Here is a 57,671-nt window from a genome sequence, read left to right on the forward strand (position 1 = left end):
GCGAACACCGGCGGATGTCGATCGAGATCGCCGACGCCTTCGAACCCTTCATGGCACTGAGCGCGCAGTCCACCGCCTCCACGCACTCCATCACGGTCCTGGAGGGCTTCGACCGGATCAACAGCGCCCTCGACCTCGCCACCGCACAGTGCCGGTCCGAGATGCTCACCGTCCAGCCCGGCCAACGGCGGCTGGAACACACCCTCGAACAGGCCCTCGACCGCGACAAGCCGCTGACCGACCGCGGGGTGCGCATCCGGACCCTGTACCAGCACACGGCCCGGCACAGCCCCGAAACGCTGGCCTACGTGGCCCAGTTCACCGACGGCAAGGTGGAGTACCGCACCATCGACGAACTCGTCGAACGCCTCATCATCTGCGACGAGACCGTGGCCTTCATCCCCACCCGCGACGACCGGCAGGTCGCGCTCGAACTGCGCCACCCCGGCCTCGTCCGCTACCTGATCAAGGTCTTCGAGTTCATGTGGAGCCGCGCCGTGCCCCTGAGCGCGGGCGCCCCCTACGAACCGGCGCCGGACGGCATCACCGACATCCAGCACTCCATCGCCAAGCTCCTGGTCGAGGGCCACGTCGACGAGGCGATCGCCCGCCGGCTCGGCATGAACGTCCGCACCTGCCGCGCGCACATCGCCAAACTCGCCTCGACGCTGGGCAGCGGCAGCCGCGCCCAACTCGGCTATCTCCTAGCACAGTCCGGAATCCTCAAGCAGGAGGACACCGCGCCGTGAACACGCCGCCGCACCCGCAGCACGGTGTGGAGGAGCTGTGCGCCGCGGGCCTGGAGCTGTACGCACGGGCCCTGCGGGACGGACACGTCACCGGGAAGGACGCCGAGGAGGAGGCCCCCTGCCTGCTCGGCTTCGGTCTGCTGCACCCGGATCCCGGCGAGCCCCGGGTACTGAGGCCGGTCGCCCCGGCCACCGCGCTGCACCGGTTCCTGCGCACCTCGGCGGCACGCGTCGCCGACGAACGGCGGCGCGAGGCCCTGCTGCTGGAGGAGTTCGAGCCGCTGATGCGGATCGACGGGCGGAGCACCGCGGACGCGGAGGCGTCGGCCCTGCGCATCCTGAGCGGTACGGAGCAGATCAACCAGGCCATCACCGACGCCATGGGCGAGGCGGCCCGGGAGGTCCTCTGCATCCAGCCCAACCACCACCACACGGGCGCCCGCGGCGAGGCGGCCCAGGCCGTCGCCATGCGCCGCGACCAGGCGCTCCTCGACCGCGGCGGCCGTATCCGCGCCCTCTACCAGCACACGCAGCGGTACCGGCCCCTCGTGCTGTCCCGCTACGAGCAGCTGCGGGGCGACGCGCAGGCCCGCACCCTGGACGAGATAACCGACCGGCTCCTCCTGGTCGACCGGACGGTGGCGTTCATCCCCGCCAACGCCGACCGCAGCCTCGCCCTCGAGATCCGCCACCCCGCGCTGATCTCCTTCCTGGTCACGGTCTTCGACCGGCTCTGGCGCCTGGCCACCCCCATGTACCCCGAGACGGTCACCCGGCCCACCCGCGACGGCGTCACCCCGCGCCAGCGCGCCATCGCCGCCCTCCTCGTCGAGGGCCACACCGACGCCGTCATCGCCGACCGCCTCGGCATGAACGTCCGCACGGCCCGGGTGCACATCGCCAAACTCGCCGCCACCCTCGGCAGCGAGAGCCGCGCCCAGCTCGGCTACCTCATCGGGCGCTCGGGGATCCTCGACCCGGAGGGCTGAGCGGGATCCGCGGTGCGCGGCACGTCGAGGCCCACCTGGGCGATGCGCACGCCCAGCTGGGTACGGCTGGCCGCCCCGAGCGTCTCCGAGAGGCGTGCGATGTGCGCGCGGCAGGTGCGCACGCTGATGCCGAGGCGTTCGGCGATCACCGCGTCCTGGTGCCCCTCCGCCAGCAGCGCGGCGATGGACTGCTCGCGGTGCGAGACGCCCTCTACGCGGGTGTCGGGCAGCGCGGCGGACAGCGGGACCGCCAGCCGCCAGAGCCGGTCGAAGACCGTGCCCAGGTAGGCGACCAGGGCCGGGTGGCGCAGCTCCAGCGCCATCGTGCGGTCGGTGTTGGCGGGGATGAAGGCGACCGTGCGGTCGAACAGGATCAGCCGGTCGATGACCTCGTCGAGGGTGCGGGCCTCGACCGCGTCGCCCATCAGGTCCAGGTAGTTGAGCAGGCCCTGGCCGTGCCGGGCGACGTGGTTGTAGAGGTCGCGCATCCGCACGCCCCGCCCGCGCAGGGCGAGCGCCCGGTGCAGCCCCTCCGACAGCTCGTGCTCGCGCCGGATGCCGCCGGGCTGCACCGTCAGCACCTCGGTGGTGCACGCCTCCGTCGCCTCGTCGAGGGCGGCCTGGATGCGGGAGGCCCCGTCCAGGACGCGGATCGCCACGCCCTCCCCGGCCTGGCCGCCCGGCGCGGTCCCGCCGAGCCCGGCGTACCACTCGAAGGCGGCGACCGCCGATCCCATCCGCCGCCGACTGGCGCTCACCTCGTCGTAGAGTCCGCGCAGCAGCCGGGTCATGACCTCCTGCGGAGAGGTCGGAACCAGCCATTCCATGTCGTCGGGGTCGGGGTGCAGCAGGGCGAGGTCCAGCAGACAGGGCACCGGCTCGGCGTCCCGGCGCGACACCCGGCCCCGCCGTACGGCCCGGGAGTACACGCGGTCCCCGGCCTCGCACAGTCGGTCAGCACCGTGAGGATGCTCCTCCGCCCCGTGCCCGGCCATCGCCCATCCCACCCCCGCCGTCCGCGTGTCGCGCGTCGTCCGCGTTTTCCGCAGCGCAACTATGCGCGGCCCCGGACCGGCTCCGCAACACGGCTCCTCCCCACGACCCCTTTGAATTCCGCCCATTTACGTGGGTTCCTCCCGGCCTCCGCCCCTCACACTGCAACAAGCTGATGCTCCCCGCGGACGCCCGGCGGGAACCCGTCCGGGTCCTCGCACGCCCGTGCGTCCCGCAACCCACCAGGTGATCACCGCGTCGCGTCCCGCCTCCGGCGCCCCGTGCGCCCCCTTGCGGTGGCGGGCGGGACGCGGTGTCCGCACGCCCAGGAGCCGACGTCGGCACCGGCGTGGCCGGGCGGCCGCCGTACCGCTCCCGTCCGGGCGAACGGGGCAACGGGCAACGGGCAACGGGCAACGGGGCCACCGGGACGCCCCGATGGCCCTCGCGGCCACCGGCCGGGGCGTGCCGGACGCAGTCTGCGGGCGCGGGCACGCCCCGTGCCCGGGCGCCCTGGTCCTCGCACCGAGGGCCGGGGGCCTCGACACCCTTGAGGGGGTCGTACGACGAGGGGGCGGCCCGGCGGGTGGCGGGTGCGGGCGCCGGAGGCGTGCCCGGCCGACGTCCAGGGGCCTGGGCGGCACTCCTGCGGCGGTGCGCGCCGACAGCACCCCGGAAAGGGGACCGGACGGTGCCCGCCCTACCGGGTCAGTGCCGGGCCCTGCGCGGGCAGCGCCGGGCTGAACCGGGTTCGGCCGGGCAGCGCCGGGCCGGGCCGGGTTCAGCCGGGCCGGGCCGGGCCGGGCCGGGTTCAGCCGGGCCGGGCCGGGCCGGGCCGGGCCGGGTTCAGCCGGGCCGGGCCGGGCCGGGCCGGGTTCAGCCGGGCCGGGCGACGCCGCAGTCCTGAGCGACCGCCGGACAGCCTGGTACGGGCTCCGCGCCGGGCAGGCGCCCGCTTCCGACGGCCTCAGGAGCCTGTACCGGCTGCGGGGGCGGGGACGGGGGCCGTCGGACGGGCACCGGCGGCCCGGCGGCCGAGCGGCCCCGGTCCGGCCCGGCGCTGCGCAGCCGAGCGGCGCCCGCTCCGACTGTGTGCGAAGACGTCCGCCCCGGCCTCGTCCACCCCGCGGGACGTGAACGGCTTCGCCCGCGCGACCGGGACCGGGACCGCAACCACGACCGGGACCGCGACCGCGACCGCGACCGGGTGGCTCGACGTGGCGGCTCCCGCCGGCTATCCGCCGACCGCCCGGCGAGCACCCGCCAGTGCACCACGAGAGCGGCGCCGTGCGACGTACGCCGACGCCGGCGGTGCTCCGGGGGCCCGTTCGGTGCCTCGCCACGGGCGGCGAGCGCCTGCCCGGCGCCGCCGTCCCTACCGGCTCACGCCGCTCAGTTCAGCCCGAGGGCCTGGCAGGTGGCCGCGTACTTGGCGGTGCAGATGTCGGACGGCTTGTAGATGCCGTCCGCGATGACGGTCTCCTTGATGTTCTTCTTCGTCAGCGCCACCACGGTGACCAGCTGGGCCGGGATCTCCTTGTCGGTGGGGCTGTCGACCTTGTCGCGGGTCAGGGCGTCGAACTCGATGTCGCGGCCCTGGACCTTGGCGACGGCCATCTCCGCGGCCGCCTCCGCCATCTGCGGGTAGGGCTTGTACACGCTCATGTACTGCTCACCGCTGAGGATCCGCTGCACCGCGGGCAGCTCCGCGTCCTGGCCGGTGATCGGCGGCAGGTCCTCGACGCCCGCGGCGCGCAGGGCCTTGATGATGCCGCCGGCCATGGCGTCGTTGGCGGAGTAGACGGCCGCGATGTTGCCCTTGCCGATCTTCTCGATCGCCTCGGCCATGTTGGACTCGGCGAGTTCCGGGCTCCAGTCCTTGGTGTCGAAGGACTCGGAGATCGTCACCCGGCCGCTCAGTTCCGACATCGCGCCGTCCTTGAACTGCTTGGCGTTCGGGTCGGTCGGCGAGCCGTTCATCATGACGATCTTGTCGGCGGTGCTGGGCGTGTCGATCGCCTCGACCAGGGTGCGGCCCTGCACCTCGCCGACCAGCTCGTTGTCGAAGGAGACGTAGGCGTCGATCGGGCCCTCGGCCAGCCGGTCGTAGGCGATGACCGGGATACCGGCGTCCTTGGCCTTCTGCACGGTGTCCGCGATGGCGTGCGAGTCGACGGCGTCGAGCAGGATGATGTCGACCCCCTCGTCGATCATCCGCTCCATCTGGGTCACCTGCGTCTCGCTCTTCGCGGCCGCGTTGGCGTACTCCGTCTTGCCCTTGTTGCCGGTGAGGTCGGCGACCTTCGCCTTGATGATGGGGTAGTCGAACTCCTCGTAACGGGTGTTCGTCTTCTCCGGCATCAGCACGCCGACGGTGATGTCGTTGCTCTTCGTCGGCGTCGCTTCGCCGCCGTCCTCCGCCGCGCTCAGCATCCCGCATCCCGCGAGCGAGAGGGACATCGTGGAGGCAGCCACGGCTATGGCGATACGACGCATTCGAGGGCTCACTTCAGGTGCGTTCCGGACATGGGTGCGACATGTTGACCCAGGTGGCTCAAAAGCCAACGCGGCAGCGACCGCCGGCGTCAAGCCGTACTACTTAACGAAGTGACAACATCACACTCCGCTTAGCGTGTGAAGACACATGGAGACGGGACGGAAACCCTCCAAAACCCCTTTACGGACCCTCCACGCGACACGAGTTCACAAAACCGTGAACGACCGCACAACTCCCCGCGTTCCTCACGGGTCGTCACCACGACGGACCGTCCGGCCGTCCCACCCGAACAGAGGACCGCATGAAGCCAGCCAGACTCGCGACGGTCGTCGTGCTCGCCACGACCGGTGGTCTCCTCGCCGCCACCACCGCGCCCGCCTCGGCGGCGACCGCCTGCGCCTCGCCGGTGTACAAGCGCCAGATCTACGCGAACACCACCTTCTCCGGCACCCCGAAGCAGACCGGCTGCGACGCGGCGATCAGCGAGAACTGGGGCACCGCCGCCCCGCTCCCCCGGATGTCCGCCGACAACTTCGCCGTCCGCTGGACCGTGACGAGGGACTTCGGCTCGGGCGGCCCCTTCACGTTCTCGATCGCCGCGCAGGACGGCGTCCGCGTGTACGTCGACGGTGTCCGCAAGGCCGACCTGTGGAAGAACGTCTCGACCACCGCGAAGAAGACGGTGAACCTGTCCCTGCCGGCGGGCAGGCACACCCTGCGCGTCGACCACGTCCACTGGACGGGCCGCGCCGACGTCTCCTTCGCCTACGGGCCCCGCACCGCCGCCACGGTCGACAAGGTCAAGCCCCTGGCCCCGACGGGCTTCGGCGTCACCTACGCCCCCGCCACCGGCAGGGCACGGCTCGCCTGGGCGAAGAACAGGGAGATGGACCTCGCGGGCTACCGGGTCTACCGCCGGCCCGCCACCGGCACCTCCTGGACCAGACTGCTCTCCAGCGCCTCCCTCACCCACACCGACACCACCCTCCCGGTGACCGGCGCCTCGTACGCCTACCAGCTGCGCGCCCACGACAAGGCGGGCAACGAGTCGGCGGGCACCGCCGTCAGGACCGTCACCACGGCCGACCGCACCGGCCCGGCACCGGTGACCGGACTGTCGGCGCTCGGCACCACCGCGGGCAACTCCCTGGTCTGGAACGCCTCCGCGGACGTCCACCACTACGAGGTGTGGGCCGCACCCGAGGGCCGGTCCGACCCGGACGGGCCCGAGACGGTGTTCCAGGCGTCGTACACGGACCGCACCGCGGAGGCCGGGACGCCCTACCGGTACGGGATCTACGCCCTGGACGCCGCCGGGAACATCTCCCCGGTCTCCGCCGGCCTGACGGTCATCCGGCCCCCCGCCTCCGCCGATCCCGCCCCGGTCGGCGTCCTGGCCACGCCCGCCGACGCGTCGACCACCCTCACCTGGACACCCGGCGAGGGATCCACGGCCGCCGGGTTCCGGGTGTACCGCAGGACGGCGCCGACCGGTGCCTGGTCCCCGCTGGGCAGCACCTCGGCACCGGCGTACGAGGACACGACCGCACCGGCCGGCAAGGCGTACTACTACGTGGCCGCCGTCGACGCCGCCGGGGACGAGTCGGTCCCCTCGGCGGAGGGCGTCGTCGAACGGCTCACCCCCGCCACGGCGACCGGCCCGGCCGCGCCCCGGCTCACGGTGGTCTCGGAGGGCGGCACGCGCTTCCCGATCAGGGTCGGCATCGCGCCCGGAGCGGGTGACGGGGGCCGTGTGCTGCGCGGCCACTCCTGGGACGTCTCCGGGGCGTGCGGCAGCAGCGGCACCCGGCTGACCACCGACGGCAGCCTGTCGTGGACCCCGTCGTACACCGGCCCCTGCACCGTCACCGTGCGGGCCGTCGACGCGTACGGGCGGCCGGGCGAGCAGAGCGCCTCGGTGGAGGTCATGGTCAGCCGGTAATCGCCGTGACCTGCGGAACCGTCGCTTCCGGCGCTGCGAGACCGGCTCCGGCGCGGGCCGGTACGCCGGTCTCGCCGCCGCCCTGGTGGCCCTCGGGGGCGCCGCCGCGTGGTTCGGCACCCGTCGCCGTCGCGCCTCGCGCGTCTGACGGTCCGCCCCGCCGGGACAGCGCGCGAAGGGGCCCGGAGGACGCGAAGGGGCCCGGAGGAATCGACCTCCGGGCCCCTCGGACGTGTTGTCGCGTCGTCAGTCCGCGGCCTGCTGCCGCTTCGGCCGCCACACGACCAGGGCGCTGGTCTGCTGGACCTCCTGGTACGGCACCAGGTCGCGCCGGTAGGAGGCGTGCACCGCGGCCTCGCGCTGCCGCATGGTCGCCGCCGCCCCGTCGAGGGCGTCCTCCAGCTCCGCGATGCGGGACTGCAGGGCCACGACCTGGTTCTCCAGCTCGATGATCCGCTTGATGCCCGCCAGGTTGATGCCCTCGTCCTGGGACAACTGCTGGACGGTGCGCAGCAGTTCGATGTCGCGGGCCGAGTAGCGGCGGCCCCGGCCGGCGGTGCGGTCCGGGGAGACCAGTCCCAGGCGGTCGTACTGGCGCAGGGTCTGGGGGTGCAGGCCGGAGAGCTGAGCCGCCACCGAGATGACGTAGACCGGGGTCTCCTGAGTCAGTTCATACGGATTGCGACGACGGCCGTCCATCACTCTCAAGCTCCCTTCGCTGCCTCGAACAGCTCCTCCCGCGGATCCTCACCCGCGGTCGCCTCGCGATACGCCTCCAGTGCGTCCCGAGCCTTCCCCGAGAGGTCCTTCGGAACACTCACCTCCACGGTGACCAGCAGATCGCCGCGGGTGCCGTCCTTGCGCACCGCGCCCTTGCCGCGCGCCCGCATGGTGCGCCCGTTGGGCGTGCCGGGCGGCAGCTTCAGCGTGAGCGACGGGCCGCCCAGCGTGGGCACCCTGACCTCCCCGCCGAGGGCGGCCTCCGTGAACGTCACCGGCACGGTCACCGTGAGGTTGTCGTCCTTGCGGCCGAAGACCGGGTGCGCGTCGACGTGGACGAGCACGTACAGGTCGCCGGCCGGGCCGCCGCGCTCACCGGGTGCTCCCTTGCCGCGCAGCCGGATGCGCTGCCCGTCGGTGACACCCGCCGGGATGCGGACCTGCATGGTGCGGGAGGACTTGGCGCGGCCGCTGCCCTTGCACTCCATGCAGGGGTGCTCGGCGATCAGGCCGCGGCCCTTGCAGTCCGGGCAGGGGTCGGTCAGCGAGAACCCGCCGCCCGAGCCACGCGCCACCTGGCCGGTGCCGACGCAGGTCGGGCACACGCGCGGCGTGCCGTTCTTGTCGCCGGTGCCGGAGCAGGCCTTGCAGGGGGACTGCGAGGACATGCGCAGCGGGACCGTCGCGCCCTCGATGGCCTCCGTGAAGGTCAGGGTGACCTCGGTGTCGATGTCCTGGCCGCGCCGGGGCTGGGTACGGGTGCCCGGGCCCGTGCCGCCGCGGTTGAACAGGCCCCCGAAGACGTCACCGAGTCCGCCGCCGAAGCCGCCGGCCCCACCGCCGGCGCCGCCACCCTGGGCGCCCCCGAAGAGGTCGCCCAGGTCGAAGTTGAAGGAGCCGCCGCCCGCGCCCGGCCCCGGACGGAAGCCGCCGTTGCCGAAGAGGGCGCGTGCCTCGTCGTACTCCTTGCGCTTCTTGGGGTCGCCGAGGATGTCGTTCGCCTCGGAGATCTCCTTGAAGCGCTCCTCGGCCTTGGCGTTGCCCTTGTTGGCGTCCGGGTGGAACTCGCGGGCGAGCTTCCGGTACGCCTTCTTGATCTCGGCCTCGGTGGCGTCCTTGGGGACGCCGAGAACCTTGTAGTAGTCCTTCTCGATGAAGTCCTTGGTGCTCATCCCCGACGTCCCTCCTTCCTCATCCGCTCGTCAAGCTCAGCCCTCGTCCGGGCCACCGCTCTCCTTGTCGTCGCCGGCCTCCGCCTCGTCGCCCTTGACGGCCTGCGCGCCCGGCTGGGGCTCGGCGACCGCCACCCGCGCGGGACGGATGGTGCGTTCGCCGATCCGGTACCCGGGCTGGAGAATCGCCACGCACGTCGTCTCGGTGACGTCCGGGGCGTAACTGTGCATCAGGGCCTCGTGGATCGTCGGGTCGAAGGGCTCGCCCTCCTTGCCGAACTGCTGCAGGCCCATCTTCGCCGCCACGGTCTCCAGCGACTCGGCGACGGACTTGAACCCGCCGACGAGTTCGCCGTGTTCCCGCGCGCGGCCGATGTCGTCGAGCACGGGCAGGAGTTCGGTCAGGAGGTTCGCGACGGCGATCTCCTTGACCGCGATCCGGTCCCGCTCGACCCGGCGGCGGTAGTTCTGGAACTCGGCCTGGAGCCGCTGGAGGTCCGCCGTGCGCTCGTCGAGCGCCTTGCGGGCCTGGTCCAGCTGGGCCACCAGTGCCACTGTCTGGTTCGCGTCCCCGGCCGGGGCCGACTCCTCCGCGGGGGCGGAGGTCTCGGCCTGCGGCTCGGCGTCTTCAGGGGTGGCGCCGGAGGGGACGTCGGGCTTCTCCTCGAAACCCGGGGTCTCCTCCGTCACGCGGCACCGTCCTTGCGCTCGTCGTCCACGATCTCGGCGTCCACCACGTCGTCGTCGGCGGCCTTGGCGCCGGCGCCCGGAGCCTCACCACCGGCGGCCTGAGCGGCCTGGGCGTCGGCGTACATGGCCTGTCCCAGCTTCTGGGAGACGGCCGCGACCTTCTCGGTGGCGGTGCGGATCTCGGCGGTGTCCTCGCCCTTGAGGGCTTCCTTCAGCTCGCCGATCGCGCCCTCGACCTCGGTCTTGATCTCGCCCGGGACCTTGTCCTCGTTGTCCTTGAGGAACTTCTCCGTCTGGTAGACGAGCTGCTCGCCCTGGTTGCGGGCCTCGGCGGCCTCGCGGCGGCGGTGGTCCTCGTCCGCGTACTGCTCGGCCTCCTGGCGCATGCGGTCGACCTCGTCCTTCGGCAGCGAGGAGCCGCCGGTGACGGTCATCTTCTGCTCCTTGCCGGTGCCGAGGTCCTTCGCCGTCACGTGCATGATGCCGTTGGCGTCGATGTCGAAGGAGACCTCGATCTGCGGGACGCCACGCGGGGCCGGCGGCAGACCGGTCAGCTCGAACATCCCGAGCTTCTTGTTGTACGCCGCGATCTCGCGCTCGCCCTGGTAGACCTGGATCTGCACGGAGGGCTGGTTGTCCTCGGCGGTGGTGAAGATCTCGGACCGCTTGGTCGGGATCGTCGTGTTCCGCTCGATAAGCTTGGTCATGATGCCGCCCTTGGTCTCGATGCCGAGGGACAGCGGGGTGACGTCGAGGAGCAGGACGTCCTTGACCTCGCCCTTGAGGACACCGGCCTGGAGCGAGGCGCCGATGGCGACGACCTCGTCCGGGTTCACACCCTTGTTGGCGTCCTTGCCGCCGGTCAGCTCCTTGACCAGCTCGGCGACGGCGGGCATACGCGTGGAACCACCGACGAGAACGACGTGGTCGATCTCGGAGAGGTTGATGCCGGCGTCCTTGATGACGTTGTGGAACGGCGTCTTGCAGCGCTCCAGCAGGTCCGCGGTCAGCTGCTGGAACTGGGCGCGCGTGAGCTTCTCGTCCAGGTGCAGCGGGCCCTCGGCGGACGCCGTGATGTACGGCAGGTTGATCGAGGTCTCGGTGGACGAGGACAGCTCGATCTTGGCCTTCTCGGCGGCCTCGCGGAGGCGCTGGAGGGCCATCTTGTCCTTGGCGAGGTCCACGCCGTGACCGGACTTGAACTGCTGCACCAGGTAGTCGACGACACGCTGGTCCCAGTCGTCACCACCGAGGTGGTTGTCACCGTTGGTGGCCTTCACCTCGACGACGCCGTCACCGATCTCCAGGAGGGACACGTCGAAGGTGCCGCCACCGAGGTCGAAGACGAGGATCGTCTGGTCGTCCTTGTCGAGGCCGTAGGCGAGCGCGGCCGCGGTGGGCTCGTTGACGATGCGCAGGACGTTGAGACCGGCGATCTCACCGGCTTCCTTCGTCGCCTGGCGCTCGGAGTCGTTGAAGTACGCCGGGACGGTGATGACCGCGTCGGCCACCTTCTCGCCCAGGTACGCCTCGGCGTCCCGCTTCAGCTTCTGCAGGATGAACGCGCTCATCTGCTGCGGGTTGAACTGCTTCCCGTCGAGCTCGATCTTCCAGTCGGTGCCCATGTGGCGCTTCACCGAGCGGATGGTCCGGTCCACGTTCGTGACCGCCTGGCGCTTGGCCACCTCGCCGACCAGCACCTCGCCGTTCTTGGCGAAGGCGACGACGGACGGCGTGGTCCTGGCACCCTCGGCGTTGGTGATGACGGTGGGTTCGCCGCCCTCCAGAACGCTGACGACGGAGTTCGTTGTGCCCAGGTCGATGCCGACCGCACGTGCCATGGTGATCTTCCTCCAGCTGACTTGAGTGGAACAGGCTCAAGTGTGCACGACACTCACCGCCGGGTCAACAGACATGAGTCGGCCGGACTCAACTCTTATCCGTTCCTTACACGCAAGGAGCCGTTGACCTGCGGCGACGCGATGTGACGAGGTGCCCGCAAGGGTGATTCCACCGACTCCCGCGGGGGCTGAAGCAGGGACACGGGTTGACGCCGGGGGCGGTGAGGGTGCTGCGGAGACAGGTCCTGCCGCGCGCGGGCACCCTGGCCCGCACGCGCCTCCAAACCCGTGCGCCCCCGTCCCGCACGCGTCTCCGTGCCGGTGCGACCCTGTCCCGGCACGCGCGCGCGTACGCGCCACAGCACGAGGACGACGACGGGCACGCCGCCCGCGACCCAGGACACGGCCGGCGCGCCCAGCACCCCGGTGTGCGCCAGCGTCCCCACGAGCACCCCCGGGAAGGCGAGCGCACCGACGGCCACCGTCGCCCCCGCCGGGGTGAGGCCGAGCCGGCGCAGCCGGTGGGCGAGATGGTCGGGGCCGCGGCGCAGCAGCGGGCGCCCGGCCGTGCGCCGGGCCAGCACGACGAGGGCGACGTCGGCCACGGCGACCGCGGTGAGCGCGAACAGCACCCCCGCCCCGGTGGCCGCGTCCTGCCCCGCGCGCGTGGTGACGGCCGCCGCGGCGAGCAGGAAACCGGTGAACATGGCGCCGCAGCCGCCGAGCGCCACGCGCGCGGGAGGCCAGTTGTGCATGAGGAAGCCGGTCAGCGCGGCGGCGAGCACGCTCAGCAGCACCGCCAGACCGTCCATCACCTCGGCCGCGGCACAGGCGGCCACGCCGAAGGCGGTGACGACCCCGACGGTGCCGCCCACCCCTTCGGCGTGGTCGAGCGCCCGGAAGGCGAGGGCGACGCAGGCGATCCAGCCGACGGCGGCGACCCCGGCGGGCACACCGGTGTCGGCGTACGGGACGACGAACGCCGCCGCCACGGCCGTACCGACGAGGAGGAACCGGGTCTTCAGCCGCCAGGCGTCCGCCACCAGCCCGAGGGCGGCGACGCCCGCCCCGGCGGCGAGCAGCGCGCCGATCCCCTCGCCGAGCGGCGCGAGGCCGGTGCGGTCGCCGGTGACGGCGACCCCGCAGGTGGCGAGCACGACGGCCACGCCCCCGGACAGCGGCACGCGTCGCTGCCGCTGCCGCCGGTCGAGCAGCCCGAGTCGCAAGGCGGGGACGCGCAGCAGCGCGGCGAGGACGGCGGCGAGGAGCAGGGCGGTGGCGGCGGCGACGATCCCGTAGAGCACGGCTATAAATTAGTCATAAATGTATCTATTTGGTACGAATAACACGATCCGATTTCCCCCGCCCCCCGAGCCGGACCCGAGTCGCTCCCCCGAGCCACATCAGGGCCGGACCCGAGTCGCCCCCCCCCCCCCCGAGTCGCCCTCCAAGCCACCCCTGAGCCACCTCCGGACCGCCCCCGGGCCGCCCTGGGACCGGGCCCCCCGGCGCCGTTCCGGCACCGGACCTGAGGTGACCCTCAGCGATCCAGATCACCCCGTGCCCGGCTACAGTGCGGCGGAAGATAGGGGTAGTCTCAGACGGACTGCATAAGTTACCGCTTAGTAATGTCGGCGCCGCCGACGAAACCCCGCAAACCTCGCAGGCCCGAGGAGCCCCCATGCAACTCGCCGCGATCATCGTGTCGCTGGCCCTGACCGTGGTCGGCGTCGCCCTGCTCGCCCGTGCCATCGGCCAGTTCGTCCGGTACTTCAAGCTGGGCCAGCCGGTCCCGGCCGGCACCCGGACCGACAACCCCTACCAGCGCAGCGTGACACTCGTGCGCGAGTTCCTCGGCCACACGCGCATGAACCGCTGGGGCGTCGTCGGCATCGCCCACTGGTTCGTGGCCGTCGGCTTCCTGACGCTGCCGCCCACCCTGGCACAGGCGTTCGGCCAGCTCTTCCAGGCCGACTGGACGCTGCCGCTGATCGGCACGTTCCTGCCGTTCGAGATGTACATCGAGTTCATCGGCGTGATGACGATCCTCGGCATCGCCGTGCTCATCGTGATCCGCCTGCTGAGCCTGCCCTCGCGGCCCGGCCGCAAGTCCCGCTTCGCGGGCTCCAAGTCCGGTCAGGCGTACTTCGTCGAGTACGTCATCCTCACCATCGGCCTCGCCATCTACGTGCTGCGCGGCCTCGAGGGCGCGCTCCACCACGTGGACCACTACGAAGCGTCGTACTTCGCCTCGTACCCGCTGGTGCTCGCCTTCAAGGGCCTGTCGGTCGGCGCGCTGCAGAACCTCGTCTACCTCACCGCGATGATCAAGATCGGGACGTCCTTCGTCTGGATGATCGTCGTCTCGCTGAACACCAACATGGGTGTCGCCTGGCACCGCTTCCTCGCCTTCCCGAACATCTGGTTCAAGCGCGAGGCGACCGGTGGCACCGCCCTGGGCGCCCTCCAGCCGATGACCTCCGGCGGCAAGCCGATCGACTTCGCCGACCCCGGCGACGACGACGTCTTCGGCGTCTCCCAGGTCGAGCAGTTCTCCTGGAAGGGCCTGCTGGACTTCTCCACCTGCACCGAGTGCGGGCGCTGCCAGTCGCAGTGCCCCGCCTGGAACACCGGCAAGCCGCTCTCCCCGAAGCTCCTGATCATGTCGCTGCGGGACCACGCGCACGCCAAGGCCCCCTACCTGCTCGCGGGTGGCGGCAAGACCATGGAGGGCGAGGAGAAGGCGTCCGAGGAGCAACTCAAGGACGTCCCCGCCGCCGCGCTGGCAGAGGCCGAGCGCCCCCTCATCGGCACCGCCGAGGAGAACGGCGTCATCGACCCGGACGTTCTGTGGTCCTGCACCACCTGCGGCGCCTGCGTCGAGCAGTGCCCGGTCGACATCGAGCACGTCGACCACATCGTCGACATGCGCCGCTACCAGGTGATGATCGAGTCCTCGTTCCCGTCCGAGGCGGGCACGATGCTCAAGAACCTGGAGAAGAAGGGCAACCCCTGGGGCCTGGCCAAGAAGCAGCGCCTGGAGTGGACGAAGGAAGTCGACTTCGAGGTGCCGGTCGTCGGCAAGGACATCGAGGACCTCTCCGAGGTCGAGTACCTGTACTGGGTCGGCTGCGCCGGCGCCCTCGAGGACCGCGCCAAGAAGACCACCAAGGCCTTCGCCGAACTCCTCCACATCGCGGGCGTCAAGTTCGCGATCATGGGCGGCGACGAGAAGTGCACCGGTGACTCCGCCCGCCGCCTCGGCAACGAGCCCCTGTTCCAGGAGCTCGGCATGGAGAACGTCATGGCGCTGAACACGGCGTTCGGCGAGGAGACGGACGACGAGGGCAAGGTCACCGAGGAGTCCCGCAAGCCGAAGTCGGCGAAGAAGATCGTCGCCACCTGCCCGCACTGCCTCAACACCCTCGGCAACGAGTACCCGCAGCTCGGCGGCGACTACGAGGTCATCCACCACACCCAGCTGCTCCAGCACCTCGTCGACGAGGGCAAGCTGATCCCGGTGACCCCGGTCGACGGCCTCATCACCTACCACGACCCGTGCTACCTGGGCCGCCACAACAAGATCTACTCGCCGCCGCGGGAGATCATGACCGCGGTGCCCGGACTGCGCCAGCAGGAGATGCACCGCCACAAGGAACGCGGCTTCTGCTGCGGCGCCGGCGGCGCGCGGATGTGGATGGAGGAGCGGATCGGCAAGCGCATCAACAACGAGCGCGTCGACGAGGCCCTGTCCCTGAACCCCGACATCGTCTCCACCGCCTGCCCGTTCTGCCTCGTCATGCTCACGGACTCCGTGAACGGCAAGAAGAACGAGGGCAAGGCCAAGGAGTCCGTCCAGGTCGTGGACGTCGCCCAGCTCCTCCTCGACTCCGTCAGGACCCCGGTCGACGACGAACCCCCCGCGGGCTCGGCCGAGTCGGAGACCGAGCCGGAGCCCCAGCCGGTGAAGTGACCGCCGGCGACGGTACCTTGCGGCGCCCCCCGTCCCCCGTGGACGGGGGGCGCCGTCGTCCCGGCCGCCGTACCGCGCGTCCCGGGCCGCCGGCACCGGTGCCCGTCCCGGGGCTCCCCCGGACGGTCGTACGGGTCTCCCCTTAGGGGATGTCACAGGTCGGCCGCAATGCCGCTTCCGGAGGGCCCGGCCCCGTACGTCACTCTCCGGGACCAGGTACGTTCGATGACGTGGCTGGATTCAGGATCGGACGTGGCGGCCGGGACGGCCGCGCCCCGCAAGCGCGACCCCATGACCCTCCCCGCGGGCGGCAGACGCCCCCGGGGCCGTCTCCGCACGGCTACTCGCCCGCGCAGCAGCCGTACCCACCGCAGCAGCGGCCGCAGTACGGCGGCGGCGGAGGCCAGCAGTGGCCCCCGTCGAACGGCGGTGGCCAGGGCGGCGGCGAGCCGGAGTACTTCGGCGGCGGCGACCACTACGGCGCGCCCCCGCACGACCCGTACGCGGCGAACAACCCGGGTCACACCCAGGCGTTCTCGATCGACGACCACCAGCAGTACAACCAGGGCGAGACGTACCACGCGGGCGCCGCGGCCCCGGCCGGTCCGACCGGCCCGCGCCTGCACTGGAAGCAGCTCCTGCGGGGCGTCGTCCTGTCCCCCGGCCAGACCTTCCTGCGGATGCGGGACTACACGCTGTGGGGCCCCGCCCTCGTCGTCACCTTCCTCTACGGCCTGCTCGCGGTGTTCGGCTTCGACGACACCCGTGCGGACACGATCAACGCGACGCTGTCCAACGCGATCCCGATCGTCCTGACGACGGCCGTGGCGATGGTGATCAGCTCCTTCGTCCTGGGCGTCGTCACCCATACCCTGGCCCGCCAGCTCGGCGGTGACGGCGCCTGGCAGCCCACGGTCGGCCTCTCCATGCTGATCATGTCCCTCACGGACGCCCCGCGCCTGGTCTTCGCCATGTTCCTGGGCGGCGACGCGTCGTTCGTGCAGCTGCTGGGCTGGGCCACCTGGGTCGCCGCCGGCGCCCTCCTCACCCTCATGGTGAGCCGCTCCCACGACCTGCCCTGGCCGAAGGCCCTCGGCGCGTCGGCGATCCAGCTGGTCGCCATCCTGTCGATCGTGAAGCTGGGCACGTTCTGACCCCCCGGCACCGACACCGAGAAAGGCCCCCGGACGTCCGGGGGCCTTTCTCGTTCCAACGGTGCGGCCGCCGTCCGGGGGCGGCACGCGTCAGACGATCAGCTCGGGCCGCGGTTCCGGTTTCCGCGCCGGCGCGGCCTCCGGTTCCCACCGCGTGGTCGTCCGCACGTAGCCGTGGACCACCGAGCCCATCGCCAGCAGGAGAAGCGGTCCGAACACCCACGGGTGCTCGGCCATCTCCGACGGCAGGTAGCGGTACGACACCAGGAGCGCGGTGAAGACCGCCGCGCCGTACGCGGCCAGCAGGAGCCCCGAGCGGTCCCAGCCCCGGTCGAACGCGCGCAGAGCCGCCTCGATGGTGAGCGTGAACACCACTCCGGCGATGAGGTCGGCGCCGTAGTGGTAGCCGAATCCCAGCGTCGCGCAGAGGGTGGCGATCAGCCAGAAAGTGCCCGCGTACCGCAGGACGCGCGGGCCCTTCCTGGAGTGGATGAAGATCGCGGTGGCCCACGCCGTGTGCAGGCTGGGCATGCAGTTGCGCGGGGTGATCTCGTCGAAGGACATGGGGCGCGGGGGCTGGAGCGGCGGCGGTGTCTGCGGCCACAGGTCGGCCACGGCCCAGGGCTCGCTGGGCGGCATGTCCGGCGCCCACAGGCTGACGTCCGCCCAGTGCTCGGCGCCCGTGCCGTAGGCGAAGATCGGCCCGACCACCGGGTAGATCATGTAGAAGGCCGGACCGATCAGGCCGATCACCAGGAAGGTGCGCACCAGGTGGTGGCGCGGGAAGCGGCGCTCGACCGCCACGTTGCGCAGCTGGTACAGCGCGGCGACGACCGCGGCGACCGCGAGCTGGCCGTAGACGAAGTCGAGGAAGTTGAAGCCGATCGGGCCGCTGGCCTCCACGACCCGGCCGACCAGCCACGAGGGGTCGCCCAGCGCGTGGTCGGCGGTCGCCACGTACTGGTCGAGCACGAGCGGGCGGGTCTGCGAGGTGATGAGCAGCCAGGTGTCACCCGTCTTGCGGCCGGCCATCAGCAGCAGGGCCAGCGCGACCCCCTTCAGCAGCAGGACGCGTTCCGGGCCGGTGCGGCGCGTGACGGCGACGACCGCGCAGCCGAGGGTCACCCACAGGGCGCCGTTGCCGAAGGGGTGGCCTTCGGTCACCTCGACGCCGGCCGCCCACCGGACCGACAGGAAGGCGAGATCGACACCGATCGCGGCGCCGACGGCGATCAGCCGTTGCCGCCAGGTGAGCACCACCATCATCAACGCCATGGAGGCGTACAGCAGGCCACCCGACTTGGGCGGGAGGATCACTTCCCGCGCCTGCGTGGTCATCGGCCCCGGCAGGCCGAGACGACGCGCCACGAGTTCCAGCGCGACGAGGAAGCCGAGGGCCACGGTCATCCCCGCGGCCCACAGGATCGTCCGGGGCTGACGCCACCCGGAGAACTCGGTTCTGCCTTTTATTCGCGAAAACACCCGCGATGCTATAGATATCAAGTGTTTGACCGATTTAATAGTTTTCGACTGACCAAGATGATCAACACGCCGGATGGCATGGTTTTCCGGTGAAGGAAGGGCGACAGGGGCGTTCATCGCGAGTTCGAACATGTTAGCGGCGCGGTACGAACGGGTTACGCGGAAGGCCCAAATCGTGAGCGGGCCATCCGGATCACCGAGGTCACCGGCGCGGAGCCGGCCGGCGGCGGCGGCCGGCGGCGGCGGCCGGCGGCGGCCTCGACCGGGTCCGAGTGGGGAAGCGACCGGAAAAGACGAGCGGGGAAACAGCCGGAAAAGGCGAACGGCCGGAAAGGACGAGCGACCGGAAAAGCCGAACGGCCGGGACCACCGCGGCGGTCCCGGCCGTCAGCGCTCCCGGCTCAGGTCAGAGAGCTTCCTTGGACGGAGTGACCGGCTCCCCCGACCTGCGGACGACGGGCAGGACACTCCACGGGAAGTTGATCCAGTCGTCGGTGCGCTTCCAGACGTATTCGCACTTCACGAGGGAGTGGGACTTCTCGTAGATCACGGCGCTGCGGACCTCGGCGACGGCGTCGAGGCAGAAGTCCCGCACCAGCTTGAGGGTCTTGCCGGTGTCGGCGACGTCGTCGGTGATCAGGACCTTCTTGTCGGAGAAGTCGATCGCGTTGGGCACGGGCGCGAGCATGACGGGCATCTCGAGGGTGGTACCCACACCGGTGTAGAACTCGACGTTCACCAGGTGGAGGTTCTTGCAGTCGAGTGCGTACGCGAGGCCGCCGGCGACGAACACCCCGCCGCGGGCGATGCTGAGCACGATGTCGGGCTCGTAGCCGTCGTCCACGATGGTCTGGGCGAGTTCACGGACGGCGACGCCGAACCGCTCGTAGCTGAGGTTCTCCCGTGCGCCGCTCATACGCCGCTCACACCTGGGTCCGGTGGAAGTTGAGGAAGGAGCGGGAGGCGGTCGGTCCGCGCTGCCCCTGGTACCGGGACCCGTACCGCTCGCTGCCGTAGGGGTGCTCGGCGGGCGAGCTGAGCCGGAACATGCACAGCTGCCCGATCTTCATGCCCGGCCACAGCTTGATGGGCAGGGTGGCGAGGTTGGACAGCTCGAGGGTGACGTGCCCGGAGAAGCCGGGGTCGATGAAACCGGCGGTCGAGTGCGTGACGAGCCCGAGCCGGCCGAGCGAGCTCTTGCCCTCGAGCCGGGAGGCGAGATCGTCGGGAAGCGTGATGACCTCGTAGGTGGAGGCCAGGACGAACTCACCGGGGTGCAGGATGAACGGCTCGTCGCCCTCCGGCTCCACCAGCCGTGTGAGGTCCGCCTGCTCGACCGAGGGGTCGATGTGCGGGTACCGGTGGTTCTCGAACACCCGGAAGTAGCGGTCGAGGCGCACGTCGACGCTGGACGGCTGCACCATGGATTCGTCGTAGGGATCGATCCGTACCCGTCCGGCGTCGATCTCGGCCCGGATGTCCTTGTCAGAGAGAAGCACGCCCTGAGGATACGCAAGGCGCGCGGACCGGCCGTCATCAGGACGATTCCGCGCGCCAGGCTGCTGCCACTGGTGCCGCTCGCTGCTCCCGCAGCTCGCCGCTACCGCTTCTCGCCGTTACCGCCTCTCGAAGGTCACCGGCACCACACTGCGGAGCCGGGCGCACCGAGGACACCGGACGAGCCGTCCGGGACCGAGCCGCTCGGCCTGCTGCATCGGGAACGAAGCGGTGCTGAACACGTGCCCATCGGCACAACGGACGACGGTGTGAGCCATCAAGTCGTCGAGTCCCTTCCCCAAGAGCCACGTCCGGCTGCTGCTCGCCGGACGACGAAAGCCACATTACGGGAGGAACGAGACGACCCTCCAGGCGGCACTCCGTCCACCCCGGGCCCCTCTCCGACCTCTCTACCGTACGCCCCAACTCCCGCCCCGGGCACCCGGATCCCGCCCCTCGAAACACACTCGGCCCCCAGGGCTTCAGCGCCGGGGGCCAAGGATGAGGTAGAGTGACCCCGCGATCAGACACCGGCCCGACCGGCGTCTTACGCGGGTGTAGTTTAATGGTAGAACATCAGCTTCCCAAGCTGAGAGCGCGAGTTCGATTCTCGTCACCCGCTCCACGAAGAAGGCCCAGGTCATCGACCCGGGCCTTCTTTATTGTCTGGACCGATCAGGGAATTCGCACCGTTTGTACACTCTGTCCGACGGTTGAGCTGTGGCCCGCGCACGCGGTGCTTCCCAGCAGAGGTGAACGCGCGCGGCCGCAGCAGGATGTTCCGAAAAGCGTGTCAGCTTGTTCAGAGTTGGCCGACTGCAGACAGGACAAGCACGCAGAGGCCCATCGACGTGGCAAAAGCAGTGCCGCCGTAAAGGACTGCCTCAGCGAATGCGGCTCCGGTGCTGGTCTTCAGGATCCCAGCGACAAGAGCCACCACGAGCGAGAACAGCGCTGCCACGAGCAGCCACAGGTACCTCGTTCCGGATCGTGACTCGGACGGCGGAGCATTCACAGAAGTCTTCCTTCGCGGACGGACTGAAAGGAGAGGAGTGCGTCATTCGGGGACCAGAACGCCGGTCAGCAGATGCGCGGCGAGTGTGCTGCGGTGCTGAGTCGCGGCCTGGATGAGTTCGCGGTGCGCGGTGATCTGCGCGTTCACGGCATCCAGCACGGCACTGATTCGTCGCTGGTGGGCAAGGGGCGGCAGCGGTACGGGCAGAAGTGCCAGTGTGGCGGCGCTGAGGGAAGGAACGGCGGTGCCGCGGGCGTACTCCTTGAGCCAGTGCACCGTCTCCGGCAGAGACAAGTAGGCGAGCAGGTAGCCGGGGAGGACAAGTGGCTCCCCATCCGTCTCCAGGGCACGCAGCCGCAGCAGATTGGTGCTGAACAGCCAACCGTCCTGCGCCTTCTCGACCAAGGCAGGGGGCATCTGGGCACCGGAACGCACGCACAGAATGTCCCCGGGCCTGAGACGGAACCTTGCCAGTGCGCGGGCGACATCCACGCTTACTTTCTCCATGTCACGATCGTCGATACGACCCTCACGCAGGTGCTTGGGCATCACGACACGGAGATCGCCTGCCGCGGAGCGAACCTCGGCCGGCAGACGTGTGTAGGACGGACCAGCCATGATGTCGACCAGTTCTCCCAGCGGAACCCGACGCCAGTCATGAGGTAGCCCGTCGTACGAGAGCACGGTGGCTGACGGCAAGGGGCCGTACGAGAGCGCATCGACCGTGCCGTCCACGGCTTTCGTTCGACGCCTCGCCTCGGCGAGCACCCGCTCTGTGGTTGCTGCCTCGGTAGCCGCTTCAGCTGGTGACGCCGTGGACATCCATCGGTCCGCATAGTCGGCGGGGCTGAGCGAGTAACCGGCAGCCCGCACCGCCTCCAGCGGAGCAGCGACCGCAAGATGGCCCGCGCTCTGCCGACCGAGGCGGAATCCGGTCCCTCGTCGCCATGCCTGAACGGTTCTCGTGACAGCCCCGACGTGTTCGTCGGAGAGGACTCGGGGTCCGCGAGTCGCCTTGTCACCCAGGTCCCGGGCGTCCACGAACAGGATCTCCTCGCGCACCGCCGCGGAACTCCGCAAGAACCACAAGCAGACGGACACCTGAGCCCCGGAAAAGAGCTGAGGCGGCAACGCGACAATGCATTCGACGGCGCCATCCTCCACCAGCCTGCTCCGGATCTCCCGCTCCCGGACGTCTGTGGAGGTGCCCGCGCTGACCGGCATCACCACACCCGCACGGCCCTCGTCCTTGAGCGACACCAGGACGTGCTGGAGCCAGGCGAAGGCAGGACTACCGGAGGGAGGCGGTCCGTACGGCCAGTCGATGCCCTCACGCGGCTTCGGCACGGCCCCGTGAGCGTTGAAAGGCGGATTGGTCAGAATTAGATCGGCTCGGTGGCCCTTCGGCCAGGCACGTTCGTTCCATGGGGCCGCGGTGCCAGCTTCCAGTTCGACCGGAATACCGTGCAGCGCGAGGTTCATTCCGGCGAGCCGAAGTGTGCCGCGCTGCGGACTCTCACCACGCAGAGACAGAGGCACGACACCACCGAGGCGTTCAGCGACTCCGTCAAGCATCTCGCCTGCGCGCGCATACGGGTCGTAGACGCGTCGCGCGGAGTCCTCGTCCCCTAGGGCGGCGTCCCGCATCAGCCGCACCACGGCACGTGGAGTGAAGAACTCTCCGCTGGGAAGCGCGGCTCGGGAGCCGAATTGATCCACCAGTTGTCGGAACTCGTCGATCCCCAAGCCGTCGGTCAGGCGGATCACCTCGACAACATCCCCGTACTCCCGAGGTTCCAGCCTGACGATGGCTGTCCGCATGCCCGGCGGCACACCGCGCAGGCGCAGTGCCTCGTCGGCTGCCTCCCCGATCTCCTGCAACAACGCCGCCGTGGCAGCCCTCGATCGAGACTGCACCGTACGCGGGAGCGACATCGAGCGCGGGCTTCCGCTCACCTGAAGAAAGACCAGGGAGAGGAGCAAGGCAAGGTAGTCCGTCATCGATGCGCCGCCGCGCACGGCGTCTGCCATCGGTCCCAACAATTGCGCAAGTTGCCGCGCACGCTCTTCTTCGTCGCTCAACGGACCGCTGCCTGTTGCCTCATCACCCAGTGCGGCCGCTCCCTGGCGGGCATCGTCCGACGCGACGAGGTTCCGCCGCATACGGTCGGCATAGGTGAACCCGGCCGGCTCGTCGGACGCACGCGCACGTGACGGGATCTGACGGGAGTCGAGCCAGCGGAGGACCGCCCGTAGACTGAATAGTTCCGTTTCCCCCGTCCTGACCGGCTCCGGATAATCCTCGTACCGACGTTGCCAGTTGGTGACCGCCGGCCGCATCACCCCTGCCAGTTCCGCGAGTTCGGCCCTCGACAGCAGGCGATCGTCGCTGAGACCCGTACCGTCCATGAAACCCCCGTACACCGTCCTGGTTGCTCTCGATGAGGGAACGGTAGAGAGGCGACAGTGGGAGCGTCAATCAGCGCACCGACGGTGCGCACATCGACAAGCGGGCAAGACACATGGGTCGCGCTTCAGATTTTCAAGGACCACCAAGGAGCTGAGCAGCTACTTTGCCCTACCGTCACCCTCTTTTGCTACCCGATCACCGAGAGGTGAAGAGCATCTCTTGTTAAGGGTCTACCTGAGAAGGGCTTGCGCCAGTCTGCGGATCAAGAAGCCCCACCGCAGGCTCTTCCTGGATGATCGACGTATGGCAACACAGCCCGGTCCCTCTGGTCTTCGCCGTGCCAAGTCCGCTCGGCGCGCCTGCCACCCTCTCCGAGCTCGTCGGCCCTCAGCACGGCACAGTGACCTTGCCGCTGCATCTGGCGCGGCCGGGGCTGACCACGTTCGATCTCGATCAGCCGCGGTTGTGGATGAACTACTGCCGGATCGTCCTGACCGAGGGAGCGCAAGACGATCTGGTCCAGTTCCTCAGTCGCGACCTTCTGGTCGGCCTATGGCCCACACTGCGCACACTGGTCAGCCGTGATGTCCGGGAGGTGTGGGAGAGCTCCTTCGACGAGCTGGCTCACGAAGCCCAGGCCACTGCGTGAACCTCACGGAAGTGAGGCCGACGTAGCGCGGACAGCATGGTGGAGACACGACTGCATGTGTTCTCAGCGACCGTTCCCACCCTGCCGCACAGCATCCGTGCGCACCAGAGCCGCACGAGTTGCCCGAGCACCGTCACTCCCGAGCGAAGAACGCGAGTTCGACTCTCGTCGTATCAGAGCGGGAGATCGTCGGGGAGTACCCGGAACGCCTTATGGTGGCCCAAGGGGCGTACGGCCCGGAAGTCACGTCGGTCGAGGGTGAGGATCGCGTCCGTGTCGTAGTCGGCAGCGAGCGCCACGTTGACCGCGTCAGCGAGGTCGAGGTCCAGCGCACGGTAGCGGACACGGACGGACTGGGCGGCGCCCAGGTGGTCCTCCGTGATCTCCGGCATGACGACACGCCCCCGGCTCATCCAGCGCCGGAGGTCGTCGACCGCGCCGAGGGCGGCCTCCCTGCCGAGCTCGCGCGTGGCGACGTGATCCAGTTCGGCCAGCAGCAGCGGGGACATGACCAGGAGGCCGGCCGCCATGATCGCCTCGTTCGCCGCCCGGTGTTCCGGGTGAGCCGAGTCCAGGGCCGCCAGGAGACCGGACGTGTCGGCGATGACAATGATCACGCGGCGGTTCCGGAATCCGGGTCGGTCCCACGGCGGACAGCGTCGGCGACCGTGTCACGCACCTCCGATCTGGAGGGTGTGCGTCCCGTCCCCTCGAAGGTGCGCGAGAACAGCGGCTCGTCCCAGACCCTGTTCGCCATGGCCGCGAGGTGGATGCCCTGACGGATGATCTCGGCCTCACTTATCCCCCGACGCTTCGCGGCCTCCTTGATGATCGCCAGGTCTTCGGGGTCGGCGTAGACGTTCGTGCGCTTCATGGACATGTACCAAGAGTAGTTCATGTACCGGATTGACACACGTAGGTGCCTCGTCCGTCGGCTCATCGGATGCCGCGATCGCAGACGACGAAATTGGCCGCGCTCACCATGGGTGTGCGGCATCGAGCTGTGGCCCCGCAACGTGCTCGCCGCATCTTGCACCGAACCACTTCTCGTGGAGGTCGAAGTCCGTAGGGGTGATCCCGCATTCTGTGATCTTCCGAGCCGAGGCGAGGGCCCGGCAGCCATGCGCGACCGCAACTGCCGCGCTCAGTCGCTCTGCGCATGCCCAAGCCCGCACACCGAGCAGTCCACATCAGAGCAGTGGCCGTCCACCTCGCAGTGTCGTGCCCACAGTGTGCCCTTCAGAGCGGACACCTACGGTCAACAGCGGTGCCACAGGACGCCCACGCCTACCGCAGCACATTGAATCCACGCAGGTCAGCAGCCTCACGCTCGCGCAAGCGCCGTCGCTTCCCGAGCTGAGAGCGCGAGTTCGATTCTCGTCACCCGCTCCAGCAGAAACCCCCGGGTCGATGACCCGGGGGTTCTTTGTTGTCCAGACCGGTGGAGGGCTGCGCACCACATCCGCACCACAAGGGCGCGGTCAGCTGCCCGTGGGCTTCTCGTTGTGGTGGGCGGAGCCGCCGTGGTCCCTGGAGGTCGTCTTGTTCCGATGCTTCATCCCGGGATGGCCGTTTGGTCCCGTGATGTCGGGTCGCGCCAGGAGATGGTGGCTTCACCGGTGAGGCGCGGGCCGTCAGGTCGGTCACGGTGAGGTGGATCATGGCTTCGGAGCGGGTGGGAAGGGTTTCGCAGTCGTGAGCCGGGCGGCGGTGGGACATCAGCCACCCGTAGGTCAGTTCCACGGCCCAGCGTTTCGGCAGCGGGGTGAATCCTCTGGTGCCAGGTGTGCGTCGGCGTTGGAAGCACGGAACAGGTGGCCTCGTCGGACACCGCTCCTGCCGCAGCCTTTGTGGCGGCCGCATTGCGACGTCCCGTTTTATGGCCATTCCATTTGAGTAGCCGTACTCAGGCGTGCGGCCATCTGTCCGGTTCAGCATGATGAACATGTTGAAGTGGGTCCTGGACCTTGGCCTGGCAATCCTGTTGTCAGGGCTCGAAGTGGCCGCGCTGGTCGCCTTCTGGTTCGTCGAAGGCATGAAGAAGTGGGCTGCCAAGGGAGGGCCGGTTCCCGGTGAGACGAGTCGGCTCTTCCTGGTACTGAGCGTGGGGTCGACTTCCTCGGCGCTGATCAGCTACGGCTTCTCTTGGGCTGATCTGCCGATGGCCTGCGCGTCGCAGGCGGGCGTGGCGGCACTTTCCACGTCGTTGCTGATCTTGGGTGCGGGAACCGAATGCGGCAGGCGGATCAGCCGATACCGATTACGGCGCCGACTTCGCCGAGAACGCCGTCGTCGGCACGAGTCCCGACGCGAGGGCGGTGGACACGTAAGGGACGAGACGACCCCTCGGGCCGGTGACTCCCGGATCGAACCGCGCGATCACCCCCTTGTCTGCGCCGCCAAGTAGCCTGACCCGCAGCGTGCTTGCCCGGCCCTCCCCTGCGGATCAGGGCGCTCTACGGCACTCGCCGGCCGGACAAGGGGGCAGCGGGCTCGCAGTACGGCGCTCGGGTGGCCCTCACCGGCAGGGCTTCGGCGTAGTTTGACGTCGTCCGTTTTGATCATGTGAGGCCGAGAAGGGCAAGGGGCCGGGTTTGGTCTCGGACTGCCCGGCGGAGGCCGGAGGCGATGTTGCGGGCGCCGGTCAGGCGGAGAACTCCGATCTCGAGGTTTCCGTGGGTGGCCATCGCTCTGGGAGTGTTTCCGGTCCGTAGCCGGGAGGCGTCCTCGGCGAAGGTGACGACCGTGCCGGCCAGATCCTCGAGGATGTCGGGCAGAGGCCGGAAGCGGGTGATCTCGTCGGTCTTCTCACCGACGTCCGTCTGGGCCAGGACCAGTGCGTCCACGTGGTCGCAGGCGGCCAGGAGGTGGATCTTCCGCCCCTTCGCGCGGGCCGCACCCCGCAGCGACTCCCCGTCGACCGCGAGCCCTCGCAGCCCTTGTCCCCTTGCCCCCTTGTCCCCTGGTCTGCCGGTCCGCGATCCAGGCTCCGACCGCCCGGTCCAGGGCGTCCGCGTCGATTCCGGCGAGCAGCCGCCGGATCGTGGATTCCGCGCGCCAGGACCGTCTCGGGGCCAGCGGGTCGACGGCCGCGCCGAGCCGTTCGAGCAGGCCGGCGGTGCGTCTGCCACCCGTTCACCCACCGCGAGCAGGGATCGCGCTCCGGTGAGGACCGCACAGGCCGTCAGTGCCGGGAGCCTCACGAGGAGGTGCCGTACTCCCCCCGCGGATCCCACGGGTCCGGGACCTGCGCGAGGCGTTCAAGCAGACCCGGAAGACCGCTCCCGGACACATCCGGATGCGGTCCGAGCTGTTCAAAAGCAGGGGAGACCAGAGATGGTGCGTCGGCAGGCCCGGACGGTCCAAGGTCACAGAACGCAGAGAACTCCATGATCGCGGACGTCCGTGCCTGCCGTGTACCGAACCCCGCCCGACGTGACGCCACGTCGGCAACCGGGCGTCGGCCGACCATGCCGAAGCCCTGACCGAAGAGGGCGCGACAGTGAGCGACTTCCGGTTCGCGCTCCATCCAGACGTCGCCGGTGGGGGTCTCCGTTGCCGCGTCGCCGGACCACCCGGTTGGTTTCCGCTGCGCTCTTCGAGGTGCACGACGAATGGATCGCCTTACCTCGCCGCCCCCGAAGGCGATATGGGCGGTATCTACCGCAAACTATCTTCTAGTTCCTCCGCGCTACCCAACGCACCGAAAAGCAGCCGCCGGTTGATCCCCGACACGGGGACGAGGGACACTACCCGGCGGATGCGCGTTCCCGACCGAGCGGCACTCGCTTCGGTATCCTCCGTGCAGGTCATCGGAGGCCATTTGCCCAAAGATTACTGGGCAGTTGACCTCAGAGTTTCGTGGTAGCGTCCCTGTTCGGAGGGACAGTGCAACCTGAAAGGGAAATCGTGAACACGGAGAAGATCGCCGCTCGCCGCCTCTCGCTGGAAGAGGTGACGAAGCTCGGTGTGAAGGACAGGATATTCATTTCCGCCGACACGGCAGAACTCAAGCTTCCCGACTGCTATGTCCCTGCTTTTCTGACCAAGTCCGGCGAGAATTTCGAGGGCGGCTCGATCACGGCGAGAACCGTATTCCAGGAAGAGGTCTCCTGCCTTCCCGACGACGAGAATGAAGCCGGAATCTACTTGGCCGACGAGAACGGCTCGGTGACCATCGAGGTCCTCCAGTCCGCCGGTGTCGTGCTGGACCTGGCACTTTTCGTCCCTGGTGGGGACAGGGGGGCCCTCACGGCCCTTTACGCTGCGGCCCGGCAGGCGTTCGGCGCCGACGTCGTGCAGATCTGGCGCCAGGGCCTCAAGGAGGTTCCCGACGTTAAGGTCGACATCTTCGAGGAGCAGATTCCCCGGGGACGCAAGGGGAGCGACAGCCCCAAGCGTGACCGTCGCGCGATCGACACCTACCCCACCCGTGCGGACTTCATCGAGTTCTCCGCGGGGTGGAAGCCGGTCATTGAGATTCACAGGCCGGTCGTTGACGACACCCCGACCATCTGAGGCGTCCTCACCTCTCGTTCTCGGCACGATAGAACGCCGAGAACGCATGCGCCGGACCCGGTCGGCCCCTGAGCGGCCCGGGGAGCCGTCGGAAAACAACTCACGAACGCCGAAGCGCCGTTCCACTCGATGGCCTCGCGAGACAGCCCGCCCGGCCAAGACCAAAGCCTGAAGTTGTTCTGCGACACCCTCAGGGCTTCGGCGTGGTCGAGTGACGTCCGCTTCGTGCTCAGGCGAGGCCGGGGAGCGTGAGGGGTCGGCGGGCGTCACGCGCACTGCGGCGACGGCCGGGGGGCGATGTTCTTCGCGCCGTTCAGTCGCAGGGCGCCGACCGCGAGGGTGCGCCAGGTCGCCATGGCGCGGGGTGCGCTGTCGGTCCGCCACCGCGCACGCCGTCAGGCCGAGGACGACGGCCGGCGCGTGCCGCACTCCTCGCAGCCGGATCATCTGCCATCAGCCCGAACGCCCCCCGCCGACTCTCCGGGCCGCGTTGTCAGTGGTCCTCAGACGCCCGCCGGCACGAAACGGCCTGGAAGGCGCCGGCCTGAGCAGCCCGGCGCCGCCAGTCGCCCCCACGGTCTCTCGGCCTCTCGGCCTCTCGGCTTCTCGGCCTCTCGGAACAGCAGGTCGCGGCAGTTGACGCCGAGGCACAACATCGCCCCTCCGGTGTCGGGCCTGGCGTCGGCCTGCGGCTCCGCAGCTCGTGGCGGAATCTCGCCGGGAAGGGCCGCGGAGGTCGGGCCGGAGGGAGGGGTGGGCGCGCAGGCGGGGTGGGTGGTCCAGGTTCCCACCCGCACGGGGAGTCCGAGCGGTATGGGACAGGCCGCGGACGTGCGCCGACCGGATGCGTGGGGACGTGCGCGTGCACGTGTCCGTGCGAGGCAGGGCATTTTCGGCCAACTGTCTTTCCCAGTCGATGTGTTGCCGTGTCACTGTTCTGCCACAGCGGTGGTCCGGAGGGAAGACGGGCGTGACCTGCGGGCTCCGGGGGCCCTCATATCGATCGCAGAGGGGGAAACGGTGGAAGCGCCGCCGGCTCTCCGCTGATCCCGCCTTCGGAAGGAACCCCCGTGAAGAACCGCCACCTGCGCAAGGCCGTCCTCACCACCGCCGCGGTCACCGCCGGACTGCTGATGACGGCGTGCCAGAACGGCACCGACGACACTTCGTCCGGCAAGAGCACGGCGGGCGCGGCAAGTCCGGCGGCGGCGGCCGTGGAGAAGGCGGCCGGCTCCAAGGGCTCCAAGGGCGTCAGCGGCTCGTTCAAGAACGGCAAGGTGACCTACCTCGCTCCGGGCAAGTACATCGTGTCCGTACCGGGCGAGGAGGACCAGCAGTTCTGGGCCGCCGACGACACCGAGGTCTACGGCGCCGGCACGATCTGCGGCGACGCGGGGTCCAAGGTGGACGCACCGTGCACGGTGGACCAGCTGGAGTCGGCCCTCAAGAAGGGCGCCGTGAACGCCGACGTGGAGATGAAGGACGGCGTCGCGACCCTGGTGACCGAGCGCCGCGCCGCACAGCAGGACTCCGCGTCCGGCTCCGACGGTGGTTCCGACTCCCGCGAGACCGTCGTCGAGGGCATCGACAAGGGCAAGGGCGTCAACGGAACCTGGCTCGGCAACGTCTCCTACCTGGCGCCCGGCAAGTACACCGTCTCCGACATGAAGGGCACCGAGCAGCAGTTCCTCGTCGCCGACGACACCAAGATCGTGGGCTACGACGACATCTGCGACGCCGTGAACACCGGGCCGGGCGGCGAGGGCGGCGCCGAGTGCACCGAGGCCGAGCTGGAGGCGGCCGCCAAGAAGGGCTTCTCCGCGAAGGTCGAGATCAGCAACGGCATCGCGACCACCATCACCGACGACCACTGAGCCGCAGGCCGGCCGGAACGCGCCGTCGCAGTGCGGCGATGCGGTGCGGTGCGGCGATGCGGTGCGGTACCGACCGGTGTGGGCGGGCCGGGGCGAGGAGGCCGTCGCACGATCCGGCACCGAGTGGCGGGGGCGCCGTTCCCGGGCCCACCCCGGTTCGAGAACGGCTGACCATGCGCGGACGGCGGCGGAATCCGTCGCGGCCGTCGTCGGCGCCGGGCGTCGCCGTGCCCCGTCCTCACCCGTGACGGTCCGGGACACGCGTGCGGGCGAGCGTGGGTGCCTGCGGGCGCCCGCTTCCGGGGCCGTGGCGCCGGCCACCGGATCAGAGCGCGGAACCGCCCGTGGCGTCGATGACCTGCCCGGTCACCCATCGGGCGTCGTCGGAGGCGAGGAAGGCGACGACGTCGGCGACGTCCTCGGGGCGGCCCACCCGGCCGAGGGCGGAGAGCGCGGCCGCGGACCTCTGCGCGGCCTCGTCGCCGCGCAGCCAGGAGGCGTTCATGTCGGTGTCGACGATGCCGGGGGCCACGGAGTTGACCGTGATGCCCCGTCCGCCGAGGGCCTTGGCGAGGGTGAGGGTGAAGACGTCGACGGCGCCCTTGGTCATGGCGTACGCGATGATGTCGGTGAGCGCGATCCGGGTCGCCCCGGAGGAGATGTTGATGATCCGCCCGCCGTCCCGCAACCGCTTGAGCCCCTGCTGCGCGAGGAAGAACGGGGCCCGCATGTTGAGGGCGACGGTCTCGTCGAACGCTTCGACCGTGGTCTCCTCGATCTCGCCGCGCAGTGTGATGCCGGCGTTGTTGACGAGGATGTCGAGGCCGGTGCTGTCGGAGTGCTCCAGGACCTGGCGGTCGTAGCCCTCCCAAAGGGTCTCGACGCCCCCGGCCCCGCCCAGTTCGGCGTGGACCGCGAACGCGGTGCCGCCCCTGGCCCTGACGGCACCGACGACCTCGTCCGCGGCTCGGCCGTCGCGCCCGTAGTGCACGGCCACCAGCGCCCCGTCGCCTCCGAGCCGCTCGGCGATCGCGCGTCCGATCCCGCGGCTGCCGCCGGTCACCAGCGCCGTCCTGCCCGTGAGCGTCCCCATGGTCTCCCCTTCGCCTCGTAATTCTGTAGCGATGACTACGCATCACTGTACGCGAATTGCGTAGCGATCGCTGTAAAATCCGGGCATGACGACGACCAGGCGCGGCAGGCCGCGGAGTTTCGACCGCGAGGCGGCACTCGCGCGGGCCACCCTCCTGTTCTGGCAGCACGGCTACGAGGGCACGTCCATCTCCGACCTGACCGCCGCGATGGGGATCTCTCCGCCGAGCCTGTACGCGGCCTTCGGCGACAAGCGCAGCCTCTTCACCGAGGTCGTCGACCGCTACGGCAGCACCTTCGGCGCCTTCATGGAGAACGCGCTCGCCCAGGAGAGCGACGCCCGCGCGGGTTTCGCGAGGATGCTCGACGAGGCGGCGGTGTCCTACACCGACCCGGAGCACCCGGCAGGGTGCCTGGTCATCAGCGCGGCGACCAACTACTCCCCGCAGACAGCCCACATCGAGCAGGACCTGCGCGCGCGCAGAGTGGCGAACATCCGGTCCTTCGAGGAGAGGCTGCGGGACGCCAAGGACCGCGGGTCGCTTCCCGAGGGGGCCGACGCCCGGGCCCTGGCCGTCTACTTCGCCGCGGTCGTGCAGGGCATGTCACAGCAGGCGCGGGACGGGGCGACCACGGCGGAACTGCGGCGCGTGGCCGAGTACGCCATGGCGGCCTGGCCCGAACCGGCCGCCTGAACCGCCCGCCGGCCACCGCCCGCCGGCCACCGGCCGCGGGGCACCGGCCGCGGGGCATGACGGCCGGGGCGGCCGCAGCTTCCTGGCGCGCTTTCCGTATGGCGGCGACGAGGCCTGACGCGAAAGGTCAGACAGCGCATTCGAAACTCTTGAAGCGCACCCTGCCGGGAGGCCGGCAGCTCGGCACCCGTCCCCCGATCGGTGCCCCACCCGCACGCCAGGAGGAGGGCCCCGCACGCCTTCGTCAGATTGGCGTGATCGCTACAAGAAGCTGTTGCTCGCGACGAGCGGAGCGGCCGTCACCGCAGCACCGGCGCCCGTCGGTGTCGGCAGCCTGGCCACCGATGCCTCGGCGGCCGGTTCGCTGAGGGCCGCGGCCGCGCAGTCGGGCCTGGTCTCAGCGCTCCTCGCGGGCACCGGCGGCACGGGGTGATGCCGTGGCGCCGGGTGCCGGAACGGCGGCCGAGGGCGTGGCCGTCGGCGTCGTCGCGGTCGTCACCGGCATGGTGTCGCCCGGGCGCACCCGCGCGTGGAACCACTCGGCGTCCTCGGCGCCGAGGCCGATCCAGCCGTCCTCGGTGTCGTCGTCGCTGAGGTCCTTGAGCTGCGGGGAGGAGAGGCCGACGTAGTGCGGCAGGCCCTCCCCGTCGCGCAGTTCGACCACGTACCGGACGCTCACCGTGGTGGGAGCTATGGTCGGGCCCGCGCGGGGCACGTCGAGGGGCATCTCCTTCGGGTCCTCCTTCGCGACCACCGTCATCGGGCCCGTGGCCCGGAACAGGGCCTCGGATGCCGAGAGGATCGGCATCACCCGACCACCGAACGTGAGGGTGCGCCCGTACGGGTCGAGCGTGCCGGAGACGGGCGACGGGGTGGAACGGGGCGGGGCCACGGCCGCGGGACCGCGTCGGTCCGGGTCGTCGCGGTCCCCGCCCGGGTGCAGGCTCAGGGCGAGGCCCAGCAGCGCGAGGGCGGCGGTCCCCGCACCGAGGGTCGCGGCGGCCCGGCGGCGGCGTACGCGGCGCATCGCCCGGGCCCGTGTCGCGGGGCCGCCGACGGCCGGGTCGGTCGCGTGTGCCGCGGCCAACTCGCGCAGCGCGGCGGAAAGTTCATCGGCCACGGCCGCTCTCCTTCCTGACCCGCCCGCGGGCCTCGTCGACCCGCCCGGGGGTCCCGTCGGCCCGCCCGTCGGCCTCGTCCGTCGCGAGCCGCTTCGCCAGCTGCGCCCGCCCCCGGGACAGCCTCGCCTTGACCGTCCCCACGGGCGCACGGGTCTCGGAGGCTACCTGCTCCACGCTCAGGTCACACAGGTGGTGCAGGACGATCGCCATCCGCTGGGCCTCGGGCAGTTCGCGCAGGGCGGCCACGAGCGCGGCGTTCTCGGGGGTCGGCCCCGGGGTGGAGTCGGGCGGCGGAGTGCGCCGCACCAGCTCCAGCCAGCGCTTCGAGCGCCGCCAGCGGCTCACCGCCAGCCGCATGGCCACCGTGCGGATCCACGCCTCGGGAGCACTGTCGGCGAGGAACCGCTGCCGCCGGGCCCAGGCCCGTACGAACGCTTCCTGGACGACGTCCTGGGCCTCGCCGTGGTCTCCGGTGAAGGCGTAGAGCTGCCCGGTCAGCCGGGGGAACGCGGTCGCGTAGAAGGCGTCGAACTCGTCCTCGGTCATGCCCCCACCGGAATCTTCGTCCTTTTTTCCTGCGACCCGGTTTTCTTGCAACCCGGCCGCCTCCGCCGTGCGTACAGGTCCCGTGGTCGCGTAGGTCGCACCGGGCGAGGCGCACCCCACCGGGAAGACGGCGCGCGGCGGTTCCGTGCTCCCCCTCCATGACGGTGACGGCTCGTCCTCCATGACGGTGACGGCTCGTCGGCTGCCCAACCTACCCGCACGACCCGGCAGTTGCCTGACCAGGACGGACGCCCGCCCGTCCGGCCACGACCGAGTTCCCGAGCCTTAAGGACCTCCCCCCGTGCCACCCACCCGCGATGTGCTCCCCACCGGCCACGACTTCGCCGCGTACGCCCAGACGCACTGGCCCCGGCTGCTCGTGACCGCGCGCCTGCTCACCGACGACCCCCGTGCGGCGGAGGAACTGGTGCGCAGAACCCTGGTGCGGACGTGCGCGCGGTGGCGACGCGTCCCGCGCGACGACAGGGACTTCCACGTGCTGCGCCATCTGGTGCGGGGTCACCTGCGCCGGCTGCGCGGGCGGCGGGCCGCGCGGCGGCGGGCCGTGGTGGTGCTGCGGATCCGGGAAGGGCTGGCGGACGCGGAGATCGCCCAGTTGCTGGGCTGCTCGGCGAGCACGGTGCGGGCCCGTTTCCGACACGGTCTGAAAGCGGCCGGCGGCGACCCCGGGCGGCTGCGCGAGGTGTACGCCCGTGCCGCCCGGGACGTCGTCCCGTCCGAGGTGCCGCTGGCCGATCTCCAGGCCGGGGGCCGCGTCCGGCGCCGACGGCGCCTCGCCGTGGTGTCGGCCGCCTGCGCGGCGCTGCTCGTGCCCGTGGCCCCGCTCGTGGCCGACCGGGTCGGGGGCGGCGGGGCGCAGGACGGGGCGTCCGGAGCCCGGGCGGGGGGCGGCGCCGGTTCGGCGTCGAGCCCGGTCCGGGTCGTGGCGCCGGGCGAGCGGGTGACCGTCGGCAGGGGGGTGCGGGTGTGGCTGACGGCCGACGGCGGGCACTGGTCGGTGTCCACGGATCTCCCGGGGGACAACAGCGACCGTCCGCGCGGCGGACCGGGCGTCTCCGTGCGGGTGGACAGCGTGCCCGGCGGGTTCTTCCTGTCGGGCCTCTTCCACGGTCTGAACGGCGAGCCGGGCCGTGTCGAGGTGAGCGCCGGGGACGTCAGGACCACCGCGAAGGTCCTGGTCCTGGCGGGCAATCCGGGCTGGGGCATCTGGTACGCGAGCGCACCGCTGCCCGAGAGGAACATGCGGATGCTCTTCGACGCGGGAGGGGACGAGCGGATCGTCACGGTGTACGACGCCTCGGGCAGGGTCGCCGCACGGTCGGACAGCACCTGGCGGCGGATATGAACGGTTCCGACGGGACGACCGGGCCGGGAACGGCACGAGCAGACGAAACAGGCGGAACAGGCGGAACAGGCGGAACAGCAGAAACAGCCGGAGCGGCGCGAGCGGCACGCCGACCGGGCCAGGGGACGCGGTCGGCGCTCCGGCGCGGAGGGCGGCGCACACCGCTGCGGATCCGGTACCGGCGTACCCGGGGCCGACGGCTCCGCCTGCTGTTCCACGTCTTCCTCACGCTGATCGCGGGCCTGTGCGCGGCGGCCGTCGTGGCGTACCACCTGACGACCGTTCCCAAGCCGCACCCCGAGACCGTCACCCAGAGCACCGTGTTCCTCGACGCGGGCGGCGCCTACCTGGGCCGGCGCGGACCGGTCGACCGGCAGGACGTCCCGCTGTCCGCGGTCCCCGGGCATGTGCAGGAAGCGGTGATCGCCGCGGAGAACCGCTCCTTCCGCACGGACAGCGGGATCTCGCCGCGGGCCCTCGCACGGGCCACGCTGGCGACGCTGACGGGCGGCGACCCGCAGGGCGGCTCCACCATCACCCAGCAGTACGTGAAGAACGCGCTGCTGAGCCCGGAGCGGTCACTGTCCCGCAAGGCCCGCGAGGCGCTCATCGCGATCAAGCTGGACCGCACCCGCACCAAGGACGAGATCCTCGAGGGCTACCTCAACACCGTGTACTTCGGGCGGGGCGCCGCCGGCATCCAGTCCGCCGCGCGCAACTACTTCGGCGTGGACGCGAGGAGCCTGACGGTCTCGCAGGGCGCCGCGCTGGCGTCCATCGTCAACATCCCCTCGTACTACGAGAAGGCGGGCTCCGATCCGGAGGTGACCGCGACGCTGGAGAACCGCTGGGAGTGGGTGCTCGACGCGATGGTGGCGGGCGGGAGCATCACGGACGGGCAGCGGGCCGCGGCGCGTTTCCCGGCGTTCCGGTTCTATCCGCCGGGCGAGACCGAGGGACAGCGGCAGTACCTGATCGACGTCGCCGCCAGGGAGGCGGCCGACCGGCTCGGCATAGCCGAGGACCAGCTCGCGAGCGGCGGCTACAGCGTGACGACCACCTTCGACCTGGCGGCGCAGGACCGCGCCGCGCAACTGGTCGGGGAGCATCCCGGGGGCAAGGGCGTCCGGGTGCACACGGCCGTCGTGGGGATGGTGCCCGGCGACGGTGCGGTGCGGCTGCTGCACGGGGGCTCGGACTACGCGCGGCAGCCGTTCAACGACGCGGTGAGCGGGGCGGTGGAGGCGGGGACGGCCATGGAGCCGTTCAGCGGGCTGAGGCGGGCGGGCGAGCCGCTGGGCAAGCTGCTGAGGACGGCGGCGCCGACTCCGCTGCGCCTGGCGTCGGCGTACGCGACGGTGGCGGCGGACGGCAGGTACGCCACCCCGTACACCGTCGCGCGCATCACGCGGGAGGGCCGCACCGTCTACCGGGCGCGTCCCGAGGTGCGGCGCGTGCTGGACGAGAGGGAGGCGAGGGAGGCGGACGCGCGGTCGGGGGCCGGACCGGCGCCCGTGGTCGCCGGATCGGCGGGGGCGAAGGCGTTCACCACCGGCGGGGCGGGCGGCGGGATCACCCGGCGGACCGTGTGGACCACCGGGTACGACGGCCGGCTCGCCCTGACGGTCGCGCTGTTCGCCGACCGGGCGGGCGGCAGGAAGGGCACGACGGTGCCCGCGCGGCTGCCGAACGAGCCGTCACCGACCGCGTTCGCGCAGCGGGTGGCGGCGGGGCTCTGGGAGGCCGCCGCGGAGGGCGGGCCGGAGAGGGCGGCGGAGGAGGACGGGGGGAGGGGGTGACGGGGGCGGGCGCCGGGGAGGCGGCTCGGTCCTCCCCGTACGGCGGCCAGGGTGACCGGCGGGCAGGTGCGGCGGAAGGGCCCGGCCCAAGGGCCCGCGCCGGAAGGGCCCGGCCCAAAGGCGCGCCCTTCTCACCCGTGTGCGGGCGCCCCGGGCTGCCGGGGCACCCGCACACGGGGTTCGCCGTCAGGCCGTCTGTGGCTGCAGGAAGCGCGCCAGCAGGTCGTCCAGGCTGACCATGCCGGTGAGCCGGCCGGAGGCGTCGAGGACCACGGCGAGCGAGGCGCGGCGCCGGCGCAGGAGGTCGATCGCCTCGGCGACGGTGGTGTCCTCGGTCAGCTCGGGCACCGGCCGGGCCAGGGCGCGGGCGGTGACCGTCCGCCCCCGGGCGCGGGCCACGACGGCGTCCCGGGCGTGCACGGAGCCGAGGACGGTGTCGTGGTCGCGGACCAGGAGCCGGGTGCGGCCGTGGTCCGCGGCGAGGCGCAGGATCTCGTCGAGACCGGCGCCGCCGTCGACCGAGGTGATCCCGGCGGCCGGTACCCGCAGTTCCCGCACCGGTGTCTGCGGCTCGGTCAGGGAACGGGTCAGCAGTTCCGAGTCCGTCTCGCTGATCAGGCCGAGCCGCTCGGACTCCGTCACCAGGTGGGTGAGCTGCTCCCGGTCGTGGACGGAGGCCAGCTCGTCGCGCGGGCTGACCCGGCACAGCCGTACCAGTGCGTTGCTCATCCTGTTCAGCACCGAGATCAGGGGCCGGACGGTCTTCACCACGGCCCGGAAGGGCGGCGAGAGCAGCATCGCCGAGCGCTCGGGGTGGGCGATGGCCCAGGACTTGGGGGCCATCTCGCCGACCACCATGTGCAGGAACACCACCACGGTCATCGCGACCGCGAAGGCGATCCCGTAGCTGACCGCGCTCGGCAGACCCAGCTCGTGCAGGAGCGGGTCGAGTTCGTGGGAGATCGCGGGCTTGGACACCGAGCCCAGGCCCAGCGTGCACACGGTGATGCCGAGCTGGGCGCCGGCGAGCATCAGCGACAGTTCGCGCATGCCGGCCAGGGCCGCCTTCGCGCCCTTGCGGCCCTCGGCGGCGGCCTTCTCCATGCGGTGGCGCTTGGCGGCGACCAGCGCGAACTCGGCGGCCACGAAGAACCCGCTGCCGACCAGCAGCAGCGCGGTGACGAAGAGCGCCATCGGGAAACTCATGCCTGCTCCCCGCTCTCCCGGACCGGCCGCCCGATCCGCACGCGTCCGGGCACGTGCCGGTCGAGGGTGCGCACGTCGATCACCGCGGTGCCGCCCTCCGGCAGCTCGACGGTGAGGCGGTCCCCGATGGCCGGGAAGCGGCCCAGCCGGTCGACGATCAGGCCGGCCACGGTGTCGTAGTCCTCCTCCTCGGGCAGCCGGACGCCGGTGGCCCCGGCCACCTCGTCCAGCCGGCGTCCGGCGTCCACCAGCCAGCCGCCGCCGTCCGCGACGGCGATCTCGATGACGGTGTCGGTCTCGTCGGCGATGTCGCCGACCAGTTCCTCGGCGATGTCCTCGTACGTGACGATGCCCGCCACACCGCCGTGCTCGTCCAGGACGACGGCGAACTCGTCGTCCCGCTCCCGCATCCGGGTCACGGCGTCGGGCAGCGGGAGCGTGTCCGGCAGCAGCAGCGGCCGCCGGGCGAGGGCGCCGGCCGTGGTGCCCGCGAGGCGGTCGGCCGGCAGGCGCATCAGCTCGGCCACGCCGAGGACGCCGCCGACGTCGTCGGGGTGGTCGCCGAGCACCGGGTAGTTGGAGTGGCCGTGCTCGGCGATCAGGCCGACGGCCTCGGCGGCGGTGGCGTCCCTGCGGACGAAGACGGCGCCGGCCCGCGGCACCATCACCTCGTCCAGCGTCCGCGCGGAGAACTCCAGGGCGTGGTCGAGCAGGGCGGCCGTGTCCTTGGGCAGGGCCCCCTGCTCGTGGGACTCGCCGATCAGGTGGCCCAGCTCCTCCAGGGTGGCGCCGTGGTGCAGCTCCTCCACCGGTTCGATGCCGGCCCTGCGCAGCAGCCTGTTCGCCGCCCCGTCGAAGACGCGCACGAGGGGGCCGACGACCTTGAGGTACGCCAGCGTGGAGGCGGCCAGCGACTTCGCCAGCCGCTCCGGCACGGCGATCGCGAGGTTCTTCGGGGCCAGCTCGCCCAGCACCATCTGCACGACCGTGGCCAGCACGAAGGCCAGCACGACGGAGATGCCGCTCACGGCGGCACCGGGGATGCCCAGACCGGACAGCGCGGGTCGCAGCAGTGCGGACACCGACGGCTCGGCGATGAAGCCGACGACCAGCCCGGTGACGGTGATACCGAGCTGCGCGCCCGACAGCATGAAGGACAGGCGCTCCAGCACCTTCAGGGCACGGGCGGCCTTCCGGTCCCCGGAGGCGGCCTCACGGGCGAGGGCGAGGCGGTCGGCGGAGACGTAGGCGAATTCCTGGGCGACGAAGTATCCGGTGCCCGCGGTCAGGACGAAGACGGCCAGCAGGCCCAGGAGGGCGTTCGCGGCACTCATCGAACACCATCCCGCCGCGTGCCGTGCTCAGGAAGTGCCTGGCGGGATGGTCCGGGACTGTGCCCCGGGGGGTCCGTCGATCTGGCGGACAACTGATGGCTCCTTGTCTAGGTGTACGTCATCCGGAAAACGGTCCTGGCCGAAACCTTGTTCCCCGAGCCCGTCCGGACACCGCGTCCGGCGAGCCGCCGGCACCGGTCTCCGGGCGTCCCGTGCCGTCTCCCGGCGGCCCGCGGCCACCGGCGGGAGACGCCGGCGGCGAGGCGGCGCGAGCACCCGTTTTCGGTCTTTCCCGGTGGCCCGGCGCCGACCGCGCCCCTCCCCGCCTGCGACAGCCCTATGATTCTACTCGTTTGTAGAAGGTCCGCGACAGGGCCGGACCTCACGCACGCGGAAGAGGACACTCATGGCTTCGATCGACCTGGACAAGGTGCTCGACAAGGCCTGGGCGGACAAGAGCCTGCCCGAGATCCTGGCCGCCCCGGTGGGGGCGCTCAAGGGCGTCTCCGACCGTGACGGCGAGCTGCTCCGGGAGGCGTTCGGGGTCGAGACCGTGGCCGACCTGGCCGAGCTGAAGTACGTCCGCCGGGCGCAGGCCCTCGCCGCGCTGAACGCCGCCGAGTAGCGCCGCCCCCGCGCACAGCCGCGGTGCCGTGCGTCCACCCCCGGCGCACGGCACCGCACCCGGACGAAACACACACGCACGCACGCACGCACAAGGAGTGGACGCCATCATGGTGTTCAAACGACTGCTCGGCTCACTCGGCGTGGGCGGACCCACCGTCGACACGGTCCTCGACCCCGGAGCCGCCCGCCCCGGCGGCACGCTGACCGGCCGGGTCCACCTCGAGGGCGGGAACGCCGACTTCGACATCGAGCACATCACCCTGGAGCTCGTGGCCCGGGTCGAGGCCGAGCACGACGAGGGTGAGAGCGAGGGCTTCGTCGCCTTCGAGCGGTTCACCGTCGGCGGCGGCTTCCGGCTCGGCGCGGGTGCGCGGCACAGCGTCCCGTTCGCGGTGACGCTGCCGTGGGAGACGCCCGTCACCGAGCTGTACGGGCAGGGCCTGGGCATCGTCCTCGGCGTGCGCACCGAGCTGTCGGTGGCCGGCGCCAGGGACAAGGGCGACCTGGACCGGCTGGACATCGCTCCGCTGCCCGCGCAGGAGGCGATCCTGGAAGCCCTCGGCCGGCTCGGCTTCGGCTTCAGGTCCGCGGACCTGGAGTACGGGCGCATCGGCGGCACCGGCCAGCAGCTGCCCTTCTACCAGGAGATCGAGCTGACCCCGGCGCCGCAGTACGCGCACCAGGTCAACGAGATCGAGGTGACCTTCCTGGCCCACCCGGGCGGCATGGAGGTCGTGCTGGAGGCCGACAAGCGCGGCGGCCTGCTCTCCGGCGGCCCGGACGCGCTGACCCGCTTCACCGTCGGCCACCACGACTCCCGCGACTGGAACACCGAGGTCGACGGCTGGATCCGCCGACTGGTCGAGCACCGGGCGCCGTACGGCTCCCACGGCGCCCACGGCGACCCGTACGCCGGGCACGGCCACGGCGGGTACGGACACGGCGACCACCACGAGGACCACCACCGTTCCGGCCCCGGCACGGGCACCGTCGTCGCGGCGGGTGCCGCCGGGCTCGCGGTCGGCGTCGTCGGCGGCATGGTCGCGGCCGAAGCCGTCGACGAGGTGGGGGACTTCTTCGAGGGCGACGAGGAGGGCGAGGAGGACGAGGGCTGACGGCGATCGGCTCCGGAGGGGGCGGACGGGCACGGCTCGCCGCCCCTCCCCGCCATCGGTTTCTACAGCACTGTAGAAGAAACGTCCGCCCGGCGCCCCGGCCCGGGCGAACACTCACCGACCCGTACGGAGTTCTCATGGCCCTGTGGGACCGCCTCAAGGAGTCCGCGTCGACGATGCAGACCCAGCTCGTGGCGAGGAAGAACGACCTCAAGAGCGGCGCCTTCCGCGACGCGAGCATGGCGATGTGCGCGCTCGTCGCCGCCGCCGACGGCACCGTCGACCCGTCCGAACGGCGGCGCGTGGCCCAGCTCATCGCCACCAACGAGGTGCTGCAGAACTTCGACGCCGACGACCTGCGCCGCCGCTTCGAGGCGAACCTCGACAGGCTCACCGCCGATTTCGACTTCGGCAAGGTGAGCGTCCTTCAGGAGGTCGCCAAGGCCCGGAAGAAGCCCGCCGAGGCCCGGGCCGTCGTCCAGATCGGCATCGTCATCGGCGGCGCGGACGGCGACTTCGACAAGGACGAGCAGGCCGTGGTCCGCGAGGCGTGCTACGCCCTCGACCTGCCGCCCCACGAGTTCGACCTCTGACCGGCCCGGACCGCGCGGCGGGCCGACGCACCCGTGACGCGGGCCCGCCGCGAACACGACGGGAGCCGCAGCGGTGACGCCGTACCCCGGCCGGCCCGCGGGGCGGAACCTCCTGCGGCATCTGCGCACGGTCGCGGTCCTGGCCAGTGCGGGGATGCTGATCGGCATCTTCCTGTCGGCCGTGCCCCCGAACGGGATCCCGCTGCCGTTCGGCGCCGGACACCACCAGGACCGGCACGCGGGCACCGTGACCGTCAGGGACGGGGCCGGACCCGTGCTCCCGTGACGCCCGGCCCGCCCGGGTCAGACCCGGGTCAAAGGGGCGTGGCCGCGTGCAGGATGAGGACCATCGTCACGGCGGAGTTCGCCGAGGACATCGCCGAGACGGCCGTTCCCACCGCCGCGCCCCACATCGCCACCCCGACCGACGTGAACAGCGACGGCCAGCTGCGTGCCGACGGGGCGGGTCCGAGCAGGGCCGCCACCCGGCGCGGCACCGGGCCCGCCGCGGCGAAGCCCGCCAGGGCCGCCGCCGGAGTGCCCCGGGAGACCAGGGCCGCCTTGCCGATCGCGTACGCCACGGCCCGGCGGCTGCCGACGCTGCGGGCCGCGTCCTCGTCCGCCCACCGCTCCGCCGCGTACGCCACCGCCGTCCGCAACGGCCGCAGGAACGGATTGGCCAGCGCGGCCAGCCGGACCGCGAGGAGGAAACGGTGGTGGCGGGCGGCCAGATGGGCCCGCTCGTGGGCGAACAGCGCCCGGCGCTCGGCCGGTTCCAGGCACTCCAGCATGGCCGTCGTCACCACCACGCGGTCCCGCCGGCCGCCCGGCAGCGCGTACGCGTAGGGCACGTCGTCCGGAAGGACGGCCACCTGCGTCCCCCGCAGGCCGACCAGCGCCCGGTGGGCACGACGGCGCACCCGCCCGTGCCGCCACAGCGCCCTGCCGCAGGCCACCAGCACCGCGCCCAGGGCGGGGATCGCCGCCTTGCCGACGACCTCGTCGTAGGGGACGGCCGCGCGCACCTCGGGGTCCGACCAGCCGTCCGGCAACGGGTTGCCGGGCAGCTGGGCGGTGCCGACCACCATCACCAGGCCGAGGCACAGCGTGCTGCACGCGGCCATCAAAGCCGCCACCCCGGTCAGCAGCCGGGTCGCGGTCCGTGGGTGCAGGTGCTGCTCGGCGAGGCGCGCGATCGGCCACGCCGTCAGCGGCAGCACCAGCGGCAGAAAGACGAACACCCCCATGAGGCCTCAGTCTTCCCCTTCGTCCCCCGGCCGGCCCAGCAGCTCCCGCAGCAGCCGCTCGTCGTCCGGCCCCAAACCGGTCACGAAACTGGCCAGCACCGCCTCCCGGTCGCTCTCGGAGTCCAGCACCCTGCGCATCTTGTGGGCGGCCAGCCCCGCCTGGTCCGACGCGGACGTCCAGGCGAAGGACCGGCCCGTACGCTCCCGCGTGACCGCCCCCTTGGCCAGCAGCCGGGTCAGGATGGTGATGACGGTCGTGTAGGCGAGGCCGCCGCCGAGGCGCTCCTGCACCCACCCGGCCGTCGCCGGCCCGTCCGCCTCCCGCAGCGCCGACAGGACCAGAGCCTCCAGCTCACCCTGCCCCCGCCGCCGGGGAACCTGCCGCCGCTCCGTCACGCCCCGTCTCCCTTCCACCGCCACCCGTTTCCCGCGCGGACATCGTATAGACACGCCGAGGATCGGGAGAGTGCCCGGCGAGCCCCGGGAAACCCGCGCCCCGTCCGCCCTCCACGGCACTGCCGTGCGCGCCCGTCCGCCCTCAGCCCGTCCGCCCTCAGCCCGTGCTCCCGGCGCCGTCGCGGCCGGAGCCGGAGGGCTGGTAGACGTCGGGCACCCCGTCGGCGTCCTCGTCCCGGGTCTCGGCCTCCCACAGGCGGCGGTAGATCGCGTTGCGGCGCCTGATCAGCAGGGCCGCGAGGACCGCGGCGGTGAGGGAGCCGACCAGGACGGCGGCCTTGCCGTGCTCGGCGGCGTCCGCGGCGGGGAAGGCGAGTTCGTCGATGAGCAGGGCCACGGTGAAGCCGATGCCGGCCAGCACCGCCAGGGCGAACACGTCCGCCCAGGCCAGGTCGGGGTTGAGGCGGGCCCGGGTGAAGCGGGCCGCGAGGTAGGTGCCCGCGAGGATCCCGACCGTCTTGCCCACCACCAGCCCGAGCACGACGCCCAGCGGCTCCGGCCGCGTGAACACCTCGCCCAGCGCGCCGGCCGACACGCCCACCCCGGCGGCGAACAGCGCGAACAGCGGCACCGCCACCCCGGCGGAGACCGGTCGCAGCAGGTGCTCGGTCCGCTCGCCGGGAGAGGCGTCCTCGCCCTCGTCGCGGGTCGTGCGCAGGAGCAGGCCCATCGCCACACCGGCCACCGTGGCGTGCACCCCGCCGTTGTACGTCAGCGCCCAGATCGTCACGCCCAGCGGCACGTACCACCACCAGCCCCGCACCCGGAACCGCTGCAGCGCGAAGAACACGCCCAGACCGGCCGCGGCCCCGGCGAGGGCGGCCGGGTTCAGGTCGCCGGCGAAGAAGAGGGCGATGACCAGGATCGCGCCCAGGTCGTCGACCACGGCCAGCGTCAGCAGGAAGGCCCGCAGGGCGGACGGCAGATGGGTGGAGAGCACCGCGAGGACGGCGAGCGCGAAGGCGATGTCGGTGGCCATGGGCACCGCCCACCCCCGGGTGCTGCCCCCGCCGACCGCGACGGTGGCCAGGTAGACGCCGGCGGGGACCGCCATGCCGCACAGGGCGGCGACCACCGGCAGGGCGGCCGCGGCCGGCGTCCGCAGCTCGCCGACGACCAGTTCGCGTTTCAGCTCGATCCCGGCGACCAGGAAGAACACGGTCAGCAGCCCGTCCGCCGTCCAGTGCCCCACCGACAGGTCCAGGCCGAGCGCGGCGATACCGAAGTGGGCGTCGCGCAGCCGCTCGTAGGTGTCGCCCCACGGGGTGTTCGCCCACACGAGCGCCACCACGGCCGCCGCCAGCAGCACCAGCCCGCCGACCGTCTCGGTCCGCAGCGCGCGGGCCACCTGCACCCGCTCCGGCCAGGGCAGCAGGCCGAGGAAGACGGAACGCTCGCGGGGCTCGGCACACATCCGGGAAGACCTCCACGGCATCGCTTCCTGGGCACACGTACCCCTTCGACGCCGACCAGACTTCCCGGCACACCCCGCGCCCGAAGACGCGTTCCCCTCACACTAACCACCACGGCCCGAGGTATGCGGTCCGAGCGCCTCCGGTTCCGCTCCGCCGCCGAGGCGTCTCCCGGCGGCCCCGCGGCGGGCGGGTCAGGCGGGCCTCGCCGGCCAGTCGAGCAGCCGCGCGCCGATCACCGCGGTCTGGAGGCTGTAGCGGTGCACCGGGTCGGAGGGGTCGGCGCCGGTGAGCTTGTGGATGCGCTCCAGGCGGTAGGTGAAGGCCCGCACGCTCAGGGACAGCCGCCGGGCCGCCTCCGCGCAGACGCAGCCGGAGTCGAAGTAGGCGGTGAGGGTGTCGAGGAGCGGCTGGGCACCGCCGCGGGCCTGGCGCAGGGGGCCGAGGGTGTTCTCCACCAGGTCGGCCATGGCCTGCCGGTCACGGGTGAGGACGGGGTAGACGAGGAGGTCGGCGGCGCGCAGCACGGGGTCGTCGAGCTCCAGGCGTTCGGCCAGGTCCAGGGCGTTCAGTGCCTCCTCGTACGACTGGACGACGCCCGCCGGGCCGGCGTGCGGGCGGCCGACCGCCACCTGGCCGCCGCCGGTCGCGGCGAACGCCTGCTTGGCGAAGTGCGCGAGGACGTCGTCCTGGCCGCCGGGGGCGACGCACACGAGCCGGCCGTCCTTGGTGGTGAGGAGGATGCTGCGGTCGCCGAAGCGGCCTATCAGCGCGCGCTCCACCTCCCGCAGCACCGGGTCGCCCTCGTCGTAGGCGTCCGTGCCGCGGGCCACGGCGACCGCGTGCTCGTAGGAGAGCCGCAGCCCGTAGCGTTCCGCCCGCTGGGCCAGCCGCCCCAGGTCGCTGCGGCCGTACAGCAGGTCGTCGATGAACTCCCGCCGGGCGGCCTCCTCCTGCCGCACGGCGTGCCGCTGGGCCCGTTCGTAGCCCTCCGCGAAGGCGTCGACGGCCTGCGCGGCGGCGGACAGCACGTCGTCCACGGACGCGCCGCTCCCGGTGGGCCAGTGCGCCCGGGTGGCCGCCAGGTGCGCCCCGACCAGGGCCCGCAGTCCGATTCCCGTCTCCGCGGCCTGTTCGCCCAGGGCGCGGCGCGACGCCAGCTCGTCCCGGGAGAGCCGGCGGCCGGTCGCCGAGGCGTCGGCGAGGATGCGGGCGTACCCCTCCAGGTACGCCTCGTGCCCCTCGTACCTGTCCGGCACGTCCCGTCCCGCCATGCCCGTCCCCCGAATCGAACGCGTCGTCGGCTTGCCGTGCATGCCGAATCCTTCTTCTGTGACCGCGGCGGAAACGTATCGCGTATGCCAGGGGCGCTTCAGTGCCCCTCGGCGCCGCGTACCGGGTGGGTCGCGTGCCGGCCGTTCGGGTGCGCGAGCGGGATGCGCGGGTCGGCGACCCGCGAGATGGCCGACTCGACGGCGGCGATCCGGTCGGCCAGGAGGCCGAGGGCGGCGACCGCACGGACGAGATGGTCGTCCTCCGGGCCGCCGAGGGCCAGGGTGCGCACGTGGGCGGCTTTCAGCTCCGCCCAACGGGAGGCCTGTCCGGGCGTGAGCGTGCCCCGCAGTTCGGCCAGCTTGAGCAGGTCGGCCTCGGCGCCGGCGGTGAGGGTCTGGGCCTCCGCCCGGTAGTGGTCGTCGATCAGGGCCGCCACTTCGGCGGCGTTCATGACGGGCTGGACGCGCTGGGCGATCTTGTTCATGTTGCGGTACGAGCCCTGGAGCCGGAAGGGCGGCTCGGTGCGGGTGGCCTCGGACCGCGCGGCGGAGGCGAGGTAGGCGGCGTTCACGGCCAGGACCGTCTCGCGGACCGTGAGCAGGTGGCCCAGGACCGCGAGGACGCGTTCCAGCTCCGCGGGAGCGTACGGGTGGGTGAGCCGGTCGGCGCGGGCCGCGGGGTCGTGCCCGGCGAGCCGGACGAGCAGGTCGAGGTCGGCGCGGTGGCGTCCGGCGAGCGGGGCGAGGACCGGGTTGGCGGTGAGGGCGTTCTCGACGAAGCTGGCGGCGAAGGCGTCCTCCTTGCCGGTCAGGACGTCGCCGAGGTTCCACACGTCGGCGCGGTTGGCGAGCATGTCGGGCACCTGGAAGCGGCCGCCGGACCCGGTGTAGGGGTTGCCGGCCATGCACACCGCGAAGCGCTTGCCGCGCAGGTCGTAGGTGCGCGGCTCGCCGTCCCGCACCCCCTCGACGCGACGGGTGGCGTCGCACAGCGGGATGAACCGCTGCAGCAGTTCGGGCGAGGTGTGCTGGATGTCGTCGAGGTACAGCAGGGTGTTGTTGCCCGCCGCCAGCGCGAAGTTGATCTTCTCGACCTCCCGGCGGGCGGTGGCGTTCGGGGCCTCGGCCGGGTCGAGCGAGGTCACCGCGTGGCCGAGGGCGGGGCCGCCGACCTTCACCAGCATCAGGCCGAGGCGGTCGGCGACGTACTCCACGAGGGTCGTCTTGCCGTAGCCGGGCGGGGAGAGGAGCAGCAGCAGGCCGCCGGTGCCGGTGCACCCGGACTCGCCCGTGGTGCCGAGCTGCTTGGCGAGGCTGTCTCCGACGAGCGGCAGGTACACCTCGTCGACGAGCCGGTTGCGGACGAACGCGGACATCACCCGCGGGCGGTGTTCGTCCAGGCGCAGCCGCGCGCGCTCCTCGGCCGCCAGGGCCGTACGGCGACGCTGGTGGGCCCGGTGGGCGGGCACCTCGTGCGTCCGGAACGCCCGGGTGCGCGCGAGGAGTTCGTCGACCCGGACCGTCAGGGTGCCGCCGGTGAGGCGGGGGTGGGAGCCGAGCAGGCCCTCGACCGTCTCGGTCAGGGGCGCGTCGCAGTCGTAGCGGGGCAGCTCCGGGCACAGCTCGGCGGCCACGGCCTCCGCCAGGTCACCGGGGGCGAGGTCGGTGCCGGTGGAGGCGGCGTACGCGGACAGCCACGCCTCGGCCAGTTGCCGGCGCGCGCCCACGTCATCGAGGGCGTCGAGGTCCTCGTGGTACGCCGCCGTGCCCACCGTGCGGCGGAACGTGTCGAGCAGGGTGCGCGCGCCCGCGCTGACGACGAAGCCGTCGGGGCCGCCGGTCAGTTCCTCGAAGAGGTAGGCGGAGGCGGCGTCCGCGGCCTCCCCGCCGATCGCCTCCGCCAGCTCCCGCCGCAGGTCGGCGATGGCGGGCGCGAGCCCGAACGTCTCCCGGGCGCGGGCGAGGGACACGGCCCGGCGGGTCCACGCCTGGCGTTCGCCGGCCGTCGTGCGGTGCGCCCAGAACAGCTGGGCGGCCGCGCGGGCCGCCGGCTCGTGGCGCAGCGGGCCCGCGCCCTCGTACAGGCGCAGCAGCGCGGTGAGGATCAGGACGGCGTCGTGGTCGTGGACCCCGCGCTCGTACCCCTCGTCGTACGCCTCCTGGGCCGCCCGGCGCACCAGGGCGGGCAGGTCGGTCCCGGCGAGCGCCGCCGGGCCGTGCTCGTCGAGCAGCCGGGCGGCGAGGTGTTCGGCGCGGTAGACCCCGGGGGACTCCGACGGCAGCGGGCGGTCCCCGTACGGGCCGGCCGTCTCGAAGCCGGGGTCGGTGACCGGACGGCGGTAGTCGGTGCCGGTGATCGCGAAGGCCAGGCCGTCGCCGTGCGGGACGAGGGTGAGGTCGAGCGGCTGGGTGTTCACCGCGAAGCGGTGGGTGCCCAGGCGGACGGTGCGGCCGCCGTCGGCGTACAGGTCGATGCGGTCGCGCAGGGCGCGGCCGGCCTCCTGGCGGGCGGCCTCGAGGCGGCCGTCCAGCTCCTCGGCCCGGACCCGGTCGCCGAGCGCGCGCAGTTCGGCGGCGATGCGGCGGACCTGGGCGGGCAACGGGTCGGAGCCGAAGTACGTGACGACGCCGTCCTCGTCGGCGAGCGCGCGGGCCCGGCGGGCGACCGTAGCCAGGATCCGGCCCGCCGAGTCGGCCAGGCGCTCGGCGCGGCGGGCCCGGGCGTCGGCGAGGTTCTGCTTGCGGACGGAGAACGCCTCGTGGATCTCCTCGCGCCGGTCGGCGAGTTCGCCGAGGAAGTCGTCGAAGTCGGCGGACCGCGCGAACCGCGCCTCCAAGTTCTCCACCTGGAGGAGCAGGCGGGCGAGGTGCTCGTCGCACGCCTCGGGGCTGTCGGCGGACGCGAGGGCGCCGGTGACGGCCTGGCCGAGCAGGGCGGACTCGGCGGCGAACTCGGCGCGCCCCTCGTGGCCGTGGAGTTCGCGGCGGCGGCCGTCGAGGACGGCGCGGGCCCGGTTGGCGCCGGCCAGGACCTCGGAGATCCGCTCCAGGACCGCCGTGCGGACGGTCGCGTCGCCGATGTCGAGACCCGCGACGACCTCGGTCACCGTGCCCAGCGCGCCGGTGAGTTCGTCGATGCGGGCGGCGACGGGGGCGGCCCCGGCGACGGTGGTGAGGGCGGCCGCGTCGGCGAGGAGCCGCTCGACGTCCGCGTGCTGGTCGGCGAACGCGTCGTCGCGGGCCAGGTGCGCGACCGCCCGCTGCCCGAACGAGGCGAGGCCGGCCTCGACGTCCGCGGCCAGTTCGTCGATGCGGGCCGTGTCGGCGTACCGCATGTCCTTGAGCGTGAGCAGGTGTCCGTGCGCCTGCCGCAGTTCGGTCAGGCCGGACACCCAGGCGGCGGCGCCCCGCGGGACCTCCCCCCGCAGCCGGCGCACCACCCGGGCGGCCCGGTCCGCCCCCTCGTCGAGCGCGTCGGCGGCCTGCCGGGTCAGTGCCCGGACGGTCCCGAACTCGGTCAGCACCTGCCCGGCCGTGGTGCGCACCCGCGTGAGCGGCTCGTGCAGGTCGCCGAGACCGGGGTCGGCCAGCCAGTGGCAGGTGTCGGCCGTCCGGTCGCAGGCCGCGACCAGCGCCTCGTACCCCTCGCTCGTCGGGGTGGTCCCGGCGACCGCCCCGGCGATGGACAGGCAGTCGGAGATGCCCCGCACGAGGTCGGCGTTGCCGACGCGGGCGAGCGGGCCGTCGCCGACGGGCCGGGCGGCGGCACGGGTGTCGGAGAGGTAGGGGGAGCTCCACAGCTGGACGGGGTGGACGCGCTGCGGCTCGTCGTCCTCACCGCGCAGCAGGACCAGCGTGCCGTCGTCGAGGAGGGCCCAGCCCCGGCAGGTCAGCGGGGCCGCGACCGCCTTGCGGATCACGTTGTACGGCAGCAGGAGGCTGCGGCCCGCCGCGGGCGCGCGGAACGCGAAGAGGACGTCCTCGCCGTTCGGTGATCGGACCGTCCGCTCGAACTCCAGGTCCGCCGCGTGCGCGAGGCCGTCGAGGCCGTCGAAGGTCTTGTACGGGCCGGTGGCCAGGCAGTAGCCGCCGGGGAAGACGATGCCCTGCTCCTCGGGCAGGCGGCGGCACGCCCGCCCTACGCCGTCGAGGCGGACGACGCTCGCGGTGAGCGTGTCGAACACCAGGTACCGGTGGGCGTCCTCCTTGTAGGGGCGGACCCGCAGCAGGATCAGGGCGCCCACCCGCGCGTACGCGATGTCGGCGTCGGCGAGAGCCTGCAACGGCTCGTCGACGGGTTCGCGGTGGATGCCCTCACCCGTCTCCGTGTCGTCCTCGGTCTTGACGGTGAGGGCGCCGCCGACGGTCGTGACGAAGAGTTCGCCCGCGACGGACACGTGCGGGTGGCGGCCGAGGACGTGGTCCTCGCGGGTCGTGGCGGTCCAGGTGAAGTCGTGGGCGGGTGGGGGGACGTGGTCGCGGTCGCCGCGCGCGTCCACGAAGGACACCTGCCCGTCGTCGGCGAGCGCCCAGCGCAGGACGCGGATGTCGCCCGCCTCGACGCCGGTGCGGAAGACGGCCAGGAGCCTGTCGCCGACGCGGTTCAGGCGCAGCAGCCGGGCCTGGCTGTAGTAGCGGTGCAGGGCCGCGAACTCCCGTACGAAACCGGGGTCGTCGAGCAGGCCGGGCACGGCGTCGTCGGGCAGCCGGGCCAGGTCGCGGTCGTGCAGCGCGAAGACGTCGCCCACGGCCGTGTCGGGCCCCCGGCCGGTGGGGGCGTTGCGGCCGAGGAGCAGCACGTCGCCGACGGCGACGAGGTCGCGGGGCACGCAGGCGCGCTCGGTGTGCAGCCGCCCGGTGCCGGTGAGTTCGAGGCGCACGGCGCCGAACTCCTCGACACGGCGGGCGTTGAGCGCCTCGGCGCGGCGGGCGAGTTCGGCCGCCTGCGCGGTGAGCCGGTCGCGCAGCACCTCGTACGTGCCGGTGTCCATGCCGGTGTCCATGCCGGTGTCCATGGGGTCCCTCTCGGAAGTCGGGAAAGCGGTCCGGAGCTGCCGTCCCCTGTGCGTCAGCTCCGGACCGCCGGGCGGCCGCGGGGAAGGGCCCCCGCCCCACCCGGCCGGTCAGCCCTTGGCGCTGCCGTTGACGGCGGCGAGCGGGACGTCCGCGACACCCAGCTCACCGGCCCTGTCCAGCAGCTGCCGCAGGGCGCCGGAGTCGGCCCCGCCCGTCTTCATCAGCTTCATCAGCAGCGCGGAGACGGTCAGGTTCTGCACGTCGGCCGTGGAGACCGAGCCGAGGATCCGGCCGAGGTCGTCGGCGAGGTCCGCGGAGCCGTCCAGCCAGGGCCCGGCCAGGGCCTGTGCCGTCTCGGAGTGCCGGACGAACCCGTCGACGCTCTTGCCGAGCGCGACGGAGGAGACCAGGCGGTCGAAGAAGACGGACTCGCCGCCCACGATGCTGATGTCGGCGTTCTCCAGGCCGGTGGCGAGGACGGTGGCCTGGGCCTCGGCGACCTGCCGGTGCGTCTCCAGTCCGGCCAGCCGGATGTCCTTCTCCGCCTGGAGCCGCAGCCGGTACTCCTCGTGGCCGCGGGACGCCTCGTCGAGCGCGGCCATCGCCGCCGCCTTCTCGGTCAGGCCGGCCGCCTCCGCCTTCAGTTTCTCGCCGATGCCCTCGGCCTCGGCGAGCGCCTTCGCCCGGGCGCCCTCCGCCTCGGCCCGCATCCGCGCCTCGGCCGCCCCGGCCTCGGCCCGGCCGGTCTTCTCGACGACCTCGGCCTCCTTGTCCCGGACCCGGACGGCCGCCAGGCCCTCCGCGGCGGCCTCCGCCTGGACGCCCTCCGCCAGCCGCAGCTTGGCCCGCGCGTCGAGGTCGGCGCTCTTCAACCGGGCCTCGGCGAGGGTGAGTTCCTCGGCGGCACGGTGCACTGCGGCCTGCTCGGCGGCCTCCGCGGCCTTGATGTCCTTGACCAGCCTCTCCTGCGCCTGCGCCTCGGCGGCGATGACCACGGCCTGCCGCTGCCGCTCCGCCTCCTCCACGGCACGCAGCTTCTTGATCGACTCCTCCTGCTCGGCGACCGTGCGGTCCACGGCGACCCGCTCCCGGATCACCTCGGCGATCTCCCGCTTCTCCGCCTCGACCTCCTTCTCGGCGGCGATCCGCGTCAGCCCCGTCTCCCGCTCGCGGGCGATGACCTCGAGCAGCCGGTCCTTCTCGATCCGCTCGCTTTCGACGGCGATGACCCGCTCGCGGTTCTTCGCGGCGACGGCGACCTCGCGGGCCTGGTTCTCGCGCTGCACCCCGAGCTGCTCCTCGGTCTTCAGGAACGCGCTCTGCGCCCGCAGCCGCTCCTCCTCCACCACCCGCGCCGTCTCGGCCTCCTCGCGGGCCCGCACGGTCTCGATCTCCCGCCGCTGCCTGATCTCGGCGTCGGCCTGGCGGCGCTCCAGCTCCAGGACGGCCTCGCGGGCGTCGACGTTCTGGCGGGTGATCTCCTTCTCCTCGTGGCGCCGGAACTCGTTGGTGCGCACGTGCTCGATCGCCGTCAGCTCGGTGATCTTGCGGATGCCCTGGGCGTCGAGGACGTTGGCCGGGTCGAGCTGGGTGATCGGCGTCTGCTCCAGGTAGTCGATCGCCGCGTCCTCCAGGTGGTAGCCGTTGAGGTCGACGCCGATGACCTCGATGATCCGGTACCGCAGCTCCTCGCGCTTGGTGTACAGGTCGGTGAAGTCCAGTTGCTTGCCGACGGTCTTCAGCGCCTCGGAGAACTTCGCGTGGAACAGCTCCTGCAGCGTGTTCCGGTCGCTCGCCCGTGCCGTACCGACGGCCTGGGCGACCTTGACGACGTCCTCGACGGTCTTGTTGACCTTGACGAAGAACGAGATGCGGATGTCGGCGCGGATGTTGTCCCGGCAGATCAGCCCTTCCTTGCCGGCCCGCGTGATCTCGATGGTCTTCACCGAGATGTCCATCACCTCGGCCTTGTGGAGCACGGGCAGTACGACCTGCCCCGTGAAGGTCACGTCGACCTTGCGCAGCTTGGAGACGATCAGGGCCTTGCCCTGCTCCACCTTGCGGAACAGGCGGGAGACGACGAGGAAGAGGACGAGCGCTGCGAGCAGGCAGACGCCGACGCCCACGGTGATGGCAGTCATCAGAAGCATCCTTGGCAGGTGAGGGACCCGGGACCGGGAGGGCCCGGACGTCCTCGGGAGTCGGAGGGATCATGCGGAGCGCATGCCGGGGTCCGGAAGCGGACATGCGCTTCCGTGCTCCCCCGGAGGACACCCCGCAGGCCGGAGCGGTGGCGGCTGCGGCCTGCGGGGGCGGCTACGGCTACGGCCGCAGTTGTGGCTGCGGCTACGGCTGGTTGTGGCTGCGGCTACGGCTGGCTGCGGCTACGGCTGGCTGCGGCTACGGCTGGTTGTGGCTGCGGCTCAGGCAGCCCGACCGCGTGCCCGGTGTGCCGCGTCGGGGCGGTCGCTCCGGAAGAGGCCGTCGCCCGCCCGCTCCGGACGGACCGCGCGGCGCGGCCCGGCGGGGTCCGGCGGGGACGGCACAGGTTCATCGGGGCGGAGGCGCTGCGGCAGCCGCACCAGCGCCCGGGCCGCACACCACGCGACCGCGGGAGCGGCGGCGAGGACGGCGAGCCCTGTCAGCGCACGCTCCGGCCCCGGGGAGGCGAGCGGCTCCAGCAGGACGGCCGCGCCGAGGCTGCCGGACCAGGCGAGGGCCGTCCACAGGGAGACCGCGACCGCGACCGGTACGCCGCCCAGCCCCAGCGCGCCGAGGTCCGCGTCCCCGTCGAACGTGCGCGGGCCGGCGGCCCCCACCGCGACCAGCAGCCAGAAGCCCGCGGCCGCCAGCAAAGGGACGGTGAACAGGAAGGTCGGAAACCCGGTGGCGACCATGAAGAACGTCCGCATTCCCAACCCCCCGATCGGTCCCGTCCCGCGACGGCCTCGGCACGCCCGGGCAGCCTGGTGCCGGGCACCTGCCGGTGCTCGGCACCGAGGCCTCCCCCGCGTGCTCCCCTGGCCCCCATCCTGCCCGCGCCGCCGCCTCACCGCATTGCCGGATCCCGGCAGTCTTGGCCGGACCGTCCATGCCGGTGCCCTGCCAAGAAGGCGTCAAGAGGGCGCCGGGGCCGCCCCTTCGGAGCCCGGACCGCGCGTCCGGCGTGGCACCGGGTTCCGGCACCGGCCGTCAGACACGGGGCACCGGGTTCCGGCACCGGCCGTCAGACACGGAGGGCCTTCCCTTCCCGGGCGGGCACGGTGATCAGCAGCAGGGTCACGTCGTCGTCGTGGACGGCCGTGTCGGGGATGAGGGTTCTGATCAGGCGGGACGCCGCCCGGTCGAGGCTCTCCGGGTTCGCGAGGGCGCCCTTCGGGGCGCCGTCCAGGGCGCGGGTGAGCAGGTCGATCCGGGCTTCGATGTCGGTGCCGGGCCGTTCCACCAGTCCGTCGGTGTAGAGCACCAGGGTGCTGCCCGGCGGCAGCGGCCGGGTCGCCTCCTCGAACGGCATCCCGCCGCCGCAGGCGTCGTTGACGCCCAGCGGCACGCCGACCGGTGCCGGCAGCCGGCGGGCGGGCCCGTCGGGGGGCACGACGATGACGGGCAGGTGCCCGGCCGAGCACAGGGTGACCTCGCACGCGTCCTGGTCGATCACCAGGTAGGCGCAGGTGACGAGCTGGTCCGCCAGATCGCCGACGAACGCGTCCAGCCCGGTCATGAGCCGGCCGGGCGTCGTGCCGGTGCGGGCCAGCGCGTGCGAGGCGGCCCGCAGCTGCCCCATCACGGCCGCCGCCTCCAGGCCCCGGCCCATCACGTCGCCGATGACGACGCCGGTACGGCGCCCGTCGAGGGGGATGACGTCGAACCAGTCGCCGCCGACGCCGGGATCCTGGACGGACGCCAGGTAGCGGTGGGCGCTGGGCAGGTACGGGAGCCGGGGCGGCTCGCCCATGAGACTGTGCTGCAGGGTGTAGGCGACGTGCCGCTGCTGCTCGTAGCGCTCGGCGCGTTCGGCCTCGGCCCGTCTGCGTTCGGTGATGTCCCGTACGGTCAGGAACACCAGGGTCTCCTGCTCGGTGCGGAGGCTGCTGACGCTCACCTCGACGGGGAACTCACCGCCGTCGCCGCGCAGCCCGTACAGGCCCCTGTCCGTGATCGTCGGCTTCGGGTCGCGCAGGCGCAGGTAGGCGCCGAGGAGGGCGCCGTGCCGCCGGCGGCGCGCAGCGGGCGCCAGGTCGACGACCCCGGTCCCGACGAGGTCGCCCGGCGCCCGCCCGAACAGGGGCTCCACCTGCGCGTTGGCCATGACGACGACGCCCCTGCCGTCCGCGATCAGGGTGGCGTCGGGCGCGGACTCCAGCAGCGCGCGGAAGCGCCGGTGGGAGCGCTGGACCTCGCGCTGCGCCGCGGCGCGTTCGGTGACGTCGGTGGCCACGCCGCACAGCGCGTAGGGCGTGCCGTCCGGGTCGTTGAGGGGGAACAGCGAGGTGAGGACGTCCCGGGGACCTCCCGGAAGGGAGAGCGACTCCTCACGCTGCACGGGGGCGCCGCCGGCCAGCACGGCGCGGTCGGCGGACCGCACCTGACGCGCCAGGGCGGGGGGCAGGACGTCCCGGTCCCGGCGGCCCAGCGTCCGGTCCCGGGACAGGCCCGTGGTCTCCTCGAACCTCGTGTTGACCGCGAGGTAGCGGCCGTCGAGGTCCTTGATGAACACCACGGCCGGGGTGTGGTCCATGAAGGCCTGCAGCAGCGCGTTCTGCCGCACCTGCCATTCGGCACGCGCGTGTGCCACCTCGACCCGGCGGCCCACGGCCAGGGCGGTGAAGACGACCGCGGTGAACACCGCGACGTGGCCGCACACCAGCAGCGCGATGCCCAGCCGCGCCCCGAACAGCCCCGCGTCCTCGCCCGCGAGGACGGCCCAGCCCAGCAGCGGTGGCACGACCGCGGCGGTGGCGAACAGCCACCGGCCCAGCGTGCCCGTGGTGCCCGCGTTCGTCAGCAGTCCCGCGGGGCCCTCGTCCGGCCGGGCCAGGAAGACGGCCGTGCCCAGCAGCACCAAGGCGAGCGCGGTGTGCAGGGCCATCCCCGTGTAGGCGCCGAACCGCTCCAGCTCGGGCACCGCGTAGGCGGCCCCGTACAGCCGCAGCATGCCGAGGGCGCCCACGGCCAGGCCCGGGATCTGACTGATCCGGGCGGGGACCCGGGGCGTACCGGCGCACAGCGACGCCAGGGCCCCGAGGGTGAGAGCCGCGGCCGTGTTGGGGGCCATCCGGCCGGGCGTTCCCGTCGCCGTCGCCGCGGTGTCGTCGGTGAAGAGGAGCTCGTCGATGCCGAGGTCCGCCCCGGTCGTGTACTCCAGGACGGTGAGTACGCCGATCAGGGCGGCCAGGGCCGCGGCGGCCCGGGCCGCGACGATCCGCGCGCGGACGGGACCGGTGGCCACCAGGTACAGGGAGAGCCCCAGTGCCAGCACGGCCACGGCGGTGTTCGGCTTCATGGCCACCTGGTCGCCGGGCAGCACCCTCTTCAGCGCGTCGGCGTCGACGACCCATCCGACCAGACTCACCGCACCGAGCAGGGCGGCCGTCAGGGCGGCGGCGCGGGCCACCGCGCGAGCGACGGCCAGGACCGATGCCCGGAACGGCAGACCGTCGGCCTGCACCGCTCCCCGCGTGCCGGGCGGCTCGGGCGCCTGCTGCTCTCTCGTCACCGCGTTCCTCGTGATGAAGGACCGATTACCGGTCGACATTCTTCAGGTTAGAAGCGACAAAAGGTAAATGTGCAGCGATATGCCCCCCGCCCCGTCCACGCCCCTGCTCCTGCCCCCTGCCCCTGCCGTCGGCGTCGCCTGTCCGGCCCCGGCGCGCGGTCCCGGGCGGAGAACGGTGAAGCCCGCCCCGCCGCCCGTCGGGGCGACGGGGCGGTGGGGCGGGCTCGGGACGGGTGTCGGTTCGGGGCGGAGGTCGGTTCGGGGCAGTGGTCAGTTCGGGGCGGGCGCCGGCGGCCGGGTCGCCGGGACCGCTCCGTAGCCCATCTGGCCGGGGACGTCGCCGTCCTGGCCGTAGACCTGCACCCGGTAGTAGGACGTGGCCCCGGCCGGTGCTGCCGTGTCCAGGTAGGACACGGCAGCACCGGGCAGGGTCGAGGTCAGCTCGTCCCACACCTGGGTGCCGGGGTTCCAGCGCTGGACCGCGACCGAGGACGGTGCCGGGCACCAGTCGTTCTGGCAGGACCACTTCCAGGTGAGCAGCACGCCGTCCGCCGAGCCGCTCGCGGCCAGGGTCATGGAGGCGCCGTAGCCGGCGCCCGTCCACGGCAGCACCGCGGCCTCGGAGCGCACACCGTCGGCGTCCACGGCGACCACCGCGTAGTAGGCGTTGGAGGACGGGGAGGGTGCGGCGGTGTCGGTGACGGCGGTGCCCGTCACGGGCTGGTCCTGGACCGGGGTGCCGGGGTGGGCGTCGTCGCCCCAGTACCGGTACACGAGGTAGCCGGTGGCGCCGGGGGCGGGCTGCCAGGACAGCACCGCGTGGTCGCCGTCCGGCCGGGCGGCGAGCCCCGCGGGCCGGTCGGGGCGTGCGGTGCCGTCGGGGTACGGGCG

Annotated in this window: 44 protein-coding genes, 1 tRNA gene and 1 pseudogene (2 of these 46 running past the window's edge); 17 read left to right on the top strand and 29 right to left on the bottom strand. The window is 72.2% G+C overall.

Annotated elements, in window-relative coordinates; translation table 11 throughout:
* Window positions 1-749, top strand: partial view of a helix-turn-helix transcriptional regulator gene (locus tag ACGFQC_RS10065; RefSeq protein WP_363087500.1) — the 3' portion only. Its footprint begins 271 nt before the window's first position; only the last 749 of its 1,020 coding nucleotides appear in the window; the start codon falls outside the window, past its left edge; the stop codon is at window positions 747-749.
* A complete protein-coding gene (locus ACGFQC_RS10070; RefSeq protein ID WP_363087501.1) occupies window positions 746-1,738 on the top strand; it encodes a helix-turn-helix transcriptional regulator in 993 nt (330 codons plus the stop codon). Before ACGFQC_RS10065 ends, ACGFQC_RS10070 begins: the two co-directional genes overlap by 4 nt.
* Here ACGFQC_RS10070 and ACGFQC_RS10075 read toward each other — a convergent pair.
* Both ACGFQC_RS10075 and ACGFQC_RS10080 read right to left on the bottom strand, forming a co-directional pair.
* Window positions 1,696-2,667, bottom strand: coding sequence for a LuxR C-terminal-related transcriptional regulator (locus ACGFQC_RS10075; RefSeq protein ID WP_393288029.1), 972 nt, complete (start codon window positions 2,665-2,667; stop codon window positions 1,696-1,698). The genes ACGFQC_RS10070 and ACGFQC_RS10075 overlap by 43 nt on opposite strands.
* A 1,456-nt stretch (window positions 2,668-4,123) precedes the next feature.
* The gene (locus tag ACGFQC_RS10080) at window positions 4,124-5,227 is read right to left on the bottom strand and encodes a substrate-binding domain-containing protein (RefSeq protein ID WP_363087502.1); all 1,104 of its coding nucleotides are present in this window, start codon (window positions 5,225-5,227) and stop codon (window positions 4,124-4,126) included.
* Between the two features lie 302 nt (window positions 5,228-5,529).
* On the opposite strand from ACGFQC_RS10080, the gene ACGFQC_RS10085 reads away from it, so the two are divergent.
* A complete protein-coding gene (locus tag ACGFQC_RS10085) occupies window positions 5,530-7,170 on the top strand; it encodes a PA14 domain-containing protein (RefSeq protein WP_363087503.1) in 1,641 nt (546 codons plus the stop codon).
* A 246-nt stretch (window positions 7,171-7,416) separates the two neighbouring features.
* Here the strand turns inward: ACGFQC_RS10085 and ACGFQC_RS10090 are convergent, their stop codons facing one another.
* The 5 genes from ACGFQC_RS10090 to ACGFQC_RS10110 form a co-directional block, all read right to left on the bottom strand.
* Window positions 7,417-7,869 (bottom strand): heat shock protein transcriptional repressor HspR, encoded by a 453-nt coding sequence (locus ACGFQC_RS10090; RefSeq protein WP_363087504.1) that lies wholly within the window; start codon window positions 7,867-7,869, stop codon window positions 7,417-7,419.
* 5 nt (window positions 7,870-7,874) lie between these two features.
* A complete protein-coding gene (gene dnaJ, locus ACGFQC_RS10095) occupies window positions 7,875-9,062 on the bottom strand; it encodes a molecular chaperone DnaJ (protein ID WP_363087505.1) in 1,188 nt (395 codons plus the stop codon).
* A 36-nt stretch (window positions 9,063-9,098) separates the two neighbouring features.
* Entirely contained in the window at window positions 9,099-9,752 is a 654-nt protein-coding gene (gene grpE / locus ACGFQC_RS10100) for a nucleotide exchange factor GrpE (protein WP_363087506.1), read from the bottom strand.
* Window positions 9,749-11,593 (bottom strand): molecular chaperone DnaK, encoded by a 1,845-nt coding sequence (gene dnaK / locus ACGFQC_RS10105; protein ID WP_363087507.1) that lies wholly within the window; start codon window positions 11,591-11,593, stop codon window positions 9,749-9,751. The genes grpE and dnaK overlap by 4 nt, the downstream gene beginning before the upstream one ends.
* Window positions 11,594-11,688: 95 nt before the next feature.
* Window positions 11,689-12,897 (bottom strand): undecaprenyl/decaprenyl-phosphate alpha-N-acetylglucosaminyl 1-phosphate transferase, encoded by a 1,209-nt coding sequence (locus ACGFQC_RS10110; RefSeq protein WP_363087508.1) that lies wholly within the window; start codon window positions 12,895-12,897, stop codon window positions 11,689-11,691.
* Between the two features lie 377 nt (window positions 12,898-13,274).
* Here ACGFQC_RS10110 and ACGFQC_RS10115 point away from each other — a divergent pair, with 377 nt between their 5' ends.
* Together ACGFQC_RS10115 and ACGFQC_RS10120 are read left to right on the top strand one after the other, a co-directional pair.
* Window positions 13,275-15,566, top strand: coding sequence for a (Fe-S)-binding protein (locus ACGFQC_RS10115; protein WP_363087509.1), 2,292 nt, complete (start codon window positions 13,275-13,277; stop codon window positions 15,564-15,566).
* Window positions 15,567-15,715: 149 nt separating this feature from the next.
* A complete protein-coding gene (locus tag ACGFQC_RS10120) occupies window positions 15,716-16,720 on the top strand; it encodes a Yip1 family protein (RefSeq protein WP_363087510.1) in 1,005 nt (334 codons plus the stop codon).
* 90 nt (window positions 16,721-16,810) lie between these two features.
* Here the strand turns inward: ACGFQC_RS10120 and ACGFQC_RS10125 are convergent, their stop codons facing one another.
* The 3 genes from ACGFQC_RS10125 to dcd all read right to left on the bottom strand — a co-directional run bounded on the left by ACGFQC_RS10125 (window position 16,811) and on the right by dcd (window position 19,701).
* Window positions 16,811-18,127: a phosphatase PAP2 family protein gene (locus ACGFQC_RS10125; RefSeq protein WP_363087511.1), complete on the bottom strand. Its 1,317-nt coding sequence runs from the start codon at window positions 18,125-18,127 to the stop codon at window positions 16,811-16,813.
* Window positions 18,128-18,608: 481 nt separating this feature from the next.
* Complete coding sequence (locus tag ACGFQC_RS10130) at window positions 18,609-19,118, bottom strand: phosphoribosyltransferase (protein ID WP_363087512.1); 510 nt, start codon at window positions 19,116-19,118, stop codon at window positions 18,609-18,611.
* Window positions 19,119-19,125: 7 nt separating this feature from the next.
* Window positions 19,126-19,701 (bottom strand): dCTP deaminase, encoded by a 576-nt coding sequence (dcd, locus tag ACGFQC_RS10135; protein WP_137307896.1) that lies wholly within the window; start codon window positions 19,699-19,701, stop codon window positions 19,126-19,128.
* Between the two features lie 549 nt (window positions 19,702-20,250).
* Between dcd and ACGFQC_RS10140 the strand changes: the two genes are divergently transcribed.
* Window positions 20,251-20,324, top strand: a tRNA-Gly gene (locus ACGFQC_RS10140).
* A 432-nt stretch (window positions 20,325-20,756) separates the two neighbouring features.
* On the opposite strand, the gene ACGFQC_RS10145 is transcribed toward ACGFQC_RS10140, so the two are convergent.
* Entirely contained in the window at window positions 20,757-23,123 is a 2,367-nt protein-coding gene (locus ACGFQC_RS10145; protein WP_363087513.1) for an N-6 DNA methylase, read from the bottom strand.
* Window positions 23,124-23,416: 293 nt separating this feature from the next.
* Here ACGFQC_RS10145 and ACGFQC_RS10150 point away from each other — a divergent pair, with 293 nt between their 5' ends.
* Window positions 23,417-23,773 (top strand): transcriptional regulator, encoded by a 357-nt coding sequence (locus ACGFQC_RS10150; RefSeq protein ID WP_363087514.1) that lies wholly within the window; start codon window positions 23,417-23,419, stop codon window positions 23,771-23,773.
* A gap of 173 nt (window positions 23,774-23,946) precedes the next feature.
* Here the strand turns inward: ACGFQC_RS10150 and ACGFQC_RS10155 are convergent, their stop codons facing one another.
* From ACGFQC_RS10155 to ACGFQC_RS10165, 3 genes and pseudogenes are all read right to left on the bottom strand, one after another.
* Window positions 23,947-24,390: a PIN domain-containing protein gene (locus tag ACGFQC_RS10155; protein WP_344562890.1), complete on the bottom strand. Its 444-nt coding sequence runs from the start codon at window positions 24,388-24,390 to the stop codon at window positions 23,947-23,949.
* Window positions 24,387-24,653, bottom strand: coding sequence for a ribbon-helix-helix protein, CopG family (locus ACGFQC_RS10160; protein WP_093549204.1), 267 nt, complete (start codon window positions 24,651-24,653; stop codon window positions 24,387-24,389). Before ACGFQC_RS10160 ends, ACGFQC_RS10155 begins: the two co-directional genes overlap by 4 nt.
* 675 nt (window positions 24,654-25,328) lie before the next feature.
* Window positions 25,329-25,564: pseudogene (locus tag ACGFQC_RS10165) on the bottom strand (IS5/IS1182 family transposase); the annotation flags it as partial.
* Window positions 25,565-25,718: 154 nt separating this feature from the next.
* Between ACGFQC_RS10165 and ACGFQC_RS10170 the strand changes: the two are divergent.
* The gene (locus ACGFQC_RS10170; RefSeq protein WP_363087515.1) at window positions 25,719-26,180 is read left to right on the top strand and encodes a hypothetical protein; all 462 of its coding nucleotides are present in this window, start codon (window positions 25,719-25,721) and stop codon (window positions 26,178-26,180) included.
* Window positions 26,181-26,334: 154 nt separating this feature from the next.
* Here ACGFQC_RS10170 and ACGFQC_RS10175 read toward each other — a convergent pair whose 3' ends face one another.
* On the bottom strand, window positions 26,335-26,619 hold the full coding sequence (locus tag ACGFQC_RS10175) for a hypothetical protein (protein WP_363087516.1): 285 nt from the start codon (window positions 26,617-26,619) through the stop codon (window positions 26,335-26,337).
* A 1,063-nt stretch (window positions 26,620-27,682) separates the two neighbouring features.
* On the opposite strand from ACGFQC_RS10175, the gene ACGFQC_RS10180 reads away from it, so the two are divergent.
* Window positions 27,683-28,291, top strand: a complete 609-nt coding sequence (locus tag ACGFQC_RS10180; RefSeq protein WP_363087517.1) for a hypothetical protein — start codon at window positions 27,683-27,685, stop codon at window positions 28,289-28,291.
* 1,070 nt (window positions 28,292-29,361) lie between these two features.
* The gene (locus tag ACGFQC_RS10185; RefSeq protein ID WP_363087518.1) at window positions 29,362-30,165 is read left to right on the top strand and encodes a hypothetical protein; all 804 of its coding nucleotides are present in this window, start codon (window positions 29,362-29,364) and stop codon (window positions 30,163-30,165) included.
* A 325-nt stretch (window positions 30,166-30,490) separates the two neighbouring features.
* Here the strand turns inward: ACGFQC_RS10185 and ACGFQC_RS10190 are convergent, their stop codons facing one another.
* Window positions 30,491-31,258, bottom strand: coding sequence for an SDR family oxidoreductase (locus ACGFQC_RS10190; RefSeq protein ID WP_363087519.1), 768 nt, complete (start codon window positions 31,256-31,258; stop codon window positions 30,491-30,493).
* An 85-nt stretch (window positions 31,259-31,343) separates the two neighbouring features.
* On the opposite strand from ACGFQC_RS10190, the gene ACGFQC_RS10195 reads away from it, so the two are divergent.
* Complete coding sequence (locus ACGFQC_RS10195; RefSeq protein WP_363087520.1) at window positions 31,344-31,952, top strand: TetR/AcrR family transcriptional regulator; 609 nt, start codon at window positions 31,344-31,346, stop codon at window positions 31,950-31,952.
* Window positions 31,953-32,349: 397 nt separating this feature from the next.
* Here the strand turns inward: ACGFQC_RS10195 and ACGFQC_RS10200 are convergent, their stop codons facing one another.
* Both ACGFQC_RS10200 and ACGFQC_RS10205 read right to left on the bottom strand, forming a co-directional pair.
* Window positions 32,350-33,072, bottom strand: a complete 723-nt coding sequence (locus ACGFQC_RS10200) for a hypothetical protein (RefSeq protein ID WP_363087521.1) — start codon at window positions 33,070-33,072, stop codon at window positions 32,350-32,352.
* Window positions 33,062-33,619 (bottom strand): SigE family RNA polymerase sigma factor, encoded by a 558-nt coding sequence (locus ACGFQC_RS10205; protein WP_363087522.1) that lies wholly within the window; start codon window positions 33,617-33,619, stop codon window positions 33,062-33,064. Before ACGFQC_RS10205 ends, ACGFQC_RS10200 begins: the two co-directional genes overlap by 11 nt.
* Window positions 33,620-33,920: 301 nt before the next feature.
* Between ACGFQC_RS10205 and ACGFQC_RS10210 the strand changes: the two genes are divergently transcribed.
* Together ACGFQC_RS10210 and ACGFQC_RS10215 are read left to right on the top strand one after the other, a co-directional pair.
* Window positions 33,921-34,985, top strand: coding sequence for a sigma factor-like helix-turn-helix DNA-binding protein (locus tag ACGFQC_RS10210; RefSeq protein ID WP_363087523.1), 1,065 nt, complete (start codon window positions 33,921-33,923; stop codon window positions 34,983-34,985).
* Window positions 34,986-35,245: 260 nt separating this feature from the next.
* Window positions 35,246-36,784, top strand: coding sequence for a transglycosylase domain-containing protein (locus ACGFQC_RS10215; RefSeq protein ID WP_363087524.1), 1,539 nt, complete (start codon window positions 35,246-35,248; stop codon window positions 36,782-36,784).
* Window positions 36,785-36,970: 186 nt separating this feature from the next.
* On the opposite strand, the gene ACGFQC_RS10220 is transcribed toward ACGFQC_RS10215, so the two are convergent.
* Together ACGFQC_RS10220 and ACGFQC_RS10225 are read right to left on the bottom strand one after the other, a co-directional pair.
* Complete coding sequence (locus tag ACGFQC_RS10220; RefSeq protein WP_363087525.1) at window positions 36,971-37,990, bottom strand: hemolysin family protein; 1,020 nt, start codon at window positions 37,988-37,990, stop codon at window positions 36,971-36,973.
* Window positions 37,987-39,324: a hemolysin family protein gene (locus ACGFQC_RS10225; protein ID WP_363087526.1), complete on the bottom strand. Its 1,338-nt coding sequence runs from the start codon at window positions 39,322-39,324 to the stop codon at window positions 37,987-37,989. Before ACGFQC_RS10225 ends, ACGFQC_RS10220 begins: the two co-directional genes overlap by 4 nt.
* 406 nt (window positions 39,325-39,730) lie before the next feature.
* On the opposite strand from ACGFQC_RS10225, the gene ACGFQC_RS10230 reads away from it, so the two are divergent.
* From ACGFQC_RS10230 to ACGFQC_RS10245, 4 genes are all read left to right on the top strand, one after another.
* Window positions 39,731-39,949, top strand: coding sequence for a hypothetical protein (locus tag ACGFQC_RS10230; protein WP_363087527.1), 219 nt, complete (start codon window positions 39,731-39,733; stop codon window positions 39,947-39,949).
* A gap of 109 nt (window positions 39,950-40,058) precedes the next feature.
* Entirely contained in the window at window positions 40,059-41,066 is a 1,008-nt protein-coding gene (locus tag ACGFQC_RS10235; protein ID WP_363087528.1) for a sporulation protein, read from the top strand.
* Window positions 41,067-41,203: 137 nt separating this feature from the next.
* Window positions 41,204-41,659 carry a TerB family tellurite resistance protein gene (locus ACGFQC_RS10240; protein ID WP_363087529.1) on the top strand — a complete coding sequence of 152 codons (456 nt, stop codon included), beginning with the start codon at window positions 41,204-41,206 and terminating at the stop codon, window positions 41,657-41,659.
* Window positions 41,660-41,732: 73 nt separating this feature from the next.
* Window positions 41,733-41,945, top strand: a complete 213-nt coding sequence (locus ACGFQC_RS10245; protein ID WP_363087530.1) for a hypothetical protein — start codon at window positions 41,733-41,735, stop codon at window positions 41,943-41,945.
* A 28-nt stretch (window positions 41,946-41,973) separates the two neighbouring features.
* Here ACGFQC_RS10245 and ACGFQC_RS10250 read toward each other — a convergent pair whose 3' ends face one another.
* The 9 genes from ACGFQC_RS10250 to ACGFQC_RS10290 form a co-directional block, all read right to left on the bottom strand.
* Window positions 41,974-42,906, bottom strand: coding sequence for a M56 family metallopeptidase (locus tag ACGFQC_RS10250; RefSeq protein ID WP_363087531.1), 933 nt, complete (start codon window positions 42,904-42,906; stop codon window positions 41,974-41,976).
* Between the two features lie 6 nt (window positions 42,907-42,912).
* Complete coding sequence (locus ACGFQC_RS10255; RefSeq protein ID WP_363087532.1) at window positions 42,913-43,302, bottom strand: BlaI/MecI/CopY family transcriptional regulator; 390 nt, start codon at window positions 43,300-43,302, stop codon at window positions 42,913-42,915.
* A 157-nt stretch (window positions 43,303-43,459) separates the two neighbouring features.
* On the bottom strand, window positions 43,460-44,776 hold the full coding sequence (nhaA, locus tag ACGFQC_RS10260; RefSeq protein WP_363087533.1) for a Na+/H+ antiporter NhaA: 1,317 nt from the start codon (window positions 44,774-44,776) through the stop codon (window positions 43,460-43,462).
* Window positions 44,777-44,968: 192 nt separating this feature from the next.
* Window positions 44,969-46,048, bottom strand: coding sequence for a helix-turn-helix domain-containing protein (locus tag ACGFQC_RS10265; RefSeq protein WP_363087711.1), 1,080 nt, complete (start codon window positions 46,046-46,048; stop codon window positions 44,969-44,971).
* A 98-nt stretch (window positions 46,049-46,146) separates the two neighbouring features.
* Window positions 46,147-51,063, bottom strand: coding sequence for a DNA repair ATPase (locus ACGFQC_RS10270; protein ID WP_363087534.1), 4,917 nt, complete (start codon window positions 51,061-51,063; stop codon window positions 46,147-46,149).
* A 108-nt stretch (window positions 51,064-51,171) separates the two neighbouring features.
* Complete coding sequence (locus ACGFQC_RS10275) at window positions 51,172-53,205, bottom strand: flotillin family protein (RefSeq protein WP_363087535.1); 2,034 nt, start codon at window positions 53,203-53,205, stop codon at window positions 51,172-51,174.
* A gap of 282 nt (window positions 53,206-53,487) precedes the next feature.
* On the bottom strand, window positions 53,488-53,976 hold the full coding sequence (locus tag ACGFQC_RS10280; protein ID WP_363087536.1) for a hypothetical protein: 489 nt from the start codon (window positions 53,974-53,976) through the stop codon (window positions 53,488-53,490).
* Window positions 53,977-54,290: 314 nt separating this feature from the next.
* Entirely contained in the window at window positions 54,291-56,780 is a 2,490-nt protein-coding gene (locus ACGFQC_RS10285) for a SpoIIE family protein phosphatase (RefSeq protein ID WP_363087537.1), read from the bottom strand.
* A 270-nt stretch (window positions 56,781-57,050) separates the two neighbouring features.
* Window positions 57,051-57,671: the 3' end of a fibronectin type III domain-containing protein gene (locus ACGFQC_RS10290; protein WP_363087538.1), read on the bottom strand. 2,478 nt of this gene lie beyond the right edge of the window; the window shows 621 of its 3,099 coding nt (coding positions 2,479-3,099); its start codon lies beyond the right edge, outside the window; it ends in the stop codon at window positions 57,051-57,053.

Source organism: Streptomyces sp. NPDC048734, assembly GCF_043198675.1.
Classification (GTDB): Bacteria; Actinomycetota; Actinomycetes; order Streptomycetales; family Streptomycetaceae; genus Streptomyces.

Bases quoted from the DNA above. Each gene is read 5' to 3' on its own strand.
- ACGFQC_RS10080 (WP_363087502.1), bottom strand. From the start codon at position 5,227: ATGCGTCGTATCGCCATAGCCGTGGCTGCCTCCACGATGTCCCTCTCG.
- ACGFQC_RS10085 (WP_363087503.1), top strand. From the start codon at position 5,530: ATGAAGCCAGCCAGACTCGCGACGGTCGTCGTGCTCGCCACGACCGGT.
- ACGFQC_RS10090 (WP_363087504.1), bottom strand. From the start codon at position 7,869: ATGGACGGCCGTCGTCGCAATCCGTATGAACTGACTCAGGAGACCCCG.
- dnaJ (WP_363087505.1), bottom strand. From the start codon at position 9,062: ATGAGCACCAAGGACTTCATCGAGAAGGACTACTACAAGGTTCTCGGC.
- dnaK (WP_363087507.1), bottom strand. From the start codon at position 11,593: ATGGCACGTGCGGTCGGCATCGACCTGGGCACAACGAACTCCGTCGTC.
- ACGFQC_RS10115 (WP_363087509.1), top strand. From the start codon at position 13,275: ATGCAACTCGCCGCGATCATCGTGTCGCTGGCCCTGACCGTGGTCGGC.
- ACGFQC_RS10120 (WP_363087510.1), top strand. From the start codon at position 15,716: ATGTCACAGGTCGGCCGCAATGCCGCTTCCGGAGGGCCCGGCCCCGTA.
- ACGFQC_RS10125 (WP_363087511.1), bottom strand. From the start codon at position 18,127: ATGACCGTGGCCCTCGGCTTCCTCGTCGCGCTGGAACTCGTGGCGCGT.
- ACGFQC_RS10130 (WP_363087512.1), bottom strand. From the start codon at position 19,118: ATGAGCGGCGCACGGGAGAACCTCAGCTACGAGCGGTTCGGCGTCGCC.
- ACGFQC_RS10145 (WP_363087513.1), bottom strand. From the start codon at position 23,123: ATGGACGGTACGGGTCTCAGCGACGATCGCCTGCTGTCGAGGGCCGAA.
- ACGFQC_RS10150 (WP_363087514.1), top strand. From the start codon at position 23,417: ATGATCGACGTATGGCAACACAGCCCGGTCCCTCTGGTCTTCGCCGTG.
- ACGFQC_RS10160 (WP_093549204.1), bottom strand. From the start codon at position 24,653: ATGTCCATGAAGCGCACGAACGTCTACGCCGACCCCGAAGACCTGGCG.
- ACGFQC_RS10170 (WP_363087515.1), top strand. From the start codon at position 25,719: ATGTTGAAGTGGGTCCTGGACCTTGGCCTGGCAATCCTGTTGTCAGGG.
- ACGFQC_RS10190 (WP_363087519.1), bottom strand. From the start codon at position 31,258: ATGGGGACGCTCACGGGCAGGACGGCGCTGGTGACCGGCGGCAGCCGC.
- ACGFQC_RS10195 (WP_363087520.1), top strand. From the start codon at position 31,344: ATGACGACGACCAGGCGCGGCAGGCCGCGGAGTTTCGACCGCGAGGCG.
- ACGFQC_RS10205 (WP_363087522.1), bottom strand. From the start codon at position 33,619: ATGACCGAGGACGAGTTCGACGCCTTCTACGCGACCGCGTTCCCCCGG.
- ACGFQC_RS10220 (WP_363087525.1), bottom strand. From the start codon at position 37,990: ATGAGTTTCCCGATGGCGCTCTTCGTCACCGCGCTGCTGCTGGTCGGC.
- ACGFQC_RS10225 (WP_363087526.1), bottom strand. From the start codon at position 39,324: ATGAGTGCCGCGAACGCCCTCCTGGGCCTGCTGGCCGTCTTCGTCCTG.
- ACGFQC_RS10230 (WP_363087527.1), top strand. From the start codon at position 39,731: ATGGCTTCGATCGACCTGGACAAGGTGCTCGACAAGGCCTGGGCGGAC.
- ACGFQC_RS10235 (WP_363087528.1), top strand. From the start codon at position 40,059: ATGGTGTTCAAACGACTGCTCGGCTCACTCGGCGTGGGCGGACCCACC.
- ACGFQC_RS10240 (WP_363087529.1), top strand. From the start codon at position 41,204: ATGGCCCTGTGGGACCGCCTCAAGGAGTCCGCGTCGACGATGCAGACC.
- ACGFQC_RS10250 (WP_363087531.1), bottom strand. From the start codon at position 42,906: ATGGGGGTGTTCGTCTTTCTGCCGCTGGTGCTGCCGCTGACGGCGTGG.
- nhaA (WP_363087533.1), bottom strand. From the start codon at position 44,776: ATGTGTGCCGAGCCCCGCGAGCGTTCCGTCTTCCTCGGCCTGCTGCCC.
- ACGFQC_RS10265 (WP_363087711.1), bottom strand. From the start codon at position 46,048: ATGGCGGGACGGGACGTGCCGGACAGGTACGAGGGGCACGAGGCGTAC.
- ACGFQC_RS10270 (WP_363087534.1), bottom strand. From the start codon at position 51,063: ATGGACACCGGCATGGACACCGGCATGGACACCGGCACGTACGAGGTG.
- ACGFQC_RS10275 (WP_363087535.1), bottom strand. From the start codon at position 53,205: ATGACTGCCATCACCGTGGGCGTCGGCGTCTGCCTGCTCGCAGCGCTC.
- ACGFQC_RS10280 (WP_363087536.1), bottom strand. From the start codon at position 53,976: ATGCGGACGTTCTTCATGGTCGCCACCGGGTTTCCGACCTTCCTGTTC.